This is a genomic window from Aquisphaera insulae (genome assembly GCF_011064615.1).
Classification (GTDB): Bacteria; Planctomycetota; Planctomycetia; order Isosphaerales; family Isosphaeraceae; genus Aquisphaera; species Aquisphaera insulae.
This window is the reverse complement of sequence record NZ_JAALJH010000027.1, coordinates 1-57,671: the sequence shown is the minus strand read 5'-3', so window position 1 is coordinate 57,671 and position 57,671 is coordinate 1. Positions and strand designations below refer to the sequence as shown.

The following is a 57,671-nucleotide window of genomic DNA, read 5'->3' as shown; positions in this document are numbered from 1 at the left end:
CGAGTCGTAGTCATCCGTCTCGCGGGTGACATGGACGAAGTGGCCCGCAACCTCCTTGCAGAGTTCACTCCAGTTGTACTTCAGCTCCTGGGGATTCGCGAGCCAGACGTGGAATGGGCGCTTGTTCGCCATCGGAAATCTCAAGTTCCCTGAGCTCCGCCGCGTGGGAGAGGAGGAGATGAGCGGGCCGGGGCGGAGTCGATCGGCCGTCGCCAGGATGAAATACAGGCGGCGCCGCATTAATGTGACAACGTATTCGGAGACGGGTGTGCCAACGGCACCGCCCGATCCGGCTCGGGGAGGCGGATCGGGCGGCTGGGGGAGGTAACTGGAGCGCGATGGGTCCTCACGGCAACTCGGCCCGCACGGTGACAAGCCCATGGCCCGGCACGGGGATCTCGCCGTTGATGACCTCGCCAACACGCTCGGTGGTGTCGCTGAGCCGGACCGCCAGGGGCTGGCCCTTGCCGTCTCGCACGCGGGCGGCCTTCGCCTCCGGGCCCGCGCCGAACAGGCGGATGACGAGGCCCTTGCCGTCGTCGGCCGGCTTGAGACCCGCGATGATCACGTCCGCAGGCTCGACGCGCAGCAGCGGCTCGCCGCTGGGTGCCTCACCGCGGCCGGGCAAGGCCACGAGCGGTTGGCTCAGGGACGTGGCGAATCGCGTGGCCTCGGCGTCGTTGGTCGGCCCGCGGTGCGGACGCAGGGCGAAGCGGAAGACGACGGGCCCCTCCTGATAGGCCCGATAGTTCGTGTGCCAGTGGTTGTTCATGGCCCACGAATAGAGGGCCTGCGTGGGCTCGATCGTCTTCCGCCACGTCGCCGGGTCGCCCTGCGAGTTGAGGAACCGCGCCGTGATGCCGCCAAGCTGCACCAACGGTGCGTCGAGCGTGACCCACGTCACGCCGTGATCGGCGTTCGATAGATCGGCCCACCGGCTTACGGTCAGCCAGTTCTTGCAGGCGCTGGGGATCTGCTCGGCCTCGGGCCGGAACACGCCGAGTGGCACGTCGAGCCGGAACTCGCCCCCGGGCACGAGGAACGGGAACGCGAAGTTGACCGATTCCTTGCCCGTCTTGTCGATGTAATTGGCCGCCGCCAGCCGCGCCTTGTCGACCGTGTTCAGGATCTCGACGTGATCGGCGTGGGCGCTGAGCCGGATCACCCGCTTCAGCTTGTGACAGCCCGGCGCGTCGGACTCGACCAGCAGCGAGACCATGAGCGGCCCCTTCTCGAACACCGAGATCCTGGGCGTCTCGTTGCGCCTCAGGCCGGCCAGGTCGTCGCCGGGGAGGTAAAGGTACTCGTTGAGCGCATGGCCGGACTTGGTGTCGACGAGGTTGTCGGCGATGCCCGGGGCCTGAAGCTCGGCAATGCCGCCCGTGCTCTCGTCGACACGAACCTTGATGGACCGATTCGAGATTGTATGGCCCTCGACCGACAAGGGAGGCAACGGCGGGGTGGTGCCCTGGTTGTGGATGACGAGCCTGCGACCGCTGAGGGGCGCCAGGTCCTGGACCCAGACGGCCAGTTCGCCCGTGCCCATGCGCTGGGCGGCCACGGGCTGGTTCGATTCCGTCGTCACGAAGTCGCCCACGTCGGAGATCTCGTGCGGCAGGGTCGCGATCCCGGTCCGCGGCCACGACGACGTGTTGTAAACATCGACGAACGTCGTGCGTTGGGGCCCGTCGTACGGCACCTCACGCGCCTTGAATCCCCCGCCCACCTGCTGGGCCGCGGTCAGGAGCCGCCGCGATTGCAGGTTCGCGGCCGTCGCGTACGACTGCTTGATCGTCCACTGATCGATCGTGAACGGGATCTCCGGCTGCGTGACGCTGCAATGCGCGCCCCACGTGTGCTCGGAGTAGAGGAGCGTGTTGACCCACGCCTTCTCGAACTGATCGGCGGGGAAGCTCCCGGGGCTCTTCATCGCCCAGAGCGTCTCGGCCTGCGCCAGGCGGTCGGAGCTGGCGCGATTGAGCACCGTTTCGGCGGCCGATGAGCCCGCCCCGTCTTCCCAGTAGGGCGACCAGTCGCCGGCAACCCGTGGAAGCTTGTCGCCGTACTGTCTCTCGAACGCCCGGAAGGCGTCGCTCGTGGTGGAGATCACGAATCGAGGCGAGGCGTGCGCCGCGTTCCAGTCGCGGACGAACTCGCTGAGCGAGCCGTCGGGCTCGGCGTTGTCGGGGAAGCCGGCCCAACGGATGTAGGCGATATCATACGGGTAATGGTGCTTCTCGAGGCCGTCGCAATATTGCTGCACGAAGTCCGGCGAGGGGTGGCGGTAGATCATCGACATGGCGTAGCCCTTGTAGGGAATCCACACCAGGACCTTGCTCTTGCCGTCCGGGCCCACCCACCAGAAAGGCTTGTTCTCCCACTGCGTCAGGATGGTGCCGATGCGATCGAAGAAGTTGGGCGCGACGGAGAAGTAGCGAATCCCCGCCTGATTCATCGCCGTCACGGTGCCCCAGGTGTAGCCCGGCACGTCGCTGATCATCGCCGAATCGACCGGCACCCCCGCCTGGGCCCCGATCCGCGTCGAGTCGCGGAACAGATGCAGGAGCTCCTCGGGCCGGCACAGGCCGGTCAGGGTGTTCAGGAACATGCCGTTCAGGCCGATCTGCCCTTTCTTGATGCCCTCCAGGAGCTCGTTGCGCCGTGCTTCGGGCATGCGGTCGAGGAAGAGCCGGGCGGCCCACGTTTGCTCGATGTTCCAGACGAACCGCGCGCCCTCCGGGTAATTCGCCGTGCGCTTCGCCTCGGCCAGGCCCAGCAGCACGTTGTTGATCTGCTTCTCCTCGATGTCCGTCTGGATCGCCGTGTAACCGATGTCCGTGTGCGAATGCGGCAGAATATAGACCGTGAGCCGGCGCGAGGGCGGCAGGTCGAACGTCCTGCCGGCAACGTCCCTGTTCGCGATCCTCACCCTCGCGTCGAGCTTCCGCGCGACCTCCGATGCCGGCCATTCGAAAGTCGCCACCTGCCGGCCGTAATGGAGCTTCTGAGCCCTGGGCTCGACGCCGTTGATCTGGACCGTTGCCGGGATCGCCTCGGCATAGGGACTCTCGATACTCACCTCGATCGGCTGAGTCGGCACCCCGCTGGGCTGGTTCGTCAGGATCAGCCCAGCATGGACTTCCAGCTTCAACGCCGAGGGTTCGGCATCGCTGCCATCGACGGCGAAGAACTCGATGCGCTTGCCCCCGACATTCGGCGAGCTGCCAGGGATCAGCGTCCTCACCTGCCAGCGCACATACCGAGACTCCACCGGCTCGAACGACGCCACCGTCGTCGCCGCCTGCGTGGCCTCGTGCGTCACCGGCACGGTCTTGAGCACCTTGGAAAAGTCGGGGGTGTTGCTGAAGATCAACTCGGATGTCGCGATCACGTCCGGCGTGGCGCGCTGGACGTGGCGAAAGACGGCGACCTTCGCCGCAGCGCCGAGGTCGAAGTCGACGTACGTCGCCGCCGCCTTGCCTCGCGACGCGTATTCGGCATGCCCCACGTCCGCGGTCAAGGGGACGAGCAGGCTCTCCGCCAAATAGCTGTTCGAAAACGGCTCGGCCGAGCCCGTGATGGTCACGTTCAGCGGCTTCACCTTCGTAAACGTACCAGCACGTGCCTCCCGGCCGCCCCACGCGGCACAGGCCGCCATCGCAGCGAAGATCGCAAGCGATCGAGTGTACCGACTCATCGTTGTTCTCCCTGTAATCAGCCCGTTGAGCGTCGCACCGCAAAGACCGTCTTCCCGATCCGGCGGCTGTGCAACAACTCAACGCGAGCGGGCTTCTGCGCCCTCGACCTGACTCCGAGTCTCGATGCCAGGTTAGTTCGACGTATACACCGGCCCACCCGCGGCCGCAAGGAGCTCACTGGATCTCGGGCATGGGCACGTTCTCGCCCCGGAGCTGCCGTGCCTGGTCCCCGGGCGAATTGACGCCGTAGAAGATCGCGTTCAGGTCGATCCAGGCCGCGATACGTTGCCGCTCCGCGGGGCTGAGTCGGACGTTCTCGTGACCCGCCTGGAGGAGCTTCATCAGTCGGCTCCCCCGCGCGCCGGTCTGACCGCCTGGAGGGGTGACCTGGACCTGATTGCGCATCGCGAAACGGGGGACGAGCGGACCGGCCGGCCGATCGTCGCAGAGCGCCCGGTAGGATTCGGTGAAGCCATCGCGGGGCGTGCCGCGGAGGTCGAGGCCGCCGGCCTTTCGTTCGCCGCCGTGACAGCTCACGCAGTGGGCGTCCCAGATCGGCTGCACGGTCTGCACGTAGGAGAAGGGCGAGCCTTCGAGCTCGCCGGGCTGGATCATCGACGGCCCGCGGGTCAGCGCCGAGACGGTTCGGGGCAGAGGCGCCGACTGACGGTTCTCATGGCAGCCGACGCACGACGTCCGCTCGCCCGACTGCACGTAGGTCAACGAGCGCATCGTCTGGTAGGCGAATCCGTCGCGGTCAAGGGCCTGGAAGAGCAGCCCCTTCCCGGCCGGGACCGTGAAGTAGGCGGACCCGTCGGGCTCGACCGGCACCGTCCCGAGGATCGCCCGGCCGTTCTCCTCGCCCGCGACCCCGATCGGCGGCGTATTCCCGACCGGTGTCGACTTGGGGAAGACCTGGACGATCCGGAGTTGCGTGATGGTCCCCCGTTGGACCTGATTCAGCCCCTGGTAGACGTCCGCCAGGATGAATTCGCCGGTTGATGTCGCCTCGGCAGGGAGCAGGCTGGGCAGGACGGGAGGCACCGGTCGGGCGACCAGCGGGCACGGATTCGTGCTGCCGATCTGAGGATCGCGGTAGATCAGCTCGCGGTTGCCGAAGACGTCCAGCAGGTAGAGGCCCAGCGCGTTGGCCGGATTGGCCCCCGGCTCCCAGACGAGCGGCACGGGGCTGTACGACACCAGGTAGTACTTCTCCGAGAGCGGCCAGGGTGAGGCGTAGTATTCGCCGATCTGGCTCCCCTCGGCCTCGGGGAACGGGATGTCGGGAGTGACGCGCGTGATCGCCGAAAGGCTATTGTCGCTGACTCTCGGGTCGACGATCGCGATCGAGCCGCCGGTGATCGAGTGATGCGCCGAGGCCGTGAAGAGGAACTTCGGACTGCCGGGGATCGGCTGCGCCTGGAAGCTGCAATGCGGAGTCGGGCTGGCGTTCCCCCAGACGGCCAGCGGATTCGTGCCGTCGGGGCGGGTGGCCCAGAGGTTCTGGTGGGTCACGGCGTCGCGATCGATGTAGTCCCACCGGGCATAGACGATGCGACCGTCGTGCGTCACGGTGGGGAACCACTCGTTCGTGTCGTGGTAGGAGAGGGGGCGGATGTTCCGGCCGTCGGCGTCCATCCGGTGGAGCGTGTAGACGTGCCACCGCGGGCTGAACTGGCCGCCGAAGCATCGCGCGTAACCCTTGCGCCGGGTCGAGGTGAACGCGATGCCGCCGTCGGGCAGGTAGGTTGGCATCAGGTCGTCGAACGGCCCGGACGTGAGCTGTCGCAGGCCGGTGCCGTCGGTGTTGACTTCCCAGACGTGGTAGAAGTCCTCGTCGACGTTGTTGGCGAGGCTTTCCGGCTCGAACGACTTCCCCGAACAGCGGACGAACGAGAAGACGATCCGCTTGCCGTCGTACGACAGTCGCGGTTCGAGCACGCTGCCGTCGCGGAGCTTGCCCTCGAGGATGTCGTGGCAGGCCGGGCTGCGGCCCGGTTCGTCGAGCACGAACAGCCCGCCGCCCGGCCTTGCACGCCAACCGAAGTACTGCATCACGAGGTGGCTGTACGAGGTCGGCACCCGCTTGCAGAAGATCAGCTTCTCGAACCGTAGCAGGGGATTCGCGAGCGCGATCCGGCGCTTCAGTTGCCGGACCTCCCGATAACGCTGCCGGGCGCCTTCCAGCGAACCATCCGGGGTCGTGGTCGCGAGTCGTTCGAGCTGGCGGCTCTCCTCGATCAGCGGCAGGACGGGCCCCTGAAGGTCGTCTCGGAGTTGCCGGGCCAGGGTGAGCTGCCGGCCGGTCGCGGCCGCGTACGACGCCGCGGTCTCCTCGATCCGATCCTCGCGTCGCCAGTCGGCCTCGATCATCTCCGCGAACGTCATGCCCCTGCGATAGGGCCAGCCGGGGTCGCCGTCGCGGACCATGGGGCTCGCCTTATCCATCTGGTAGCACCAGCCGGAGCCGCCTTGATGCGTCGAGAAGCCCTCCGCGGCGTCGAATCGCGGGCCGTTGAGGTAGGTGATCACGGGGGCCCAGTGGGTCGTGTCGCAGGCGATGTCGCCGCGTCGGTCGACGACGAACCGGATCGTGTCGCCCCGACGTACGTCGAGCGTCAGGGCCGGCTCGACGCCCTTGCCGTCCTTCCCCTCGATCTCGGCGTGCCAGACGGTCCGGTCGCCGTGGCGAACCGCCAGACGCACGCCATCGCCGTCGAGATGCGCCTTGTACGCTCGGCCGGAGATTCTCACTCGTCCGGCGTGGGGTGTGACGAACGCCCGGACGCTCGGCGTCTGCAGACCGGGATGCTGCCAGTCCTTGCCCACGCGCGTCCAGTCCGGCCCGGACCAGAAGCTCGACCCGTACCACGTCTCGTCGCGAAACGTCAGGTCGGCGTACTCGACGGCGGGCTCGTCCGTTCCAGGGCCTTCGAGGGCGGCGGCGGTTGATCCCAGGACGAAAGAAAGAACCACGAGTGTCGTAACCATGGCGACCTTTCCTCAATCAAGACGCCTCGTCTTGATCCTCGAGCGTCGAGGAGCAGGAGATCGCACTTCATCCTACGGTCGGGGTAGGCCGGAAGACAGGACCAAGGCACTCACGCCACCTCCCGCTGGAGATCGGTCGCCGCGCCGCGTAAGATCGGGCCTCCCTGCATGAACGACCCGCATGGCTCCCTCGACCCGATGGGATTCTCCACGATGGACGTCGCACCCGCCAAACGCCAGGTCCGGGACACGTGGCCACGGCCCTGATCGGGACGATCGTCGGCTCGGTGGCGATCGAGCGGCCCGCGGATCGGTTCGGCCGGAAGAAGACGCTCTTCCTCCTGGCCGTCCTCTCTTTCGTCTCCTCGCTGGGCGATGATGGGACTCCAGCTCGTCTTCGCGCTAGCGCTCATGCCCGAGACCAAGGGCGGGACGCTGGAGGACATCGAGGCCCGGCTGACATGATCGAGGACGAAGCCATGACCACGAGTTCAGGCGGCCCCGAGGCCGCCGCCGCGACGATCCTGGACGGCCTCCGCCGCCGCACGCCGATGCCTCGCCTGATCGCGATCGTCGGCATCCCGGGCTCCGGCAAGAGCACGATCGCGGCGGCCCTGGCTGCGTCGGTCCCCGGCGCGGTCGTGGTGCCGATGGACGGCTACCACCTGCCGCGGTCCGCCCTCACCGCCGACGGACTCGCCCGCCGCGGTGCGCCGGACACGTTCGATCCCGACGCCCTGCGGGCCGACCTGGCGAGCTTGAGGGAGCACGGCCACGGCCTCTTCCCCGCCTTCGATCACGCCGTGAAAGATCCCGAGCCCGATGCCATCTCGGTGCCGGCCGAATCGCCGCTGGTGATCGTGGAGGGCCTGTATTTGCTCCTCCGCTCCTGGCGGATGGCCCACCTCTTCGATTTCCGGGTCGTGCTGGAATGCGACGTGGAGACGGCCGTGGACCGCGTCGCCGCGCGGCACCTCGCCTGCGGCCTCGAGGCCACGCCGGAGGCCGCGTATCACCGGGCCGATACCAATGACCGCCGCAACGCCGGGGTCGTCCTCGCGGATGACTGCGCCAGCCGGGCGGACCTGGTGATCCGGTCGGGGGCGTGAACCGGCCGGACGCGGATACCGCCCCGCGACGAGAACGTCCCCGGACGGTGGGCCGCCCGGGGACGTGTGTGTATGGACGCGATTGAGTCGGCGACGCCGTCAACTTTCGCGGGGGATTTCATTCCTCGTCGGCGCGGGCCGCTCTCTTGCCGGCCTTCTTGCCCGCGGCCTTCTTCGACCCCTGGATGATCTTCTTGCCCTGTTCTTCCTCGGCCGTCTCGGAGTCGGCCCTGGCGATGGCCTTCACTTCCTCGTCGGTGAGCTGGAGGCGCTTGCCGTCGTTCCTGGAGTCGGTGGAGCTGCCGCAGCCGGCCAGGGAACATCCCAGGGCGAGGCCAAGCAGGAGCCTTGCAGGGCGTCTCGGGAGTCTGAGCATGAGGATCGGACCTTTCGCAGCGAGGGCATGGCCGGGGCATCGTGGAGTCCGCCCCGGCCGCCCAGCATCATGTTCGAGAGCAGGTTCGTGGACCTTGCCGTAGTCCCGTCGGGTCAGTACGAGTCGGCGCTCATCACGCCGCCGTCGTCGATGCTGGACAGTTGGCGGAAGGTGGTGGCGCTGACGCTGTACTTGATGAATCGGACCGAGCCGTCGCCCAGGACGACGTTGACCCCACCGGGGTGGGAACTGCCGAACATCCGCCGCCAGAGGTTGTTGGTTGTGTCGGTCATGTCGGGCGGGGTGGCGCAGGCCTCGCCTCGGAAGATCGGGGCCTTGAAGTCCGACACGGGGACGAAGTGCCAGCGGATGTTGTCCTCATCCCAGCCGCTGTTCTCCCACCGCTCGTTGTCGCCGCCGTCCGTGCCGAGCCGCTTCGCGGGGAGGCACTTCTCGCCCGCCATGATCGAGTTCGAGGTGCCGTCGGTGAAGTCGGCCAGGCGACGCTTGCTCCGCTGGCCGTGGGAGATGGCTCCCTTGCGGCCGGCGGTATCGCCCTGGTTGATCGCCGCCCGCTCGTTGGCCCGGGGTGAGGCGCCATCGGGAGGGGCCGGGATGTACATGGTCGGCTGGTCATAGGGCGCCGTGCACTCGTAGGCCTGACCCTGGAACATCCCCGCGCAGCCGGCATAGTCGTTCTTGGCGACGGCGTTGGAGGCGTTGCTGGGGGCACCGCTGACGTAGGCCTCGGGGGCACGCCGGCTGGGGCAATAGAAGGCCGGGATCACGGCCCGGCCGATCGAGTCCTCGCCGCCGTAGTCGGCGCCACGGACCGCGGCGCCGAAGGTCGTGTTGATCGGCGGGATCGTCAGGTTCGCCAGGTTGTAGACGTTGCTCTGCTCGACATAGGGCAGGATCCAGAAGAACTGGTTGTAGCCGTTGGGCGTATCGGACCGGCAGCATGAAGAAGTCTCATACGCTCCGTTCTTCCAGTCCTCGTCGTAGATCCGGCCGTTCGCATAGGGACTGCCCGAGGCGTCCACCGAGTTGGGGTCGCCGTCGAACGGGCCGCGGGGCAGGTAGCCGTAGGTGCTCTCGTGGTTCATGAAGCCGAGGCCGATCTGCTTCAGGTTGTTGACGCACTGCATCCGCCGGGCGGCCTCGCGGGCCGACTGCACCGCCGGCAGGAGCAAGGCGATCAGCACGGCGATGATCGAGATGACTACCAGCAGCTCGATGAGGGTGAATCCACCGCGGCGCGCGGCGGCGACTTTGGGTACAGGCACGATCGAATCTCCTCTTGGGGGGATCCGAGCCGGGATGATGGCGTGGACGACGAACGGGGCGCCCATGGCTCGGACTCGGGAGAAGATACAGAGCCCCTGCGAAAGCGGCGTGAGCGGGGCGCGAAGAAATCGAGACGTTCCAGCTCGCCGGTGCTCGGGACGGAAAGCGGAGATATCATGAAGGTTTGATAAATTGTATTGAGCCGATTGACCGGGGCGGGATCGAGCCTGTAGAAGCGATTCCTGCGTACGAGCCGAACCGTATGCCCCCGCCCCGCGATCGAGGTGCTCCGCCGATGTCTCCGAAGTTGCTCCCCCGGCTCTCCCTGGCGCTCGCCCTCTCCCTCTCCCTCTCCGCGCCCGCGGTCGCCGAGAACGTCGACCATCCGGCCTACCGGAGCTGGTCCAAACATCCGGTCGGCACGACCATCGTGGTCCGCTCCCGGACGGAAGGGAAGGTGCGGACGTTGACGACGACGACCACGTCCACGCTCCAGGCGATCAAGCCGGATCAGGTGACCCTGGATGTCGTCCGCGAGAGCGACGCGACCGACAGCCTGATCAAATCGCCCCCGGAGACGCAGAGCATCTTCCGGGTCTTCCCGCTCCTGGGGAAGACGAAGAAGGAGGACGTCGGCAAGCCGACCGATGCCATCGAGAAGGGCGAGGAGACGCTCAAGGTCTCCGGCAAGGAATACAGGACAGTCTGGTACGACACCAAGGGGAAGGGCGAAGGGGGGCTTGGTTGGACCACCCGGGTCTGGCTCTCGGAAGAGGTCCCCGGCCGCCTCGTGAAGTCGGTCACGCGATTCCCCGACGCCGGCACCACGACCACGGTCGAGGTGATCGAGCTCAAGGCGCCCGAGGGCCCGAAGTCGGCGAAGTGACGGGCCCGCCCCGGCGGCCTCGGGCGCACTCCACCTTCAGTTCAGTCCGTAACTCGCCGGGTCGAACAGGTGGCCGTGCGACGCGGTCAGCTCGGCGAGGATCTCCGACTCGGTGGCGGGGAGCTCGTCAAGCTCGGTCCGGATCCGGTCGAGCCAGGGACGCTCGCGGGGCGAGAGGCGCAGCCGCCCCTGCTCGACCCCCTCGGCGAGGATCGCCACGGCCTCCCGGCCCGCGGCGACGGTTCGCGCGTAATCCCCGGGGGTCGAGACGATGGCCCGGGCGATCCGGCAGGCGGCCGCCGGCGAGAGGACGGCCGCCTGGGGGCTGAGCCACTCGTCGGACTCGGTCAGCCAGTCGCGGAGTCGGGCCGATTCTCCTCGCGCCGCGGCCACGTTCATCAGCCGGCAGTCGTAGGCGAGCAGCTCCGCGTACGCCTCCGGCGCGTTGCCGGAGAGGAGTCGGACGTTCTGCACCGATTCGTTGCTCCAGAGGTCGCAGACCGCGGCGGCGATGTTCCCCAGCGGGCTGAAGTGGGCACAGGTCGCCGACTTGCCCTCCATCGCGATCGGCGCCCCGGTGATGGCCTTGAGGATGGGCCCTTCATACGCACAGTCCTTCGACGGGCCGACGGCCCCGTGCTCGAAGGCGACCAGGCTCCGCGCCGCGCTCATCGCGCGGACGACGGCCGCCAGGACCTCCGGCAGCATCTTCTGGTGCGCGAGCTGCATCGCCGTGTTGGCGAATCCGCAGGCCGTGTCGCCCCCGGAGATCACCGCATGGCCGGCCGCGGACGCCCCGGCGCAGGTCCCGGAGATGTGGTCCCAGAGGAACGCCATGTCCCTCGCGGCGAGCACGCCGAGGCCGAAGACGATGGGCCGGAGATCGCCATACATCAGGCCCGGGTCGTGGACCTCCTTGCCGCCGATGGACTCGATCGAGAGGATGTCGGCCCCGGCGTCGCGGCAGAGCTCGAAGGACTTCGACAGCTTCTCCCAGGCGGGACCGCTGCGGAGGGCCGGCCGCGAGCCCTGGTCGCGAATATCGGTCGGCGTGACGCGGAGCGCGCCCTTCAGGCCGTGCTTCGCGTGGGCCCTGTCCAGATGCTCGTGGAGCAGGGCCGTGATCTCGGCGCCCCATGCGGGCGCGTCGGTCATCGCCGGCAGCAGCTCGAACTCCAGGACGATCCCGGGCACTTCCAGCACCACGGCCCGCTTGAGGATGTTCCTCGCCATCTCGTCGTAGTGCGCCCGGACCTCGCTCCAGGTCGCCGGGCTGATCGTCATGACGGGGAGCGTGAAGTTGACCTCGGGGAAGACGAGCCCGCCGCCGATGGCCAGGCCGAACCCGCAACGGACCGGCCTGGGGGCGATCCCGAAGACGAGCCTATCGGGCCCGCTCACGGCGAGTTCCTCAAACGTGCATGCCATTTCAGTGTTCCTCCGCGATGTTCGCCCGCGCGGGCTTCTGGCCGTTGCGGCTTCGGCCGGGGTGCTTCAGCCTTTCCACGTCGCCTCCCACTCCCTCGCCCTGGGCTCGACGAGCACCCGATCGCCGTCCTCGCGGAGGACGGCCCCGCGCGAGGATGCGAACCGCAGGCGGCCGATTTTCCTCGGCAGGACCACCCGGTCTGGGTCTGGTCCGGCGTCGCGTCGGAAGCGGATGCGGCATCCCTCGCGGGGCCCGTCCGGCTCGACGATCACGTCCACGCGGCCGAACCGCGTCGGCGAACGCCGGACCTCCAGGGTCGCGCCAAGTGCGAGCTCCGGCTCGCCGATTCCCGCGAGCAAGCGGAGCGTGGCTCCGTCCTCCAGGGCCAGCATGTGCCGCAAGTAGCGGACGCACTCCGCGCTCGCCCAGTTGTGAGGCATGTCGCCGACGTAACCGGCGACCAGCGAGCCGGTCAGGGGCTGTTCCTCGCGCCAGCACCATGTCGGCGTGGCGTGGTTCAGGAACCCGTGGAATGTACTCCTTGCCCGGTCCGCCAGGCCCGCCCAGAGGTAAGCCTCGGCCACGAACGCGGCGTTGTACGTCCAGAGTCCGCCGTGGGGCAGCCAGCCCGTCTCGATGGGGACGTCTTCCCGGGTGACCTCCTGCATCAGCCGGATGTGGCCCTGGACGATCGGGTCGTTCGGGTCGAAGAGGAGGCCGGGGAAGATGGCGTGCGACAAGGCCCATTGCCCGGACTGCGGCCGTGGGCGATGCCACGCGTCGGTCTCCTTCCAGGCGGGGTCGTCCTTCGCGACCATCGGCAGGAAGGAGAAGCCGCCGGGATGGTGGATCATCTCCTTCCTCGCGGCGGCCAGGAATGCGGCCTGCAATTCCTCGAAGAACGAACGGGCCTCGTCGAATCCGGATAGCCCCTGGGACGCCGCCGCGCCCAGCGTGGCCTTCAGGCCGGCGAGGCCCCAGAGCGTATTGGTGAACTCGTTGCGGATGCCGCCGAGGCCGCCGTCCCCCATGCCCGGCGGCAGGAGCCCGTACCTGCCGTTGATGCTGGTCCCGGAGGCCGCGCGGTCGCGAAGCGTCTTCAGGAACCCGACCGCGCGGAGGACGTTCGGCTGCATCTCGCGGAAGTAGCCGAATTCCTGCGCCAGCTCCGCTTGACGGACCAGGCTGAACAGGGCGATGCCCGTGTCCTTCCAGTGGTCGCGGCCCCCCCCGGCGAAGATGCCGCCGTCGGCCTCCTGGCGAGACCAGGTGGACTCCAGTCCCTGCTGGGCCTCGCGGTCGTGGCCGAGGTAGCGCGCCGCCTCGAGGAGGAAGTGGCCGTCGACGACCCAGAGACCCCGATAGACCGTCGGCCCGACCTGGAACGTCAGCCGTCCGCCTCGACTCTCGCGAGCCTGGAGGATGTTCCGCGCGCACGCGACGAGGAACTCGTCGTACCGGGTCGGCAATCGCCAGCCGACCTCGCCGGCGAACGGCTCCCACTTTCGCCAGGTGCGGCGAGCGGCCTCGAGCAGGCGTCCCGGATCGCGGAGGCCCGCGAGGAGGGCCTGGGCATCCTGCCCCTCGCACGGGAATCGCAGGATGTGGCGGATCGGCGCCGATGTGGTCGCGGTCCCGTGGCGGAGCTGGAGCAAGTCCCCCTGAAGGGAGCCCGGAGCATCGGCCACCAACAGGACTCTGCCGGGGTGATCGGCCGTCGAGACGACGCACTCCCCGGCCGTCGCACGTCCCTGGATCGCGCCCGCGGTCCGGAGCGTCACGGTCGGGATCGCCTCCACCGAGCCGCGCCTCGTGGGCCGGATCTCGATCAGGACATTGTCCACCCGGCCCTCGCCCGGCTCGCGAGTGGCGAAGGTCGTGATCTCCATGCGAGCCTGGGGACGATCCAGGACGGTGTGAACGATCGGGATCCCCGGGGCCTCGATTCGCTGCTCGACCACGACGTCGGGCTCCATGCCGAGCGTCGAGAACCGGGCGACCTGCGCGAAGTCACGGATGCCCCCCTTGCCCGCCCCTGGATGACCCAGCCGCAGCTCCCCGAGCTCGCCGACCAGGCTCTTGTGGACGTCATCCGGGAAGCAGAAGGCCGTCTGCCGATCCGCCGGTGCGTGGCGGAAGTCGATCTCGGCCGCAAGGTCCTCGGCCAGCGGTCGAGATCCTATCTCTCCCCCGGCAAGGCCGATCGCGGGGGACATGGCCGCCGCGCCGATTCCGGAGAGGAATCCACGTCGGCTCGAGCCGATCCGTTCGTTCATGGTGCTCCCTCCTTCGCGAAGAGATTGCACGTCGAGGCGGGAGGATCAGCCATCGTCGGCGATCCCGTTGGGCAACAACTGCACTTATACCAGACCCCGAAGGGCGCCTGTAAGCGGCCGGTCCGGTGCGCCGCCGCGAACCGGTCGTCTCTCCACCTCGGCTGCCGGGTGGCGTAGGATCGAGACGGGCCCGGATCCCGACGGATGGCGGCCTCAACGTGCGACACGCCCGATCCACGATCCCGCCCCCTGCCCCGCCTGCCTTCATCAGCCCGCCCGGAGGTGAGGACGATGTTCCCCAAGCGATCCCTCTCGACCCTGCTGCCAATTCTCTTCTCACTAACAATCTCCGCCGCGCCGCTTGCCGCGGACGATGGCCTCCTGCTGCACCTCCCGTGCAACGAGGGCAAGGGCACGGTCGCGGCCGATCGTTCGAAGCATCGCCTGGACGCGACGATCGGCGGCGGTTGGTCCGCCTCGCCATCGGGCCGAGCCCTCTCGTTCGACGGGCTGCCCGCGACCGTCGCCCGGATCGAAGTCCCGCCGGCCCTTCGTTTCGGCAAGGGCTCCTGGACCTTCAGCGCCTGGCTCAGGCCGACCAAGCTCTCGATCGACGACACGCAGAATCAGCGGCGAATCTTCTCCTTCGGACCCTATCCCGACGCCTACATCGGCATCGACATCATGGCGAGTGGTGAGCTCAATACCTATTCTTGCTACCGCAACGCGCAGGGCCAGATCGTCTCCGCGGGCGGCGGCAGCCCTCCCGGCCTGCTGGCGGCCGGGCGGTGGGCGCACGTCGCGGTCGCGTACGATCGCGATACCCGTCGGATCGCGATGTACGTCAACGGCGGCGCCGTGTCTGACCACCCTCTACCATCCGGCTTCGACGGCGATTTCTCGAAGGGTGGCGAGCTGACGCTCGGGAGCGGCTGGCACAACTACTGGGGCCTGATGGACGAGGTCCGCGTCGACCGCCGCGCCCTCACGCGGGCCGAGGTCCGTGCCGAGTTCGGCAAACTGGAGCGGACCTTCGGCGTGGTCCGGTCGCCCGCCGAGATCGCCGCCGAGCACCGCGAGATGGCCCTCGATGCGCTGGCCGCCGCGTCTCGAGCGTGGGCGAAGGGTGATCTCGGGGCCGTGCGGAAGACCTGCTCGGCGCTGGCCGCGGCCGGTGACCTGCCGGCCTCGATCCGGAGTTACGCCCACCTGCGAGCTGCCCAAAGCTGGGCCGCCGAGGGCAGGCCCGTCGAGGCCGCGAAGGAGTACACGACGATCGCCGCGACGGCCGCGTATCCGGAGGCCCACCGCACGGAAGCCCGCGAGCGCGTCCGCGAGCTCGAACGGTCTGCGAAGGGGCTCCCCGCGCGCGATCCGGCGGCGACGCGGACCCCCCTGCCCCCCGTCGATCGATTCGCGGCCGAAGTCTTCGTCTCGCCTTCGGGGGACGAGTCCGCCAACGGCTCGAAGTCGATGCCCGTGGCGAGCCTGGCCCGTGCCCGCGACCTGGTTCGCGGCCTCCGTGCCAGGGGCGTTCGCGGGGCCATCGTCGTGCGGATCTCGCCCGGAGAATATGCGGCCTCCGGCACGCTGAACCTGACTTCGGAGGACTCGGGGACGACCGAAGGCCCCACCGTCTATCGCGCCGAGATGCCGGGCAAGGCGGTCTTCTACGGAGGCCGGCGCCTCATCGGATGGGAGCCGGTGACCGATGCCTCGATCCTCTCTCGGCTGCCGGAGGCCGCGCGTGGCAAGGTCGTCCGCTGCGACCTGAAGGCCCAGGGGATCACGGACCTGGGCAAGCTCACGGTCCGGGGCTTAGCCCAGCCGCCGTCGCCGCCAACGCTCGAGGTCTTCGTGGATGGTCGGCCGATGACCCTGGCCCGGTGGCCGAACGCCGGCTTCGTCGGCATCCGCAAGCTCGTCCAGCCGGGCTCGCGGAAGGAAGGCAAGCCATCGATCTTCGAATACATCGACGACCGGCCCGCGCGGTGGACGCACGCGGAGGAGCCCTGGCTCTTCGGCTATTTCCATTACCTCTGGGCCGACGCCACGATCCGGGCCTCGCGGATCGACACCGCCGCCCGCACGATCGCCTGCGATGAGGCGTACGACTACGGCGGCGAGGGGATGAACACTGAACAGGGCATCCAGTACTACGCGTTCAATCTGCTCGAGGAGATCGACGCACCCGGCGAATGGTATCTCGACCGCAAGGCGGGCTGGCTCTACCTCTACCCGCCCGGCGGCGATGTCGCGCGGTCGACCGTCGAGATCGGGATGCTCTCCGCGCCGATGGTCGCGATGGATCGCGTCTCGGACGTTCGGCTGGAGGGGCTGGCGTTCGACCTTTCCCGGGCCGACGGCCTGCGGCTGGTGTCGTGCCGCCGCTGCATCCTGGCGGGCTGCTCCGTCCGGCGGATGGCGGGCAACGGGATCGTCGTGGACGGCGGCGAGGCCGACTCGCTGATCGGCTGCGACATCGCCGTCATCGGTCGCCGCGCCACCGAGATCATCGGCGGCGATCGAGCGACGCTGACGCCCGGGCGGCATCTCGTCGAGAACTGCGCGATCCACGACTTCGGCCGGATCGACCGCACGTACACGCCGGCGATCCAGCTCGAGGGCGTGGGCCATCGGGCTGCGCACAACCTGATGTTCGACGCCCCGAGCAGCGTCATGCGGATCGAGGGGAACGACCACGTCATGGAGTACAACGACGTCTACGCCGCGGTCCGGGAGTCGGACGACCAGGGCGCGATGGAGCTCTTCGGCAACCCTTCTTATCGGGGCATCGTCTTCCGTCACAACCGGTTCGTCGACTGCGGCAAGTCGGTCGCGGGGGCGAGCGTCCACGGCCAGGCGGGCATCCGCCTCGACGACGCGATCAGCGGGGTCCTGGTCTACGGCAACGTCTTCGTCCGGAGCGCCAGCGGGCACTTCGGCGGCGTGCAGATGAACAGCGGTCGAGATAATGTCATCGACAATAACCTGTTCGTGGATTGCAAGCAGGGGATCAGCGGCGGCTGGTACGGCAGCAACTTCGTCTGGAAGATGCTCGAGGAGGGGCGCCGTCCGGACGGCATCTTCATGACCCCGCTCTACCTGAAGCGCTATCCCGAGGTCGCCACCATGCTCAGGCCCCCGGGCATGAACCACGCCTGGCGGAACGTGACCTACCGCTGCGGGCCGCTTGCGGTCGAGAACCTGGATCACCTGGACCGGCTGGAGAATGTCGAGCTTGGCGAGGCCGATCCCGGCTTCGTCGACGCGGGCCGCGGCGACTACCGGCTGAAGCCGTCCGCGACCCTCTCCCGGTCCACCGGCTTCCGTCCGATCCCGGTCGACGAGATCGGGCTCTATCGCGACGCCTCACGCGCGAGCTGGCCGGTGGTCCCGACCCCGGTGACCATGCCCGACTGGCGGATCGGGGCGAGGCCCGCCCGGTGAGGGCCCGTCCGCGGCCCTGCGGCGGCGTCATTCCTCCTCCGCCTGTTCCTCTTCGCCCTGCGGGTCGACGTGATCGGCCCACTCCATGATCAGCTTTCGTTTGCCGCGAGAGAGGTCGCGAGAGGGGGGCATGTAGTGGGTCGAGTGCCAGGCCTTCGGGTCGGTCCGCGCCACGATCTCGCGAGCGGCCGCCTCCATGTCCTTGCGGGAGTCCATGGGGATGATCCGGGACATCGCCGGGAAGACGATCCGGTAGTAGCGCCAGACGTGCTTGTACATGAACTTCCAGCTCGTCCTCCGGTGCGGCGGGACCTTGCTGAAGTCGTCGTCGGGCATCACCCTGGCGCCGGCGTAGGCCGCGGTGTCCCAGGGATAGCCGGCCGGCAGCGGCCGTCCGTCGAGCGTCAGGGCCAGGGCCACCGCGCCGGGGCGGAGTGCCTTGATCGGCACCGGGAGCGGGTCGGTCCGGCCCTTGGGGAAGTTGACGACCGCCGGGAATGAGACGCGAGGATCGAGGCCCGAGCCCTGGTCGACGAGCTTCGGGATGCCGCCGGCTCGCTCCAGGGGGCCGGCCGGCACCAGGTAATTCTGATATTCCCAGATCCAGATGGGCACGTCGTGATCCGGCGGGCCACCCCGCTGGCGGACCAGGATGTGGACGTGGTCCCGATCGTCCACGTCGAGGTAGAGTCCCCGGTCGTCGGTGTCCACGACCAGGCCCTCGGGCACCTCCACCAGCAGGGGGACGGGCTGATCCCCGGGCGCCCCGATGAGGGAGAGGAGCACGAGCGAGCCGCGGTCGAGCTGCTCGCGGGTGACGACCCGGGGGTCGTAGGTGACGTCGAGGATCCCGGCCGTCGCCTTGTAGGCGGGATATCGGTAATCGATCGGCTCGCTGATCCGGATCGGGTCGCCCCCGCCCTCGGGGATGTAGCCGAGCCAGACCGGCCCGTAGTCCGCCTTCTTCGGCGGATACTCGTAGCCGTCCTCGAAGAAGGTGCAGGCGAGGTTCAGGGAGACGACGGGGCGATCCGGCTGGACGCGGGCGGTTGCCGGCCCGGTGTACTTGATCGGCGGCAGCAGGAGCCGCCCGTCCGGCGCGGTCGCAAGCTCGTCCTCATTCCAGACGCCGATCGTCCCGACGACCAGACACCGAACCGGGTTGGAGACGTAGTCGCCGGCCTGGAAGAGGGCGATCAGCTCGACGTCCGAGATGACAGGCTGTGGGAACAGGAGGGAGAACTGGACGACAATCCCCCTCGCGTGGACGGCGGCACGGTGCAGCGCGTCCAGCGCCGGCGAGCGGTGCGAACCCCGGAAGTCGAGGCACTCGCGAGGGAGGGCGAATTGCCAGGTCGCGCCGCCGCCGCCGAAGTTCTGCTCGCCGGGGTATCTCACCGCGTTCCGCCAGCCAACCCAGCGTGCAAAGGCCCGGGCGTCGTGAGTTGCGGATATCCCCAGGTGGTCGCCGCCTACGGACAGATGCCCGAGAAAGAGCTGCGTCAGCCACGAGCCCGTCGGGTCCACGTCGCAGACGTGCGCCGTGGCCCGGATCTTCCCGTCCTTGAAGGGCGAGCCCAGGATCGCGACCTCCTGACCGACGATCGGGTCGGCCGCCGACGCCACGCCGTCCCATCCGACGACCGTATTGATCCGCGTCTCCACGAACTTGAAATTCAAGTTCCCGAAGTAGTTCCAGCCGCTCTTCAGATACCAGCGGACCTCCTGGCACTCGGGCTGGATCGCCCGGACGCCCTCCATCATCCATCGCATGGCGGCCCGGTCGCTCATGGCGGCGATGAACGGCTCGAGCGCGACGTGGACCGGATCGATGCTGATCCGCACGTCATCGTTGTTTCCGGTCGCCGCATTGATCGCGCAGTTGCCCTGGAAGTGGAGACGCGGATAGCCGAGCACGCTCATGGGGAAGGTCTCCGATGGTCACGCGTGGAAGGAAGACCGATAGGTCCCGGGGCCCCCGCGTCGCATCGCGTCGCGGTGAAGACGGGGTCACTCGGTCTCGGCGGCCGCCGAGGCCGCTCGGGTCGACTGGCGAGTGCCGCCGGCATGAAGGGCGTCGATCCGCTCTCGGACGACCGGGTCGACCTGCGGGGCGCGGGCGGCCGGGATGAACAGCGTGGAGGCCGAAGAGAGTCGAGCCTGGTGGAGCATCGACACGGGCACCGGGCTGATGTAGGGATCGACCCCGGGATAGAGGGCCGCTTCGTAGATATAGCCCAGGTGGTCGTCCGGGTAAGACTGCGTGAGCCGCTCCGAGAGGAACGGCAGGAGCGAGCGGTCGTAGCTGCCGGCGTGATAGTTCGGGTCGCCCACGGCGCCGACCTGCCAGAGGATCACGGCGGCCGTCGAGTCGATGACTCGACGATGGAGCAGGAAGTCGGTGGCGTCATAGGACTGGCAGCCGTGCCAGGCCGGATCGATGCCCAGATCCGCGAACAGGCAGTCCTCGGCGGATACCGCCGGGAGCATGACCGCCGGATAGCCTTCCTCGCGGGCGAGGCGGATCGCCTCGTGCATCGGGAAGGCGAAGACGCCCGGGTGGCCGTAGGCGACGGCGCAGGTCATCGCCCCGGAGCGGACGGAATCGAGGATCCGATGGGTCATCGCCCGATAGGAGTCGATCCGGGGCGAGCCTTCGACGTAGTGGTCGAGGAGCGACTCCGCGGCCGGGTTCAGGCTCCGGATGGCCGCATCCGCCACGACGTTGTTGACCACGTAGAGCAGCCGGTCGGCGCGTCGCATCCAGGCCATGGCCTCGGACGTCAACTGCCCGACGACGCGGATGCCGGTGCCGACCACGACGAGGGCTCCTCCGCCCTGGCCCGGGCTCGCTGTCATGATCCTGGTCCTCGCTGGGTCTCGTCGTGGGTTGCGGCCGATGTTGCAGCCCAGGTCGCTCGCCGAGGCCGAGCCCGTCCGACTCGGCCTGGCTCGGGGCCTGCGATCAGCCGGGTGCCTCGTCGATGCGAGACTTCGGGGGCTGGGCTGGTTCCTCGCGACTCGCCTCACCCTCGCACTCGATCGGGCTGAACGGGGTCACCCGGAGGGCCGTCGGAGTCCACGGCCGGTGAGGGATCGGTATCATGTGGGTGAAGGTCGTCATCGGCGGGGGCGAGATCAGGGCGACGCCCGAGGCGGCCGGCTTGCCGACGACCCCGGGAGAGGGCGGCTCGACGGCGGGAGCGGCCGCGGCCGCGGGCGGATTCATGAAGAAGTAGACCGGCCCATAGACGATCATGGTGCCGGGGACTTGGGGCGTCGAGACCGGCGCCTGGCTCGGCTCCGAGTGGGCGGCCGGGGGGGAGGGCGTCGGGGCTTCGTGGCGTGGGGCAGGAACCGGCTCGGGTATGGATATGGACGCGGCCGCCGCGATCGCCCGGGCGTCTCTGCTTCGCATGAGCGCGACCTCGTTCGCATCGAGCCCGCAGCGCACCATCGTCCGGTCGGGTGCACGGACGAACTCGGACATCAGGTCCGGGTCGTTGGCCAGCGAGACCAGGAAGTTGAGGATTTTCGAGCTCATGCGCGTCTCCTCGGTTCGGGGGGACGGGTGGTGTCGACCTGGGCATCGTCGTCGTGAGGTGGAAGTGTCGAGGGATGGTCTGGACCCTACTCTCGCGAGCCGTCGGTGCCGATGGATCGGCCGGGAGGATGGGTGGCCTCGATCTCGGCGAGCAGCCGGTTGAAGTCGTCCCGTCCGCGGAGCGGGGCGAGGTCGGGGTCGTCGGACCGGAGCCCGTTGAGCTTGTGGGGCTGGAGGAACAACCCGGCCCGGTGGGCCGACGCCAGCAGTTCGACGGCCCGGGACTGATATCGCTCCGCAGATCGATCCCGCTCCTCAGCGGACATCCCGGCGGAGCTGCGAACGAACTCGGAGGCGATGGCGAAGCAGCAGGCGGCATAGAGCGAGGCGAGGCCGGACCGGGGCGCGCGGGAGAGGGCCTTCTCGGTGGCCTCGACGGCCGCCTGGGGTTCGCCGGCGCGAGCCAGGCGGTGCGAGTCGATGATCTCGATGAGGCAGAGGTTCTCCGCGAGGAGGGGGACGTCCGGGTGGTCGGACACCAGCCGCATGCCGATCTCTCGGACCTGCCGGTAGAGGTCGGGGACGACCAGCCCGGGGGCTCTCGCGTTGGAGTAGGTCGTGGCGATCAGGACGCAGCTATCCACCAGGCTTGAGAGCACCTCGGGCCGATCGGTCCGCTCCGCGGCGAGCTTCTCGCGGATGGCGAGGGTCGCGGCGAAGTACGGCTCGGCCCGGGCGAGGTCGGTCGCCGCCCACGAGTAGCCGAGCAGCAGGTTGGCTTCCGCCTGCTGGTCGAGGACCTCGGGCGATCCGGGGGCGTCGCGGAGCAGGGACGCGCAGGCGTCGAGGCAGGCGGCCAGCACGGCCCGCTCGGCGGGCGGGTCGTGGACCGCCAGGCAGAGCAGCCGGCCCAGCTTGTTCATGCTGGCCACCCGGCCGCGGCGGAACTCGAGCGATCGGGGATGCTCGCGGACGAGCTCTTCCCAGCGGGCACCCGCCTGCTCGAGGACGGCCCGCGACTCGTCGGGCCGCAGGACCTTGTGCAGGTGGTCCCCCAGCGAGTCCAGGGCCAGGGCGATCCCGGCCCGGTGGCGAGCCTCGCCCGGCTGGATCTCCGCGAGGTGCTCGAAGGTCGTCCTGGCGCGGGCCGCGAGCCGGATGGCCTCCGGGAAGTCGCCGAGCTCGTCGGTGAGCTTCGCCAGTTGGAGGTCGCTCCAGCCTCGCTCGGCCAGCACGGCCGGGCCTGCGCCGGCATCGGAGGGGAGCTGTTCGTAGAAGCTCCTCGCCTCCGTGAGGAGCTCCTGTCGATACCTCTCCAGTCCGTGGGCCTTGAGCTGCGGGGCGTCCCCGACCCTGTTGAAGAACCGGTTGATGGCGTGCATCGCCAGGCCGAGGTTCGCCTCGGCCCGGTCGCCGGCGACCTTCAGCAGCGCCGTCGCGATCGACAGGCAGGCGGTCGCCACCAGCAGCGTCGCGATCGCGACGGAGGCGAGCGTGCGATGCCGGCCGGCCCATCGCCGCAGCCGCGCCGGCCAGGGTTCCGGGTAGGCGTCGACCGGCTCGTCGGAGAGGAAACGGCGGATCTCCGCCGCGAGCTCGCCGGCGGAGGCATAGCGGGCCGCCCGGTCACGCGAGAGGCACTTCAGGCAGATCGCGTCCAGGGCTCGGGGGACGTCGCCGCGGCGCTGGCGCGGGGACGGCGGTGACTCGTTCGCCACCTGGCGGAGCACCTGCGCCGCGGGCCCCCGGAACGGGGGCTCGCCGGTGAGGATCTCGTGGAGGATCGCCCCCAGGCCGTAGACGTCGCTCCGCTCGTCCACGAGGTCGATGCGGCCCTGGGCTTGCTCCGGCGCCATGTAGCTCGGGGTGCCGATGACCGAGCCATCGCCCGTGGCGTCGCTCGGAATGTCCTCCATCGGCGGGCCGCCCGCGGTCGCCGGCGCCTCGACGGCCTCGGCCTCCGCGGCCGCCGGCGCCCGCTCGCCGCGGAGCACCTTGGCCGTGCCCCAGTCCAGGACCATGACCTCGCCGAAATCGCCGACGATGATGTTGCTGCCCTTCAGGTCGCGATGGATGACTCCCCGGCTGTGCGCGTAGGCCATCACCTGGCAGGCGGTGACGAAGGCCTGCAGCAGCTCCCGCAGCTCGGCCCGCCCCGCCCGCCCGGCCTCCCGCTGCCGATGATGCTCGGAAGCGGAGCCCGTCAGGGTGCGTCCGCCGAGGAATCGCATCGTGTAGTAGGCTCGCCCGTCCGCCGGGTCGATCGCCAGATCGAAGACCGGTACGATCCCCGGGTGCTGGAGCTGGCCGGTGATCCAGGCCTCGCGGAGGAACCGGGCGCGGACGGCTCGCTCCTCCGCCCGGGCCGGCTGGAGTCGCTTCAGTGCGACATAACGAGCCAGCGCGTGGTCCCTCGCCAGCCAGACCTCGCCGAAGCCGCCGATCGCGTGCTTCCGGACGAGGGTATATCGGCCTCGCCTCTCCCGACCGGAGTTGCTTCCCCCGCCCCCGCCGCCGCCCGTTCCGGGCCTCGGGCCCGCGGTGAAGTGGGTCTCGTCATCGCCGATTTCTCCAGCATCAAGAGTGGAACCAAGGGAGTCTCGGCGCGGCCACAGCCCGGGCTCGGGCCCGGCCTCGGTCGGATCGTCGAGGCCCAACCGCGCGTCGGGCGTCGATCCCTCGTGGGCCCTCCGGGTTCGGGCCGATCCCCCCGAGCCGGCATCGTCTGGGGGGGAAGAGAGTCCCCCGAAGCGGCCCGGGGACTCGTCGTCGATCTCGGTGTCGCCGGCCCGAGCGTGACGCTTTTTCTCCAGCAGGAGGAGCTGCGCCAGCAGCGCGTCCGGGCGAGCGTCTCGGGAGACGATATCCTCGATCCGCAGCGACTCGTCGGCGTTCCAGGCCCGCTCGACGCGGTCGCACAGATTCATGAGCTGCTCGAGCTCGGTGGATGGCGGGGAATCGCCCGCCTGCACCTCGTCGCTGCCCATGTGGCCTCCCTCTCCCGGGCTCTTCGGTCTTTCCCGGCCCGGACCGCTCCACCGCGAATCGGGCCGTTCCGCCGCCAGCCACCCTTGGATTCCGGGACCTGCTCCTGCGATTCCTCGACGGCCGTCTTTGAGTGTTCCAGGGGCGAGCCGAGAGAGGGCCGCCGGCCTCGCCACTCGGACGTGAACTTCAACCAATCCTATCAAGCGCAGGTTCGTGGTGACAATTCCGCATTCGAGCCGAGGGGACGGATCGGGGGCCTCGGGCCGCTGTCGGCTCGAAGGTGAGACTCGTGCTCAGTGGTCGCCGGGGATCCCGGGACGGAGCCGGCCCTCGAGCGCGTCGCAGGCCGCGGACACGCCGTCCTCGCCCGAGACGCGCTCGCCGACCTCCGCGGCCCGCCGGGCGCATGACGGATCGTCGCGGAGTAGGCGGAGGGCGGCCGCGACGCGTGGAGCGCTATAGCGAGGTCCCGGGAGGACTCGAGCGATTCCGAGACGTCGCAGGCGATCGGCATTGTCCGGCTGGTCGTGAGAGAAGGGGACGACGAGCATTGGCCGACCGGCCCGCATCGAGAGCCCGGTCGTCCCGATGCCCCCGCCGTGGACGATGATCGCGGCCTTCGGGAAGAGCTGAGAGTACGGCGCGTATTCGCACCAGATTGCCCTGGCGGGGTCGGCCGGCTCGACGACCGAGTGCCGCTTGCCCACCAGCACGGCGCGCATGCCGAGCGATTCGGCCGCGGCAAGGCTGTCCTCGAAGAACCGGCCGGCGACGTTCGCCGACGACATGCCGAGCGTGAAGACGATCGGCGGCGGGCCATCGTCCAGGAAGCGGGCCAGCTCACCCGGCAGGCCCGGCTCATCGCCATCCCTGAGGTCGAAGAACGGGAATCCGGTGACCTTCACCTGCGGCGGCCAGTCGGGCGGCTTCGGTGCAAGGACCGGCGAGAAGAGGGCCAGCGCGAGCTCGGGGGAGTGGGCATCGACGAGCGGGTGCCCCTTCACCGCGGGTAGCCCGAGCTCCGCCTCGAGCTGGCGAATCGGCCCGGCCCAGTGCCGCGTCGCGAGGCTCGCGAAGTTCCAAGCCCCCCTCCAGAACGCAGGACCGAGGGGCCGGAGCAGTCGAGAGACCCCCGGCCTGCCGGGGAACATCGGCGGGTCGTGGATCGAGTAGAGCGCACTGGGTGTGATGGCCGTGGAAACCCACGGGATTCCCGTCTTCGCGGCCACCAATCGGGTCGCGTAGAAGATCGTGTGCGATACGAGCAGGTCCGCCCCGCTGGCCGCCGCGGTCGCGTCCTCGTACGAGTCGCGGAGCGCAGGCAGGAAGAGCTCGCGGAGCACGCGGACCGTCCCCCGGCGCGGGTCCATGTACCGCGCCATGAACGACGGGTCGTCCACCCGGTCGCAGTCGGGCCGGACCGGCCGGAAGCCGAGGCCCAGGGCCTCGACCTTCGCCCGGTAGCAGGGGCTGGTCGCCACGACGGCGTCGTGCCCGCGTCCTTTCAATCCTAGCGCGATCGCGATGTAGGGATGGAGGTCGCCGAGCGATCCGACGGCCATCAGGACGATCCGACGGGGTGGGCTCACGGGGTCGCCCGGAGGCCGAAATCGTCCTCCACACCTCGATAGAAGGTATGGATGTGGTTCACGTCATTTTGCGTGTCGTTGAAGTCGATGAAGAGCGCCGGGCCCTGGATGCGGAAGGCGTGGTTCTTCGAACGGTCGGCCGGCCCGTACCAGGCGAAGTGGAGCCCGGCCTCGCTGTCGGCGAGCTGCCGCAGGATCTGGGCCTCGATGGGGGGCGGGAAGTTGGCCGCGTAGGCGCGGACGATTTTGGCGACGATCTCGCGCTGCTCGGCCGAGAGCTTCTCGCAGCCGATCCCCTCCGCGGCGGCCGACGCCAGCTTCGCGGAGTTCGGCGTGGTCGTCACGTCCGGGGCGACGCCGCGGACGATGGCGGCCTTCTTCTGGTCGTCCGTCAGGGAGGCGAGCAGCGCATCTACGGGTGCCTCGATCTCCGCGAGGTTGCGCAGGCCCTTGTGCGGCCCGGAGCGGACGATCGCGGGGTTGGAGCCGAACATGAACGGCGTGGCCGAGACCACCCGGCCCCCCTTCAGGGTGTAATTGAGCGCCAGGTGATGGCCCTCGACGCGCCAGCCCCAACCGGAGGGATCTCCGGGGGTGCCGAAGACGCTGACGAAGTAGAGCTCCGGGTCGCGGACCGGGCCGGTCCCCTTCTCGTCGACGCGGAGGATCTCCTCCAGGCTCATGATCGTGGTGGCCTTGAGGTTGCCCCGGGTCGAGAGCCCGGTGTCGAGCAGGCCGAAGGCCAGCGCCCGCTGTTCGGGCCTGAGATCCTTGATCGGAATGCCCTTGCGAGGGCGGGGGATCCAGTGCCAGTTCACCCGCTCCGGGCTGCCGAACGCGAAGGTCGCGTGGGCCCTCTGGGCGTCGTCGAGCGAATCGACGAACCGCCTGGCGGCCTCGGCCATGCTGGCCCCGAGGTCGGTGGCGGGATCGGCCGCCGGTGCCTGGCCGAAAGCCGTCGCGATGAGCATCAGGAGTGGCGTGGCGAGCGTCATGGGAGGGTCGGCTCCATCAAGGTGGGGTCTTGGAGGTGGGGCGGGGCGAGGCCGCCCCGGGCATCCGGGCGGACCGATCGTACCAGCGGACGGCGCCCTCCGCCACGCCCTTGCCCGAGCCCGCTGGTTGCGGTCGGACCGATGGATGAGGTCGGATCAGGGAGGAGGGCGGGTCGACGGTCGATCCGGGATCGTGAGACGTGGAGGCTCAGAGATGCCTGGCACCCTTGGCCAACTCGTTCGCCCACTCGACGAGGAGTGCCCGCTTGCCCGTCGAGAGATCACGCGTGGGAGGCATGTATCCCGTCGTCGACCATCGCTTCGGGTCGGACTGGTCCACCAGGTTGGGGGCGGCGGCCTCCATCTCGTCCTGTCGATGAAGTTGTATGAAGTTGGACATGATTGGAAATAAGAGATCATAGAATTTCCATATGGTGTCGTACTGGAATGACCAGCTCGTCCGAACATCCTTCGGGACCGAGGAGAAGTCGTCGTCGGGCATGACCCTCACGCCGGCGTAGGCGGCGATGTCCCAGGGATATCCATCCTCCAGGGCCTTGCCGTCGAGGGTGAACGCGAGGGCCAGCGGGCCGGGCCGGATGGCCTTGATCGGGATGGGTAGAGGCGTGGTCCTCCCCCGGGGGAATACGATGGTCGCGGGAAACTCGAGTCGGTTCGTCAGATGGGGCTCGAGCCCGACGAGCTTGAGGGAAGCGCTGGCGAGCTTCTGGAAACCGTCCGGGTCAACGACGTACTGGTACTCCCAGATCCAGACCGTGACGTCGTCGTCGGGGAGACCGCCGCGCTTCCGCACAAGGATGCTGACGTCGGCCCGGTCGCCGACATCGAGGTAGATGCCGCGGTCGTCCGTGTCGACGGTGACTCCGTTGCTGGCCTCGCCCATCAAGATGGCGAGACGGCCCGAGGTGTTCCCGTCGTCCAGGAGGACGAGAGTCCCACGATTCAGGTCATCTGGGCTGGCGACGGCCGGGTCGTAGGGGAGGTCAACGATGCCGCCGGTTGCCTCGTAGGTCGGGTAGTCGTAGGGGATCGGCGTACTGATCGGCACCGGGTCTCCCCCGGACGACGGGACAAGGGCCAGTCTTACCTCGCCGTAATCGGCCTTTGTGGGAGGTCGAGAAAAGTCCTTCTCGGGAAAGCAGGAGATCAGATTGAGGGAGACGACGTGTCGATCCGCATGGACGTGCGCGATCGCCGGGCCGAGGCCGTTGTCGGTGGACCTTAAGAGGAGCCGCCCGCCCGGCGCGGTCGCGAGCTCGCCATCCTCCCAGACGCCGATGGTCCCGACCATCAGGCTAAGGGCGGGGTTGTTCGGGAACTTGTTCTTCTGATACTGGGCGATGAGGTCCTCGTCCGTGATGCTTGGCTCGGGGAAGAAGACGCTGAACTGGAGCGTGACGCCCCTTGAGGACTCGACTGCAGCGGCCAACTCCGCGAGGAGGGGCGAGCGGTTACCCCCGCGAAATTCCAGATTGTTGCGGTCGATCGAGAGCTGCCAGGTCGCCCCGCAGCCGACAAAACCGTGCTCGCCCTGATAGACGCCTGCATTCCTGTAGAGGACCCAGCGGGAATAGGCGCGGACGTCCTGCAAGCCCCGGAGTTGGAGGTCCCCGCCGCCGACGGAGATCTCGCCCGCGAAGATCTGGCAGAGCGCGGAGCCCGTCGGGTCCAAATCGCAGATCCGAGCCGAGGGCGTGCCGGACGAGCCGAGGATCCGCACCCGGGCGCCGACCAGGGGATCGTCGGTCGTGGTTCGGCCGTTGAGGCCCGTCGCGGCGGTGATGGCGGCATCCTTGAATTCGATTGTCAGGCCGCCGAAGTAGTTCCAGCCGCTTTTAATGTACCAGTGAACTTGGTTATCCAGCGGGTTCGTTGCCTGGACTCCCTCTGTCATCCAGGCCCGCCCGTGGTCGTGGTCCATCTGGGAGAGGGGAGGGAGGAGCTTCACGTTGACGGCGTCGATGTTGTTCTGGACGTCGTCATTGTTGCCCGTCGCCGGGTCGATCAGGCACGCCCCCTTGAAATGGAGGCGAGGATAGCCGAGCACGCTCATTGCAGGACCCCCTGGGGTGTCGACTTGATCGGTAGGGGCGGGGCCGCCGGCACGGCGATGGCCGCCGAGGCGACGGGAGCCACGTGGACTTCGAAGATCCGGTTGCTCGCGTCTGTGGTCCCGCCGTGGGGCTTGTCCGAGACGATCCCACCATAGATGTGTCCGGCCAGGATATCGCCCCGGAGCGCATCCAACTCGAGGACGCCGACGCTGGGAGGCGCCGGGATGAACCGCGCGCCGGCCCCCAGCAAGGCGGGCAGGCGAAGCGGGGCCGTCGTGGCAGCCCCGTCCCCCTTGCCGACGAGGAATTCGGCGGCGGATCCGTTGGCGGCCCGGGAGATGCACGAGACGAGATCGACAAAGGGGAGCCCCTCGTCGTTCTGGAAGCCGCCGCCCTCCGTGTAGATCGCCTGGGAGATCCCGCCGAAGAAGACGGCGTACATCGACTTGGACGCCGCCGAGTGGATGGCAAGGGTCGCACAGTTGTACTGACAGAACCTCTGCTGAAACGCCCCGGCGGTCTCGATGACCGAGGGCGGGCCGCTCCCCGAGGCGGGCGGGTCGATGTCGATCGGCCGCGTCCAGGCGGTCCGGTCGCGGGGCTGGAAGACTCCGCCGTACGCGGTCAGGCGGCGTCCGCCATCCGGGCGGATCGCGGCGAGGACGTTCAGGTCGCGGCGGCGGAATCCGGGGTTCGCCGAGTCGTCGCCGACGGCTGCGTCCATGGTCACCGAGACGACGGCGCCGGTGTCGGTGATCCGGAACGGTCGGACCTGGAACGTGTAGAGCCCATTGACCGCCTCGGAGTAGTTGAAGTTGATCTGCTGGCCGAAGGCGAGGTAGAAGGTCCCGCCGATCAGGCCGAGCGACCCCCCGGTGACGCGCAGGTTGGGGTTGGGGGGCGATTGGCGGATATGGTCCCCCGCCGCCGTGCCATCGACGATTGCGGTCATGACCTGCGGCACGTCCACGACCGTGAGGGATCCGTAGGTTCTCATGGTCTGGCCGCCGGTCGGCAGTCCATAGCCGCCGACGAGGTAGAGCCGGTCGCCGTCCTGCACGAACTCGGGGTGGACGACGGCCAGGGAGTCCGCGACGCTTGCCGTCAGCCCAAGCTCGACCAGTCGGCGTGAGGCGACATGACGGCCCGCGGCGTCGATGACCCAGGCCCGATCGTTGAGCTTGTTGAAGTTGTCCGTCAGTGGGGGGGACGACGACCGGCCGTGCAGGCCGGCTTGCCGGCCGCCGATGCAGAGCCAGCGGCCGTCCGCGGCCCTCGCCACCGCGAAGGACTGCAAGCCGGGCACCGCCGCGAAGGTCACCTCGCGGAGGGTCACGGTGAAAGGCAGCGAGGGAGGATCGGCACCATGTGCGGACCCGCCGGCCGCCGCCATGAGGGCACCCACCAGACACGAGAGAATGGCTCGCTTCATGTGACCTCCTCGAGTCTTGATGACGAGTGTGCGCTTCCGGCGAGGACATCCGCGGAGGGGCCGGATCAGGTAGCCGAGTGCATCGCCGCGATCCGGGCCTGGACGGCGGGGTCGACGCTGGATACCCGCCAGGGCGGGATGTACAGGGTCGACGCGGAGGTCAGCCTGGTCCGGCAGAGTTCGGACAGTGGGCACGGGCACACATACGAGGATGTGGCGGGGAGCGTCGCCGCCTCGTAGACGTAGCCGATGTGGTCGGGCGGATAGAAGAGTCGCAGCCGCTCGACCAGCGACGGCAGGAGCGACAGGTCGTATCCCCCCCTCCGGTAGAGGGGATCGCCACCGACGCCGATCTGCCAGAGCACGACTGACGCCGAGTTGTCGATCACCCGGCCGTGGAGCAGGAAGTCGGCTGCCTCGTACGTCTGGCAGCCGTTGGCTGCCGGGTCGACGCAGAGGTCGGCAAACAGGCAGTCCTCGGCGGAGATCGCGGGCAGGATCCTTGCCGGGTATCCCTCTGCGCGGGCCTGACGCACGGCCTCATGGGTCGGGGTGGCGAAGATGCCGGGATGGCCGTAGGTCACGGTGCAGGTGACCATGCCGGACCGGACGCAGTCGAGCATCCGGCCGACCATGGCTCGGTAGCTTTGCTGGCGAGGCATGCCCTCGCCATACATCGGCAGGAGGGATTCGGCGCCCTGCGGGTTCAACTCTCGGATCGCGACCTCGGCGATGGGGTCGCCCACCACGTAGAGCACCCGATCGGCCCGACGCATCCAGGCGATGGCCTCGGTCGTCAACTGCCCGGCGATGCGGATACCCGTTCCCACGGCGATGAGCGATCCACGTCCTCGATCGGCGGACTCGACCATCAGATTGTCCCTCGACGTCGAAAGATGGAGCATGGTGGCCGACGCCAACCGAGCGCGAAGGCACCAATGCTCTCAGTGGGACGGCGTTGTCTTCGGGGGCGGTGAAGATGGGGCTGGCGAGGCGCACGAGTCCTCCGCCGTCGGCGCCGGATGGAGGTAGGTGGCGGGGACACCCGAGCCGGGCACACAGGCCGCGGGGGCCGCGATGACATAGATGACGATGGCCACCGGTGCCGTGGCCGATTGTCCGCAGGGTCCTCTGTAATAGGTGACCGGGTGATTCCCGGGCGGAGGAATGGGGCCCGTGGAAATGGGTAAGGGTGGAATGCTGCTGTGATGATAGGTGACGGGGATGCCGCCCGGCGGCAGGCCCCAGCCGGCGGGGTCGGCGATGGGGATGCTGGCGGGCGAGCCGCCCATGTAATGATAGGTGACGGGGATGCCGCTCGGCGGCAGGCCCCAGCCGGCGGGGTCGGCGATGGGGATGCTGGCGGGCGAGCCGCCCATGTAATGATAGGTGACGGGGATGCCGCGCGGGGGCAAGCCCCAGCCGGCGGGGTCGGCGATGGGGATGCTGGCGGGCGAGCCGCCCATGTAATGATAGGTGACGGGGATGCCGTGCGGCGGCGGGCCCCAGCCGGCGTGGTAGATGATGGGGTGCAGTGGCGGATTGACAGTCGATCCCGATTCCTTGGCGACGTCCTGCGGCGCCTTATGTCCCTGGGCCTCATGTGATGGGCTCGCGACGAATGTCCCGATGTCGCCGGCGAGGATCCGTTGGATCTGGTCCGGATCCAGTCCGAACTCCTTCATCGCGGTGACGCGATCCTCGCTATACCTTGCCAGCATCTCAGGGTCGGTGGCGAGCGTGAGGAGGAACTTCCGGGGATCTGCCACGGTCACCAACTCCTTCCGAATTGACAAGCGACTTGAAATGCGAGTCGAGGATTCGAGAAATCGAAGGGTCAGCCGAAGGGTGCTGTACTATCTCAGTGGTGGATCAAGAATGCAAGCGGTTATCGTCGCAATCGCGATGTGATGAGGGCCGCGGGCAGGCATTCTCAATGCGGTGCAAGGCTGGTTCCAGCCTCGATCTCGGCGACGAGACGTTGGAAATCGTCGCGCCCGCGGAGCGGGGCCAGGTCCGGGTCGGCCGACTTGAGGCCGGCGAGCTGGTGAGGCTGGACGAACAATCCCACCTTGTAGGCCTCGCGGAGGAACTCCATGGCGCGGAGCTGGTATCGTCGCGTGAGTTCCTCCCTGACCTCCGGCGTCGAGGCAGGGTCAAGGCGGGCCGACTCGGACGCCGTCGAGAGGCAGCACGCCGCATAGAGCATGGTGATGCCGGAGTGGGGCGCGCGCGCCAGGGCCAGCTCCACGGAGCTGACGGCTCGCGAGTGCTCGCCGGACTGCACAAGGTGGATCGCGTGCAGGATCTCAATGAGGCAACGATTCTCGGCCAGCGTGGGTACGTCTGGATGTTCGGAGACGAGGTGCTCGGAGATCTTCCGTACCCGCTTGAAGAGCGAGGCGACCTCGTCGGCGGCCCGCGCGTTCGAGTATCGAGCGGCGATGAGCACGCAGCTATCCAGGAGTTCGGATCGGAAATCGAAGTGATCGGGATGCTTGGCGGCAAGCTGCTCGCGGATTGCCAGGGATGCCTCGAAATGAGGCCGAGCCTTCTCGATGTCCTCCGTCGCCCAGGAACAGCCAAGCAAGAGGTGCGATTCAGCGAGCTGGTCGAGGACCTCGGCGGAGTCCGGGGCCTCGTGGGCGAGCCGTTGGGCGTCATCCAGGGTGGGGGACAGGAGGGCCCGCTCTGCCGGCGGGTCGTGGATGGCCAGGCAGAGGAGGCGGCCGAGCTTGTTCCGGCTGATGATGTGGCCGGATCGGAACTCCTGGGACGTGGGATCGTCGTGGATCAGCGACCCCCACAGGGCGTTGGCGCGGGCCAGCGCCTCCCTCGCCTCCGTGGGCTGATGGTTGCTCTGATAGTGGCCGCCGAGCAGGTCGAACGCCCGGGCGGCGCCGGCGCGGTGGTCTCGGTTCGACGGTTCGAGCCGCATCAGGCCTTCAAAGGTGGAGCGAGCGCGCGAGGCGATGAGGATGGCCGCGGGGAAGTTGCCAACCTCGTGGGTCATCGCGGCCAGCCGGAGGTCGCTCCGCGCGCTCTGGGCGAGCGCCACCGGCCCGGCGCCGTCCTCGGGCAACAGTTGCTCGAAAAGGGATCTCGCCTCGGTGAGGAGCTCCTGCCGGTGTTTCTCCAGGCCGCGGGACCTCAGGACCGGATCCTCGCCGACGCGGCTGTAGAGCCGGTCGATTGCGTTCATCGCGAGCCGGAGATTGGTCTCGGAGCGGCGTCGGGCGCGAGCCTCGCGGTTGCCCGCAACCATGAGCAACGCGGCGGAAATCGCCAAGCAGACCGTCGTGATCAGGAGGCCGGAGACGAGGACAGCGGCGAGGGTCTGATGACGGCCGATCCATCGCCTCGCCCGGCCCGACCATCTCTCGCGATGGGCCGAGACCGGCTCGTCGGCGAGGAAGCGGCGGACCTCCTCGGCGACCTCCCCGGCGGTCGTGTAGCGGGCCTCCGGAGCCTTGGCCAGGCACTTCAGGCAGATTGCCTCGAGGGCGGGAGGGACGGCGACGCCCCGCCGCCGGGGGGGCGTCGGCTGCTCGTGGACGACCCTCCACAGCACCTCCGAGCTGGTCCCGCGGAATGGCGGCTCGCCGGCGAGGATCTCGTAGAGGATCGCCCCCAGACCGTAGACGTCGCTCCGAACGTTCACGCGTTCCAGAAATCCCATCGCCTGTTCCGGGGGCATGTAGCTGGGCGTCCCCAGCACCTCACCCTGGATGGTGAGCTCCTCCGTCCATCTCCCGGCTGCCGCGTCGAGCGACGGTGATCCCTTGGCCGGGGCCGCCCCCGGCTCCTTGCTCCCCAGGACCTTGGCCATGCCCCAGTCCAGGACCATGACCTCGCCGAAGTCCCCAAGTACGACATTTCGCCCCTTGAGGTCGCGATGGACGACTCCTCGGCTGTGGGCATACGCCATCACCTGACAGGCCTGGACGAACGCCCCCAGGAGCTCCCTCAGGCCGAGTTCGCCCGCCTCGCCCCGTGCCCGGCTCGCGTGCTGGGAGCGGGCGGAATCGGCGAGCGTACGACCGGCGATGAACCGCATCGTGTAGTAAGTGCGGCCGTCCTGATCGTTGCGGGCCAGGTCAAAGATCGGCACGATGCCGGGATGTTGGAGCTGCCCGGTGACCCAGGCCTCGCGGAGGAACCTGGCGCGGAGAGACGGATCGGCAGCCTTTTCCGGGTGGAGTTGCTTGAGGGCCACCTCGCGGTCCAGGACATGGTCCCTCGCCAGCCAGACTTCGCCGACACCCCCCTGGGCGTGCTTCTCGATCAGCTCGTACCGGGGGACGCTCGATGGCTCGAGGCTCGGCGGGGCTCCGCCCTTGGCGCGCCCTCCCCGCGTGATCCCCGGTCCGGCGGCCCCCGAGAGGTTTCGTAGGGTGGAGCCGGAGGCGGCCGTCGAGTCGTCGAGGCCGGCTCGCGTGCGGTTCGCGAGCGGCTCGACACGGAGCCCGTGCGTCGGGGCCTCCTGGGCGAGCGTCCCCTCGGGCCTGGCCGACGAGCGAACCCCGACCGAGCTGGTGTGCCAGGTCCCGAACGCGGCCTCGATCGCGCCGTCACGGTCGGTGAACCGGGCCCGGTACTCGTCCGGGGACGGCGAGTATCCCGCATCCATCAGGAAGTCGAGTTCCAGCAGGATGAGCCGCTCGAGCAGTTCGTCGGAATCGCGGTCGGACGCGAGAAACTCCTCGATCGCTGGCCGCTCTCCCGTCCGCAAGGCCCGGTCGAATCGGTCGCAAATGCTGATCAGTCGCTCGAGCTCCCCGCAAGCCAACGAGCTTGCGGTATCCCCCCGGGTGGTTCTCACGGGCATTCGCCCTCCCAGGTCTTGCGGATCACCTCCAGGCGGTCCGCCACCGTTCGCGTCGAGCAATTCAGCCGCTTGCCGATCTCCTCTCGCGTGTAGCCCTCCATCTTCCAGACGGCCACGTTGCGATAGGTATCGTCCTTGAGCATGCCGAGCAACCGACTGCACTCGTCGGCGCACATCGCCGCGAACTCCGGCGAAGGCTCGCGTGCCTCCGCGGTCTCCAGCAGGGCGGGCGAGGATACCCGGCCCCCTCCCCGCCGCTTCGCCCGTCGCCGCTCGATCTGGTCGCAGACCTTCCGCGCCGTGACCATCACCAGGACTTGCCAGAGGTCCTCGCGATCCGAGAGGCGAGGGAATCGGCCCATCGCCGCGCCCCTGCAGACGCTGTCGATTGCGCTCAGGGCCGCGGTCTCCTCGCCGTCCACGGCCGACGATCCGGAGACGCCCTGGAGGCGGGTGGCCGCCATGCGGACCAGCCTTTCGAAGTAACGCTCCCAGAGCAACTGGGCCGCGTCGGGCTCGCCCCGCTTGAGAGCCTCGATCCAGAGCGTGATCGAGCCGTCCTCCTCGCCCCCGGCGCATCCTTCCGCTGCCTCGTGTGTCATCGCTCAGTCCTCCCCACGCCGCTGGAGTCGCCGGCCAGATGCGTCAGCCGTTGCGATCCCCCTCGGGGAACGTCGGCAAGCCCTCACCCCGGTAGCCAGGTGGACGGAATCCATGCGGTGGGCCGCACCTCATGGAGCTCGCGCAAGGCATCTTAACAGAGCGCTGTTGTCCCTGACAAACCCGCACGAACGCGGCGCCAGGACCCGTTGATTTCGCAGAAGCGACGGAAGGTCTCCCGGCCTTTTCCCAAAAATCCCGGAAATGTCCTGCACGCGCGATGGGTGGTTTCCGGAGTGATCGAGAGGCGGGACGGGTGTCCTGGTGCCCCGAAAACCCGCTGGACTGTCGCATCGTCCAAGAGACCACCCCGAAAGAGGACGCTCCCATGATCAAGCCACGTCGCAGGTTCCAGGCGGGCCTTGAATCCCTCGAGGGAAAGGCCCTGATGTCGGCCATCCCGGTCGTCACGCCGGCCACGCTCAATTCCGTGCTCAAGTCGATCGATCGTGCGGCGGGGACGTACGCGAAGACGCACAACGCGACGCAGTTCGACGCCGCGCTGTCGGCGATCAGCCACAAGCTCCCCTACGGCCACGATCAGCTCTTCCCCACCTGGCAGGACGACGAGTCGATCTACGACCCGGGCACGCCGGGCTCCGGCCTCGCGATGGTGAAGCAGCTCAAGCTGGACGTCAAGGACTACATCCAGTCGGCGGTCGAGGACGGTTCGGTCCGGATCAAGGGCTCGTGGGCGGGTATCTCGATGGCTTCCTCCGCGGGGACGGCCACTCCCGCGGCCGTGCCTGTCCTGACCGGATCGACTTATAACTCTGTGCTCAAGTCGATCGATCGTGCGGCGGGGACGTACGCGAAGACGCACAACGCGACGCAGTTCGACGCCGCGCTGTCGGCGATCAGCCACAAGCTCCCCTACGGCCACGATCAGCTCTTCCCCACCTGGCAGGACGACGAGTCGATCTACGACCCGGGCACGCCGGGCTCCGGCCTCGCGATGGTGAAGCAACTCAAGGTCGATCTCAAGGACTACGTCCAGTCCTCCGTCTCCGACGGTACCATCCGCGTCCGTTGATCAATTCCCCTCGCCATCACCACCGCCGGGGCTCGCCGTCAGCACGGAGGGCCCTGGCGGCTTTCTCATTCGAACGCCTGCGTTCGTCTTGACATCAGCCCCGCCGCACGCTCTGAGTATTGGAGGATTGTTTGACATTGATCTACGGTGAGTTTGACTATGCGAAGTCGACGACCGCGAGTTGGCTTCATCCCGATCCACGTCGCTTGCAGCCTGTGCACCTTGCTGTCTGGCTTCTCGCTGAGCGGCGGAGTGGTGGCCGATGATGGGGCGGATTTCTTCGAGGCGAAGGTCCGGCCGGTGCTGGTGGAGCACTGCTACGCCTGCCATTCGTCGCAGGCGAAGGCGGTCAAGGGAGGACTGAGGCTGGACTCACGGGACGGCATGCTGAAAGGGGGGACGGCGGGCCCTGCGATCCTGGCCGGGAAGCCTGAGGAGAGCCCCATCGTCCAGGCGGTCCGCTACGACGACGAAACGACGAGGATGCCCCCGAAGGGAAAGTTGCCGCCGCAGGCGATCGAAGCCATCGAGCGCTGGGTGACCTCCGGGGCCGTGATGCCGGTGGCGTCCGGCGGAGCCGGGGATGGAAAGTCGACGGGGGCGACCGCGGCCGCGATGCCGGCGCCGCGGTACGACTTCGCGAAGGCCCGAGCGCACTGGGCCTATCAGCCGATCCGCCGCCAGCCCTCCCCGATCGTGAAGGACGCGGCCTGGTGCCGATCGCCGATCGACGCGTTCGTCCTGGCGCGGCTCGAGGCCGCGGGGCTTTCGCCGTCGCCGGAGGCGGATCGACGCACCTTGCTGCGGCGGGCCACCTATGACCTGATCGGGCTGCCGCCGACCGAGGCCGAGTACACGTCATTCGAGAAGGACACGGCGGATGACGCCTTTGCGAAGGTGGTTGATCGGCTGCTCGCCTCGCCGCGGTATGGCGAGCGTTGGGGGCGGCACTGGATGGACGTCGCCCGCTATGCCGACACCAAGGACGGAGTCCTCATGTTCGGCGATGATCGGGTGCGGCCGTATGCCTACACGTATAGAGACTACGTGATCCGGGCCCTCAACGAGGATACGCCCTTCAACCAGTTCGTCCGGGAGCAGATCGCGGCGGATGTGGTCGCCCCCGCGGATCAGCCCTGGCGGCTCGCGGCGATGGGCTTCTTGACCCTCGGCCGAACCTTCGACAACAACATCCCCGATCAGATCGACGACAAGATCGACACCGTGAGCCGTGGGTTGCTCGGGCTGACCGTCTCGTGTGCCCGCTGCCACGATCACAAGTACGACGCCATCCCGACGGCCGACTACTACTCGCTCTACGGCGTATTCGCGAGCAGCGAGGCGCCGCTGGAACTGCCGCTGACCGCACCGCTGGAGAGCGTTCCGGGCTGCGTCGAATTCGAGAAGCAGGCCGCGGCGAAGAAGGCGGAGATCAACAAGTTCCTGGATGAGCAGTATGCATTGCTTTCCGAGACGGCCAGGAAGCGCGTGGGTGATTACCTGGCCCGTTGCGCACTGGCCGAGCCGGATCCGCTGGAGACGGCGATCTTCTTCCTGTCCCTGGCGCCGGACGATCTCCGCCCGACGATGGTGGCTCGCTGGCGGCGTTATCTCAAGCAGCATGGGTCGACCGACGATCCTGTCTTCGGACCCTGGGCGGAGCTTCTCAAGCTGTCCGATGCCGAGCTCAGCTCGGGCGCCGGGGCCGTGATCGCGCGATGGCTGGAGAGGCCCGCGGGTGTCGGGCCCGGCCAGCTCAATCCCCTGGTCGCGACCGCGCTTCGGCAGGCCACGATCCGGACGCGAGCCGACGTTCCGAGGGCTTACGGCGACCTGATCCGCACCGCCTACGAGGCGTCGAAGGCGAGGCCCGCGGAGTCGTGGTCCGGCGATGATGTCGCGTCGAGGGCGTTCCGACAGGTGGTGCAGGTCGTGGCCGGCCGTGAAAGCCCGGCGTACTTCCCGCGGAGTCAGACCTACTACCAGATGTCGCGCGGGGAGAAGGACGCCTTCGGCGGCAAGCTCGTCGAGCTCGACCGAATGGTGGTGAAGGCCCGTGAGCGGGCGGCCCCCCGGGCGATGGTGCTCCACGATGCCGAGGCCCTATACGACCCCCGCGTCTTCGTCCGGGGCAACGCCTCGTCGCCGGGCGAGCCCGTGCCGAGACGATTCCTCCGGATCCTTTCCTGCGATGAGCCGAGGCCCTTCGAGCACGGCAGCGGCCGGCTCGACCTGGCGAACGCGATCGTCGATCCGTCCAACCCGCTCACGGCGAGGGTCCTCGTCAACCGCGTCTGGATGCACCACCTCGGCGAGCCGCTTGTCACCACCCCCAGCGACTTCGGCACGCGGAGCAATCCGCCGACGCATCCGGAGCTGCTCGACGACCTTGCCGCACGGTTCATGGATGAGGGCTGGTCGCTCAAGACGCTGCACCGGCTGATCGTCCTTTCCTCCACGTATCGCCAGTCGAGCGCCGAGCGGCCTGACGCGCGCAGGGTGGACCCGGAGAACCGGCTCCTCTGGCGGGCGAATCGGCGTCGGCTCGACCTGGAGGCCGTGCGAGACACGCTGCTGGCCCTTTCCGGTCGACTCGATACCACCATGCAGGGCCTGCCGGTGGATGTCCTCGACGACCCGAAGACGGCGAGGCGGACGGTCTACGGCCTCGTGGATCGCCAGAGCGTACCGGCGGTCTTCCGGGCGTTCGACTTCGCCAGCCCGGACTCCTCGGCCGAGCGTCGACCGCGGACGACCGTGCCGCAGCAGGCGCTCTTCAGCATGAACGGACCGCTCGTGATCGAGCAGGCGAAGGCCCTCGCCGCCAGGCCGGAGATCGCCGCTTCGAGCTCGACCGAGGAGGCCGTGCGGAGGCTCTATCGCCGCGTCTTCGCCCGGCAGCCGGATCGGATCGAGCTCACGGCCGGCGCGCGATTCCTGGATGGAGCGGCGACGGCACAAGCCTCCGGGGTGAGGTCTCAACTCGAGCCGGTGGAGCAACTTGCCCAGGTGCTCCTGATGACGAATGAGCTGTTCTTCGTCGACTGAACGACTCCCGATCGGAGTACTGCCATGGACCGCACGACTCGCCCGGGAATGACGCGACGCGAGGCCCTCCGCCAGGGCGGTACGGGCCTCGGGCTCCTGGGACTCATCGGCGTGCTCGGAGATTCGGGCTTCCTGGTTGCTCCCCCCGCCATGGCCGCGGGCGCGGATACAGCCGGGGCGACTCAGAAGAGCCCCCTCGCGACGCGGGCCACCCACTTCCCGGCGAAGGCGAAGCACGTCATCCACATCTACCTCAACGGCGGTCCCTCCCAGGTCGACACGTTCGATCCCAAGCCTCTCCTCAAACGATTCGACGGCAAGATGCTCCCGCAGGGGAACCTCTCGACCGAGCGCAAGACCGGTGCGGCGCTTCCGTCGCCGTTTCGGTTCCGGAAGTACGGCCAGAGCGGGATCGAGTTCAGCGAGATCTTCGCGAGGACCGCCGCGCATGCGGATGACCTCTGCGTCATCCGCTCGATGCACGCGAACACGCCCAATCATGAGCAGTCGATGCGACTGATGAACTGCGGCGACGAGCGGTTGTCGCGGCCGAGCATGGGGGCCTGGCTCACCTACGGCATGGGGACGGAGAACCAGAACCTGCCGGGCTACATCGCCATGTGTCCCGGCCTGCCGGTGGCGGACGTCTCCAACTGGCGGTCGGCATTCCTGCCAGGCGTGTATCAGGGGACCTACATCGACACCCGCAAGGCGCGGACCGAAGAGCTGATCGAGAACATCCGCAACCCGACCGTCACGAAGGCCGATCAGCGCCGGCAGCTCGACCTGCTGGCGACGCTCAATCGCCACCATCAGGAACCTCGCGCGGAGGACGACAACCTGGAGGCCCGGATCGCCAGCTTCGAACTGGCCTACCGGATGCAGACCTCGGCGACGGACGCCTTCGACATCGGCCAGGAGCCGCAGTACATCCGCGACATGTACGGCCCGGGGGTGCAGGCCCGCCAGCTCCTGATCGCTCGGCGGCTGATCGAGCGAGGGGTGCGGTTCGTCCAGCTCTTTCACGGCGACGTCCAGCCGTGGGACAGCCACGACAACATCGCCGGCGCACACCGCCAGCTCGGCCTGGACTGCGACCAGGCCATCGCGGCCTTGCTGACGGACCTCAAGCAGCGGGGGCTGTTCGAGGAGACACTCGTGCTATGCGGCGGCGAGTTCGGCCGGACGCCCTCGGTGGAGCTGGTCAACGGCAAGCCGGGCATGGGTCGCGACCACAACCACTGGGGCTTCTCCGTCTGGCTGGCCGGCGCCGGCGTCAAGGGGGGCCACGTCCACGGGGCGACCGACGATTTCGGTTACAAGGCCGTGGAGAGTCCCGTCCACGTCCACGACCTGCACGCGACGATGCTCCACCTCCTGGGTTTCGATCATACCAAGCTCACCTACCGCTACGCCGGCCGTGACTTCCGCCTGACCGACGTGAGCGGCGAGATCGTCCGGGACATCCTGGCCTGAGGGGGCCGTCCGGTCTGGTCTCACCGGGCCTTCGTCACGCCGACCTGGCGGCACATCGGGAGCAAGGGGCAGGTGGAGCAGCGCGGCGAGGCGGCCGTGCAGACCCACTTGCCGAAGGGGACCAGGCGCTCGTTGATCTCGATCCAGTACGCCTTCGGGAGCTTCGCCTCGAGGGCGTGCATCGTCTGTTCGGGCGTGGAGGTCTCGACGTAGCCCCAGCGGTTGACGATGCGGTGGACGTGGACGTCCACGGCGATGGACGGCTTGCCGTGGCCGACCGCCAGCGTCAGCGCGGCGATCTTCGGGCCGACGCCGCGAAATGCGGTGAGTCCCTCGATCGTGTCCGGGACGACCCCGCCGTGCTCGTCCTGGATCCGCCGCGAGAACTCGAGGATGTCTCGCGCCTTGGGCTCGGGGAACGAGGCCGGGCGGAGGATCTCCGCGAGCCTGGACTCGCCCAGGGCGATCATTTCGGCCGGAGTCCGGGCCTGGGCAAACAGGCGCAGGCAGACCTCGAGCGTGGTCTCGTCCCGCGTCCGGGCCGAGATCAGGCTCCCGACAAGCTGCTCGAACGGCGAGCCGAATCCGCGGTCGCGAAGGTCGAACATCGCCGCCTTGGCCCGGCCGCGGACGGCCCGGCGGAGGCGACGGAACGCCTCGTCGATGTCGAAGGGCTGCTTGCCCGGCGGCGCCGGTCCGGGGGCAGATCCATCCGCATGGCGTTTCGGCATGGCGATCACGGTCATCCCGAAGGGTGATGGAAGCTGTGCATGTCGCACTATTCCGCCATGAGCGGCTCCAGCTTCCGCAGCGGGACCGACCCGAATGACAGGAGCTTGTCGTGAAAGGCGCGGAGGTCGAAGGTCGCGCCGGCCTTCTCCTGGGCGCGGCGGCGGAGCTCGCGGATCTTCAGCTCGCCGACCTTGTAGGCGAGGGCCTGGCCGGGCCAGGCGATGTAGCGATCGACCTCGTTCTCGATCTCGCCGCGAGGGAGCGAGGTGTTCTGCTCCATGTACTCGACGGCTTGCTGTCGCGACCAGCCGAGGTGGTGCAGGCCGGTGTCGACGACGAGGCGGGCGCAGCGGAGGGCGTCATAGTTGAGGCGGCCGAAGACGGCGAAAGGATCGGTGTAGAGGCCGATCTCGGCCGGCAGTGACTCGCAATAGAGGGCCCAGCCCTCGTCGAAGGCGGGGAAGTAGAAGTAGCGGCGGAATGGTGCCCGGCCGGCGGCTTCCATGGCGACGGCCCCCTGGAGGTGGTGGCCCGGGATCGCCTCGTGGTAGGCGAGGGTTTGCATCGTGTAAGTGGGACGACTGGTCGGATCGGAGGTGTTCACGAAAAAGACGCCGGGTCGCGAGCCATCCGCGGCGGCCGGATAGTACTCGCCGGTCGGCGACGACTTCGCCCGGACGGGGTCGAACGGGCGGACCTCCAGCGGGATCGACGGGAGCCGGCCGAAAAGCTTCGGCAGGTTCTGCTGCATCGTCGCCACGATGCCGCGGTGGCCGTCGAGGATCGTCGCCTCGGAGGCGTTCTTCAGCTTCGGGTCGGTCCGGACGCTCGCGAGGAAGGCCGGCAGATCGCCCGTGAAGCCGACCTGCTTGCGGATCTCTTCCATCCCTGCACGGGTCTTTGCCATCTCTGCCAGGCCGAGGGCGTGGATCTCGTCGGGCGTCAGATCGGTCGTCGTGTAGTCCCTGACCAGGAACGCGTAATGGGCCGCGCCGTCGGGCAGGCCCTTGAGGCCGTAGCGATCGGCACAGGCAAGGAGATAGGTCCGCTCGACGAAGTCGGCGAGCCTCGCATAGCTGGGGATCACGGACTTCTCGATGGCCGACTTGATCCGGGCAGAGGCCGCCGCGCGGTCGGTGTCGGTCCAGTCGGCGGGGAGGCGGCCGGCGTAGGCCCAGAGCGGGCTATCCTCGGCCTTCGGGGCGGCCAGCGAGCGGAGCTGGGCGACGACCTTGGGCATCACGACGCGGGGGGCCGTGCGGCCCTCGGCCATACCCTGGCGGAGAGTGGCGATGAGTCGGTCGGCGAGCGTCGGAAAGGCGTCCAGGCGGGCCAGGAAGTCCTCGAGATCGCCGCGAGTGAAGGCCGGCTGGAACTCGCCGAGCTGGGAGAAGAGCATGTGCAGGTCGGCGAAGTGGAGGTCGGATGCATACCGGACGATCGGCGCGAACGGCACGAGGTGGTCGCCGAACCGGGCGGCCTGGAGCCGGTGCTCGATGATTTCCAGGAGGATCTCCCGGTCGAGCTTCTCGGCGGCGGAGAGGCCCTGCGGGTCGAGCTCCGCGAGCGCCTCCCGGGCCGAGTCGAGTCGATCCAGCCACGCCTGGAAGGCCTCCGGCGAAGGGTCATCGAGGCGGTCGCGGAATCGCTGATCGCCGACGAAGATGGTGGCCTCGATCGGATGCGTCCGCAGCAGGTCGGCCCAGTAGGTGGCGGCGACCTCGCGGAAGTGCCGGCCGGCCTCCGCCGGGGCGTCCGCGCCGGCCGTCTCGGCCGGGAGCGAGAGGAGCCAGGCGAGTCCCAGGGCCGTCGCCGTGCCGGCGAGTTTGCTGCGTACCGTCGTCATCGATCTTCCCCCTCGGTGATCCCCGGGCCCCGGAGCGTCTTCCGAATCGCCTTGCTGCGTGCGCCGGGAATTGACAGGATAACCATGCGGCGACGAGGCCGGAATCCGCCAGAGATTCGCCCCGCGGCCCCGATGGGGCCGGCCCTTTCTCCGAGAGCAGCGAGATGCCCTCACCGAATGATCGACCCGAACCGCCGCGTATGGCCTCGGTGGACGAGATCCGGGCCGAGTTCCCGGCGCTCGGGCGTCGCCACAACGGCCTCCCGGTGGCTTACTTCGACGGCCCCGGCGGCACGCAGGTCCCGCGTTCGGTGGTCGACCGGATGGCCGACTATCTGTATCACCACAACGCCAACACGCACTGGGCCTTCCCGACGAGCGCGGAGACCGACGAGTTGCTCGCCGCGTCGCGGCGGACGTTCGCGGCCTTCCTGAACGCCGATCCGGATGAGGTTGTCTTCGGGCCCAACATGACCTCGCTGACCCTCCGCGTGAGCCGGGCCGTGGGCCGCCAGCTCAGCCATGGGGACGCGATCGTGGTCACGGAGCTGGACCACCACGCCAACGTCGACCCGTGGCGGAGCCTCGAGCGGGATCGAGGCGTGGTCGTCCACAAGGCGAGGATGACGCCGGAGACGGGGCAGCTCGACTGGGACGACCTGGACCGCGCCCTCAGCCAGCACCGGACGAGGCTCCTGGCCATCGGCGCCGCGTCGAACGCGCTGGGGACCGTCAACGACATCGCCCGGGCGGTCGCCATGGCCCACGAGGCCGGGGCGCTCGCCTTCGTGGACGCGGTCCACTTCGCGCCCCATCACCTCATCGACGTCCGCGAGTGGGATTGTGACTTCCTGGCCTGCTCCGCCTACAAGTTCCACGGGCCGCACGTCGGCATCCTCTACGGCAAGCGAGAGCGGCTCGGGTCGCTGGCGTTCAGCCGGCTCGACCCGGCCCCGGACACGATCCCCGAACGGGCGGAGTCCGGCACCCAGAATCACGAGGGGATCGTCGGCGCCGCGGCGGCCATCGAGTTCCTCGCGGGACTATCTAGGGCTCCGGATGGGGGGGGAGTCTCCGCGGACCAGGCCCTGCGGCGGCGGCTAACAACCGTCTTCGATGGACTCCACGATCGCGGCTGCGACCTCCTGAAGCGGCTCTGGGATGGCCTGGCGGAGATCCTCGCGGTCCGCCTCTATGGCCCGCCGCCTTCGGCCTTCAGGACGCCGACACTCTCGCTCGTCGTCGCCGGCGTGCCCGCCGCGGAGGTCGCCGCGAGGCTCGCACGACGGGGCATCTTCGCGTCTCACGGCAACTTCTACGCCCAGACCGTGGTCGAACGTCTCGGCCAGTCGAAGAACGGCCTCCTGCGGCTCGGATGCGCCTGCTACACCACCGAGGATGAGGTCGATCGCGTCGTCGCCGCCATCGGCGAGATCGCCCGGGGCGAGGCCTGACGACCCGGGCGATCTCCGCGTCCGTCGCGTCCCGGATCAGGGCACGATCACGCGCTCCACGCTCCGCAGGACGACCGGGCCGACCAGGCCGGACTCGGCGAGGGGCTCCCCCTTCTTCCAGAGCCGCCAGCTCGTGAAGCTGACGCGGCCGGCGGGGCTGGGCTTGCCCTCGAGGAGCCACGCCGGCCATTCCTTGCAGGTGCCGTCCGGGTTCCGCACGCTGTCCTCGGGGAGCGCCTCATCGCCGATCTGGCGGTTGATCCACCGATTCACGACCCGGACCTCCAGCGCGTTGATGCCGGGCCGTGCGGCTTCGGTGATATCCACCACGTACGGCGGCTTCCAGACGATCCCGAAGTCCTTGCCGTTGAGCACGACCCGCGCCATCACGTCGACACGGCCCAGGTCGAGGAAGAGGCGCTTACCACCCTCGAGTCGCTCGGAGGGAACGTCGAGCGTCCGTGTATAGCTTGCGGTTCCGGAGAAATGGGCCACGCCCGGATCCGGATTCACCGAGAGCGAGGCCAGCGGGTTGATCGTCGTCCTGGCGGGGGCACCAAGGCCCGGCGGGAAGGCCACCGTCCATGGCCCGGCCACGGGGAGCGGGGACGGCAGCGCGGGAACCTCGACCGACCGAGGCTCGCCGGAGGTCCCGCGGATCTCGTAGCGGCCGGGTTTCCAGGCGTCCAGGACCAGTCGTCCTTCCGCGTCGCGGCAAAGGTCGGCGATGGCCTCCGCTGGCTGGGGCGAGGCCAGGTCCAGCGTCTGCGGATCGGTCCCCTTGAGGCTAACCCGACGGTTGCCGACGGAGAACTCGGCGTTCAGCGTCTTGACCACGTTGAGCGCGGGGTCGTCGCCGGCGGCGAGCTCCGCGACCTGGAAGCTCGACTTGCCCGCGTCGGCGATCGCCTGGAGCTTTGCCTTCACGTCGCGCGTCCGGGCCGCGTCACCGGGGACGCCGTAGGATGCTGAAAGAACGGTGATCTTGCCGATCCCTTGGGGTGAAAGGTCAAGTACGGACTCCGCGCCGAGCTTCACCGCGGTGAGCTGGGCGAGCGGCTTCGCCCCCTTGCGGAAGACGACGAAGACCGAGCCGGATGGGTCGAGTGGGATGGCGACATTCGTCAGGTCGCCTGTCTCGGCGAAGACGGTGGCCGGCTCGATGCGGCCGGTGTCGGGCCTCCAGAGCTCGGGCTGCCGGCCCGCGACGCGGAAGGTGAAGGTCGATCGCGTCGCCGAGGGCCACGGAGTCGACACGAAGTAGACGTCCGCATCCTCGGTGGCGCGGTGGATGAAGCGGGCCCCGGCGGGGCCGTCGAAGTCCGGCTTCACGCCGGAGGCGACCAGGAACTGCTCCGGTGTAACGCCCCAGGCCACGCGACCCTTGCCGACGTTTCGGTCGCCTTTCAGCGTGGCCGGACTGTTGCCCCAGAGGGCATCCGCCAGGACCTTGATTTCGGCATCGCAGGCAGGATGGCCCGACAGGCTTGGCGAGCGTTGGGGCCGGGGGCCAAGGACGGTCGCGCCGGCTTCCACCAGGGCCTTGATCTTCGCCAGCAGGGCCGGCGTCATCGTCGGCGAATCGGGCAGGACAAGCAGGCGGTAGCTCATCCCGCCCTCGACGGCGATCCGGCCATCGCAGACCGACATTCGGCCGATGACCGCATCGGCCGTGCAGTCGTCGTAGTTGTATCCGTTCACGGGATGCTGGGCGAATCCTTGCGGCGGCGTCTCGGCCTGGAGGTAGGCGATGTCGGCGACGTAGGTCCCCTGGCGGAGGAGGTACTGGCAGCGGGCAAGGTAATCGTGCCAGGGCTCCGTCCAGTCCCACCATGTCGTCGTTCGCTCGTAATGAAGCCCCCAGGGGCCCATGGACATCCCCGGCTTGACGTCCTTCCAGGGCTGGAGGGCGTAGCGGTGGAAGACGAATCGATTGATGCCCTCGCAGAAGGCCCGGTCGCCCAGGGCCTTGACGGACGCGGGGTGCTGCTGCCAGCGCTCGTTGTTGTCGGCCGTGAATGCTTCCGCCCCGATGATGGGCTTGCCGTAGACGTGGCCGGCGGAGGCCATGGTGCGGCACGACTCGATGGCCGCGCCACCGACCCAGAACTCGCCCATGGGCTCGTCGGCCCGGGCCGCGTAGGGGATGTAGTCGCAGGGGCTGCCGTACGCCTCGGCCGTGAACTTCAGCCCGGCCTCGCGTGCGAGCTTGCTGAAGCCCCCGGCGTATTTCTCGATGACCAGGTCGGAGACCGTCTTCCGCAGGTCCCAGAGGAATCGATCGGAGATCTCCGCCGAGCCGACGACGCGGCCCGTCATCACCGGGAGGAACGGGAAGAGGTCATAGCCCCGGCGGTTGCGGAACTCCTCGCGCATCTTCGCGGTCCAGTTCTGCGAACCGTTCTCCCAGCTATCGATGTGCGAGGCCACCAGGGCCTTGCCCACGGCCGGGCCGCTGTCCTTGGCGAGCTTCGCCATCATGCCGTCGAACTGGGCCTGGATGCCTGCCTCGCTGAGCTTGTCGCACTCGAGGCCGCGCCCGCTCTTGGGCGCGGGGGCGTTCTCGGCGCCCGTGCAGGTGTGGCCGATCCGGAGGATCGTCCACTTGCCCGCGGGGACGTCCCACGCCAATCGGCCCTCCGGGGTCATGCGGGAGGAGATGTCGAGGACCTGGTCCGGCTTGATGGCGACCACCGGAGACCCCGCGCCGGGCTTCGCGGGCGTCCGGCGCTGATAGGCGGCCTTCGCCTCGAAGTCGGGGATGCGGCCCTCGCCGACGTCGGGCACGGCGATGACGGCAATGTCGCGATAGAAGCCGGCCACGGCCGCCGGCCGCGGCAGGGCGGCGTCGAGCTGCTTGGGTCCCTGCGCGGCGGTCTCGGACCAGGCGAGTTCCTGCATGGCCTGTTCGGGCTTGATCCAGGGGCCGCCGCTGCCGTTCCAGCCGGCGTCGTCATTCATGTTGATCTCGATGCCGAGTCGTCCCGCCTCGGCGACGGCGAATCCGAACATCTCCCGCCACCGGTCGCTCATGAACGAGACCGGGCCGACCGGCGCCCCCTGGTCCACCTCCATGATGAGCACTCCGCCGACCCCGACGCGCTTCATCGCCTCGAGGTCCGCCGTGATGCCCTGCTTCGTGATGTTGCTGTTCAGCCAGAACCAGTAGACCCAGGGCCGTGTCGCCTGCGGCGGCTTCGCGAAGCCGGTCGCGAGATCCTCGCCGGCGATTGCCGGGATGTTGGTGGATAGCAACGCCGTCGCGGAGAGGAGCAGGATCCGGAGCATGGGAGGATGTCCTTGAAATCCGGTCTCGGATCGACAGGCCAGCGGGCAGGCGGGGCCTGGAAGGCGGGCGCGGGGGGCGGGGCGTGCCTCATCGCACGCGGCGTCTCGGGCGTCTTGGGCCATGGCGGGCCACGTTCATTGAACGGCGCGCGGGGGCCGCGATCAATGGGGGAGCGGGCGGCGGACGGGATCGCAGGATCTGCGATCAACCGTCACGAGGTTTCCGCCACCTCGCGAAGCCGGCCCCAGAGCGACTCCACGTGTGATCGCTCCGTCAGCTCCGCGCCGATCGAGACTCGCACCATCCAGCGGCCGTCGAGGACCGCGGGGGTGAGATACGCGGCGCCGGAGCGATTGATCGCGTCGACCCATCGCAGCGTGTGACGATCGAGGGCCTCGCCTCCAAGGCCGGCCGGCTCGTGGCGGATGCAGAGAGTCTGCAAGGGGACCGGGGCGAGAACCCTCCAGCGCGGCGTGGCACGGACCTGATCGGCCAGCCAGGCGGCGTTGGCGAGGTCGCGGCGGAGGCGGGTGCGGAGGGCCTCGGCCCCCTCGGCCCGGAGGTGGAACCAGAGCTTGAGCGCCCGGAACCGGCGGCCGAGCGGGATGCCCCAGTCGCGGTAGTTCTTGACGCGGCCGTCTGCCGAGGATTGGAGGTAGCTCGGGTTCGTGGACATCACGCGGACGAGGTGCTCCGGGTCGCGGACATAATAGAGCGAGCAATCGAAGGCCACGCCCAGCCACTTGTGCGGGTTGAGCACCAGCGAGTCGGCCCCCTCGATCCCCTCCCAGAGAGTCCGGCACTCCGGCAGGATCATCGCCGAACCGGCCATGGCGGCGTCGACGTGGAGCCAGAGCCCATGCGTCCTGGCCGCTTCCGCGATCGGGGCGATCGGGTCGAAGGCGGTCGTCCCGGTCGTCCCCGAACCGGCGACGATGGCGCAGGGGCGTCGGCCCTCGGCGAGATCCCGGCGGATCGCCGCGTCGAGCGCATCGGGCCGCATCGCGTAGGCGTCATCGTGGGGGATCGCGCGGACGTTGTCGCGGCCGAAGCCGGCGAGCAGCGCCGCCTTTTCGACCGAGCTGTGGGCATGGCCCGACGCGTAGACGACCAGCGGCGCGGGCTCCGCCTGGAGGCCGCCGCGGGTCATCGCGAAGTTCGCGCCCCTCTCCCGGGCGCAGAGCAGTGCGACGAGCGTGCTCGTCGAGGCCGTGTCCTGGATGACGCCGCTCCAGGCGGCCGACAACCCGATCAACTGACGCATCCAGTCGACCGCGACCTCCTCCAGCTCGGTGAGCGCGGGGCTGGACTGCCAGGAGAGGCCGAGGACCCCCAGGCCGGTGCTCAGGAAGTCGCCGAGTGTGCTCGGCAGCGAGACGTTCGAGGGGAAATAGCCGAAGAAGCTCGGGTGTTGCCAGAGCGTCAGGCCCGGCACGATGATCCGGTCCACATCCGCGAGGATCCGGTCGAAGTCCTCGGGATCTTGCGGGGGCGACGATGGGAGCATCGCCTTGATCTCGCCCGGTTCGGTGCGTGCCATGATCGGGCGATCGGCCAGGGCCTTGCGGTAGTCGGCGATCCAGTCGATCAGCCGGTGGCCGACCGCGCGAAATTCCTCTGGAGTCATGCGAGCCTCTTCGTCGAGCCGGCGGGGAGCGTCATCCTGGGTCGATCGTCAGAAATCGAAGCCGGAGCCATGCGAGGACTTCGTTCGGGACTTGCTCTTGCCCGCGCCCCGGGCGAATTCCTTCTCGAGCTTGTCGAGCTGTTTGGCGATCTCCTGGAATTCGTGGGATGGCCCCAGCAGGGGGCTTGGCTTGACCTTGGCGGCGGCGTCCTTGAGTGCCTTGGCCACGGCCTTGTCCTTCGCGAGTTCGTCGTACTTCTCCTTGGTCGCGTGGACGGCCTTCGAGAGCGCCTCGACCGCCTGGTCGCGCTCGGTCTGGGCCGTCAGAACCTGAGAGTCCACCTGCTGTTTCGTCCTCGGGTCCGGGGGTGACTTCTTTGCCTGATTGAGTGCCTGGTTGAGCTGGTTGATTTCCTGGTTCAACTGGTTGACGTACGCGTTGGCCTGGGATCGTTCAGCCTGCCCATAATAGCGAGCCATGCGGCCTCGATAGCGGGGGATGCTATTCGTCTGCTGACGGGCCATCTGGGCCTCGGCCTTCAGCTCGCCGATCTGGGCGTTGAGGTTCTGAAGGTACGCCTGATAAGCCTGGGGCGTCACGGTCGCGGCCTGCTTGAGCTGGAGCGACTTCAGCTCGCGGCTGAGCTTGCGAAGGTCCGCGGCCTTCGTCTTGACGTCGTCCTCGCTGTTCAGGACGTAGGTCGTGCCGACGAGCTTCAGCCCCTGGCCCTCCAGCACGTCCGACTTCGCCGGCGGGTCATCTCCGTCACGGGCGGTCGCGGCTCCGGAAAGGACGACGAGCCCCGTCCAGGCGACCAAGGTCAGACCGGGGAACCTCATCGACGAGCGGACGACCCAACGCAACATCGTAGCCTCCCTGGGCCCACCTCATGGACACCAGGCCCCATATCCATATTAACCCCGCCCGGCCATGCTGTGTGTCGCGTTTCGTGGATCGATTGCACACAATTGCGGCGTCAAGTGAGTTGGATCAGGCGAGTTTATGTCTAATAGAAAATCGCAAAATGCTGGACTGACCCCTGTGCTCGTGTTAATTTCTGGCGTTTGCGAAATTCGGGGTGTTTGGCCGAAGTTGGCACGGGGCTTCAACGGGTGAGGTGACGACGATGAGGCGAGTGGGGCATAAGGGCCGGCGATCTTGGGGCGTGGAGGTGCTGGAAGTGCGGGCGCTGATGGCGACCTTCCAGATGCCCACCATCCAGGGCCTTGCCGGCGGCAGGAACCTGGCGGCGACGTTCAACCGGATGGTGGGCTCGCTCCAGGCCCAGCTTGCGATCCAGGCACCGAAGGATACGGCGCCGGCCACGCTGGTGAAGGTGGTGGATGAGGTCGTCACCCAGTATGAGTCGGCCTCGAGGGCGGCCTTCGCGGCCGTGCCCGGCACGACGAGCTTGCTGGTTCAGCAGGGCGAGGCGCTTCGGTTGGGAGTGGACTCGCTCAAGGTCCAGTATGACCTGGGGCTGGTCAGCCTCTCGACGTTCAATGCCGACGCCTACCAGGAGATCCAGGAGCTGACCCTGAGCCGCCAGGTCTGGCCGGCGGGGACGCCCTTGCAGACGTTCCTGGTCATGGCGACGGAGACATCGAACGACCTGACGGCGGTCTCCAACCTGGTGCAGACCACGACCACGAGCACGATCACGGACGCGCAGGCCGCGACCGTGCTGAAGTCCGAGGTCCTGGCGTTCCAGGGCGAGGCGCTGCTGGGTGCGAGCCGGCAGCCCTGGGTTTCGGCTCCCATCAATCAGGCGACGACGACGTTCCTCGCCCAGGTCGACGCGGCGGTCGGTCAGCCCGACTTCGCCACGCGGATCGCCACGGCGACGGCCGGTTTCGCGGACGCGCTGGTGAATCGCGGCGGCACGTTCGGGCCCGGCGGGACGCTCGGCCGTTCCATCAAGCAGCCGCCCGTGGTGCCTACGCCGCTCTCGATCGCCGACGCGGCGACCTTCGCCCACCTGCAATACCGCCAGGTCGTGACGACCTCCACGCTGATCCTGTCGCGGAACTTCTCCTCATCCTCCAACCGCTACGGCCGGTTCATGACCACGGCCGTCTTCAGCTCCCCATCCCAGGCCATCCGCAAGCTGGCCCTGGACCAGAGTTGGTATGGAACCAACCAGGCCACCTTCGTTCAGGACGTGACCCTGCCGGCAGGCACGCTCATCTACGTCGGCCGGGTCGGGCCGATTTTCCAGGGCATCTTCCGCCGCGAGGCCCGGCCGGTCCTCTATCCCGGCCTCGCACCTCAGTACCTGGTCGCCAACACCCGCGCCCCGGGGATCGTCTGGGGGAACCTGCGAGCAACGGGGACCTGAAGCCGCGGGCAAGGAGGGCCGTCGGGAGCTGGCGATTCCTGATCGGTCCGACGGCTCCTCTCCCTCGGCGACTTAAAGCCTCTCGAGGATCCGCCGCGGTACGCGGAGCACCGTGCCGTGGCGAGCCCCCTTCGGGAAGCTCACTCGCGGCGTGATGTCCTCCCAGTGCTTGAGGTCGCGCGAGCGGACGGCGCCGTAGTGGCCGTCGCGATAGCAGTCGAAATAGATGAGGAAATCGTCGCCGATGCGGATGGCGGAAGGCCCTTCCACCCAGGACGGGGTGAACGGCGGCGAGAGGTCGACGAACGGCCCGTCGGGCGTGTCGGCGACGGCCATCCGCAGGTGCTTCTTCACCGGCTTGAGGGTCTCATCCTTGACGATCAGGTAGGATTTGTCGTTGGCCTTGAGGATGGTGGCGTCGATGACGTTGAAGCCGCCATCGTAGAAGAGCCGCGTGGGCGTGAACGTCTTGAAGTCCGTTGTCGTCGTGGCGTAGATGCGATGGTTGTAGTTCTCGTCGCCGGTCCCCTCGGTCTCCGGGAAGCGGCCGGGGATGGTGGTGGACCAGAAAATCAGGTAGTGCCGCTTCGCATCATCGAAGAGGATTTCCGGGGCCCAGCAGTTGAGGGCCTTCGGTTCGTGCTTCATGACGGGGATGGCCTGCTGATCGGACCAGTGGACCAGGTCCTTCGACGAGGCGTGTCCGATCGTCCGCCTGTCCCAGCTATCGGTCCAGACGAGCTGAAACGTGCCGTCGTGGCCCCGCAGCAAGCATGGGTCGCGCATCAGCCTCGACTTCCCCACCTTCGGCGCGAGGTAGCTCTTGCCGCCGCCCAGGGGCGTCCACGTCAGGCCGTCCTGGCTCGTGGCCAGGTGCAGGCCGTCCTCGCCGTTGCCCAGGAAGTACGAGAACAGGAGGCAATCATCCTCGGCCGTGTCGGCATGGGCCGGGACCGGTGGCAACGTGGCGGTTTCCTGCATCCCCGGGATGATGCCGAGGAGGACCGCTAGCGGCCCGCAGAATATCTTCATGGCTGCTCCTCGCGCGTAAGCAGGTGAGGTCGCTCGGCAGCACGCTGCCACCGGAATCTCGGGAGCGCCGGGGCGGACCAGGATGGTCGGGAGCACTGTGGTGATGCATCGATGTTATCCTCGATGCCCGGTCGCCATCCTCAGAGGGCCTGCAAGGACGCAACTCCGCGGACAGAATCCGTTTCGTGTCGGTTCGCCAGGGCGCGTCTGTCGAATCATCGTAACGCTCGGGCTCCTGGGCGGACAACCTCCGGCCCGGCCATGCTCTCCGTCCGCGGGGCGTGAGTGATGCGAATCAAGTTGCAGAGTCCTTTTCAGTAGCCATAATCCAAACTTAGTCTGTATGATTAGTAGAAATTAATCCTCGAGGTGAAGCATCCGGGGCCGTTCGCGCGATGAGCCACGAGTCCCAGGAGGCTCTATGAGGCGGAGGAATGAACCAACCTGATCTCCGAAGGCCAGGGTATAAGCGAGGCGAGACCTTCCTTCGTGACGGTTCGGGGGTAGGCTCGATCGGAGATGAGTCCGGCCTGGGGCGGTTCGTCGACGAGTTGACGCGTCGGGTCCTGAACGGCGTGTCGATCGACGAGGAGCGGCTCGCGGAGGAGTTCCCCGAGCGGGCGGGAGAAATCCGCAAGTTGCTCCCGATCATCGAGGGCCTGGCGAGGCTGGATCGGTCGGGCCTCGGAGCGGACCTCGCCGAGCCGGGCGCGGAGCTTGGACCATCCCGGGGTTTCGCGAGCTATCGGATCGTCCGCGAGATCGGCCGTGGCGGGATGGGCGTCGTCTACGAGGCCGAGGATGTGAGGCTCCGCCGCCGGGTCGCGCTGAAGATCCTGCCGACGACGGCGTCGGCGGACTCGCGGGCCCTGAAGCGATTCCAGTTGGAGGCGCAGGTCGCAAGCTGGTTGCAACACCCTCGTATCGTGCCGGTCCACGATGTGGGGCTGGACGGCGAGGTTCCCTTCTACGCCATGCAATACATCGAGGGGGGGAGCCTCGCCGACTTGGGGGCAGAGATCCGGCGGATGGTAGGTTGGGCTGACGTGCCATCGGCGGGGCATCCCTCGTCCGGGTCGCTTGCGGCAGGATTGCTCTCGGGCCGCTTCACGGCGGGGCCCCGGGCCGGGGCCGAGTGGCAAGACCTGTCGTCGGCCACCCTCGATCCGGAGGGCGAGACGCCGGGGGACGGGGCCTCGATCCGCTCGAGGGCGTATATCAGGACGATCGCGAGGCTCGGGATCCAGGCCGCCGAGGCCCTCGGCTACGCACACGACCAGGGGGTCGTCCATCGCGACGTGAAGCCGGCGAACCTGCTGCTGGACCGGCGAGGCGATCTCTGGGTGGCGGACTTCGGCATGGCCGAGGTCCAGGGCGGCGCCGGCCTCACGGTAACCGGCGATTTGCCGGGAACACTGCGGTACATGAGCCCCGAGCAGGCGGGAGGCGAACGCGCGCTCGTCGATCGCCGTACCGACGTCTACTCGCTGGGGGCAACCCTTTACGAGATGCTGACGCTGCAGCATGCAGTTTCGGGTTCGGATCGGAGGACGATCCTGCGCGCGATTCTCGAGCGGGAGCCGGTGCCCGCGCGGCGGCTCAACCCGGCCATACCCGTCGACCTGGCGACGATCGTGGCCAAGGCGCTAGCCAAGGAGCCGTCGGGCCGATACGAGACGGCCTGGAGGCTCGCCGACGATCTCCGCCGGTTCCTTGAAGGCCGACCGATCCTGGCGCGATCAGTCGGGCCCGTCGGGCGGCTGTGGCGGTGGAGCCGGCGGAACCCGGTCCAGGCGACGCTCATGCTGGCGCTGACGGCCAGCGTCGGGGTCGGCGCGGCGAATTGGAGGGAGGCCGTCCGGCAGAAGCACGAGGCGATCCGCCAGACGAAGATGGCCTCGCACGAGAGGGACCAGAAGGAGGAGCAGCGGGCTCTCGCGGCCGCGGCCGAGAAGGAGGCCCGTACGGAGGCGCACAAGGCCGCCGCGATCAATCAGTTCCTGGTCAACAAGCTCATCACGCAGGCGTCGCCACACAGAAATCCGGATGCCAGCCGGATTACCCTGCGCGAAGCGCTGGACCGGGCCGCGGCGGAGGTCGGCAACTCCTTCAAGGGTGAGCCGGAAGTTGAGGCGAGCGTCCGCAGTGCCATCGCCGGCGCCTACCACTCGTTGGGGCTTCATGCACAGGCCGAGCCCCACCTGCGGGAGGTGCTGGCGATTCGGCGGCGACTTCCAGGGATCGCCGATTCCGTCCGCATCGAGACCTTGATCCACTACTCTCATGGCCTGGTCCACCTGCACAGGCTCGATGAGGCGCAGCCGATCCTGGACGAAGCCATCGAGCAATCCGGGAGGCTACTCGGGCCGACGCATTCCCTATCGATCACGGCCCGGTCGCACATGGGGCAACTCTACTTGTCGAAGAAGCGGTATGACGAGGCCGAGCGCGTCTGTCGGGAGTGCTATCAACAGGCCATGGAGATCTGGGGATCCTGCGACAAGGCGACCCTTCACAAGGCTAATCTGCTGGCGCTGGTCCTGGTGAAGCGGGGCAATTATGCCGAGGCCGAACGCCTCTTCCGTGACATCTTGAGGGTGACCCGTGAAACACGCGGGCCGGAAGACCCGGACGCGCTGGTGGCCCTCAGCAATCTGACCGACGTGCTGGGGCGGACGGGCCGCGCCGGCGAGGCGGAGCCGCTCTGCCGCGGCTGCCTGAACGACGCGCGACGGATCCTCGGCGCGGAGCACCCCGTGACGCTGATCACAACTCGGCGTCTGGGCGTCCTGCTGCGGGCTCGGGGGGCGATCGCCGAGGGCGAGGCCTTGCTGCGATCCAGTCTCGACGCGCAGCGTAGGACCCTCGGTTCCGATCATCCCGACGCGGAGGAGACTGCCGCCCTCCTCGCCCTCCCGCCGGCCCCGGCGATCTCCCACCCCGCCCTCGGTCGTTGACCCGGCCGCGCCGGGCCTCGTCGGCGAATTCCGGATTTCGTCGGTAACGGATCCCCTCAAGTTGCGGTTGTTCTGGAGGTGGCCAAGGCGGCCGCGGTGTGAATGGAGGGGAGGTCAACTTCGATGGACGAAGCGGACGGCCAGGATCTTGAGGCCCGCCTCGCATTTCTGGAACGCCATCGCGCCGGGCTCCGGCGGATGATCGCGGCGCGGCTTGACCGTCGGGTGGCCTCGCGGGTTGATCCCTCCGACGTCGTCCAGGACACGCTGGCGGACGCGGCCGGGCGGGTTGACGTCCGGCTTCCCGAACACACCTCGCCGTTCTTCGGGTGGCTCCGGCACCTGGCCGGCGACCGGGTGATCGACGCGCATCGCCGCCACCTCGTCTCACAACGACGGAGCGTCACCAGGGAGACGAGGATCTGCGACGGCTCGGACCGTTCGAACGACCGACACCTGCCCGGTCGCCTGGTTGCCGACGATACCACGCCCAGCGACCGCCTCGTCCGTCAGGAGCAACTCGCCGAAGTCAGGGCGGCCCTGGATTCCCTGTCATCGCGGGACCGCGAAGTCCTGGCGATGCGGTTCTTCGAGGAGCGTGAGACGTCCGAGATCGCGGATGCCCTGGGGATCTCTGAAGGGGCCGTCCGCGTTCGCCTGCTGCGCGGCCTGAAGCGGCTGCGCGGCCGGATCGAGGACCTCTCATGAATGACACGTCGAAGATCGATTCACCCCGGACCGGACAGGAGTTTCGCCCGATGATCCGAGACCGAACGCTGACGAGGCGAGAATCCCTGTGGGCCCTCGCCGCTGCCATCCCGCTAATCTCCGGCTGCGGCGAGGATCCCAGCCGCCAGGCCGGGACCATCAAGATCGAGGAACCGAACCGCGACGATCCGGGAGCCATGTTCGCCAAGAAATCCCGCAAGCACCGCGATGATACGACGAGCCCCAAAGCCCCTTGAGCCTCGGTCGCCGTGGCGGTCGTGCCCGACTCCTCTCGACGTAATCACGGTCCGAGCTTTCATGGAGAGCATTTCATGTCGCCTCAGCCTGCTTTCGGCCCGCGTCGTCGCGGGTTCACCCTGATCGAACTTCTCGTGGTGATCGCGATCATCGCCGTCCTCATCGCCTTGCTGCTGCCGGCGGTGCAGTCGGCCCGCGAGGCAGCCCGGCGGATCCAGTGCACGAACAACCTGAAGCAGATCGCGCTGGGGGCAGGGTC

The 57,671-nt window shown here is 68.5% G+C and carries 37 protein-coding genes (1 of these 37 running past the window's edge); 12 read left to right on the top strand and 25 right to left on the bottom strand.

Translation table 11 applies throughout. From position 1 onward, the window contains the following. The 3 genes from G6O54_RS16215 to G6O54_RS16205 form a co-directional block, all read right to left on the bottom strand. Positions 1–132 carry the 5' portion of a hypothetical protein gene (locus G6O54_RS16215; RefSeq protein ID WP_165226695.1) on the bottom strand. 471 nt of this gene lie to the left of the window's left edge, so the window shows 132 of its 603 coding nt (coding positions 1–132); its start codon is at positions 130–132; its stop codon lies beyond the left edge, outside the window. A 214-nt stretch (positions 133–346) separates the two neighbouring features. After that, complete coding sequence (locus tag G6O54_RS16210) at positions 347–3,697, bottom strand: glycoside hydrolase family 38 N-terminal domain-containing protein (RefSeq protein ID WP_165226694.1); 3,351 nt, start codon at positions 3,695–3,697, stop codon at positions 347–349. Positions 3,698–3,872: 175 nt separating this feature from the next. Next, positions 3,873–6,689, bottom strand: a complete 2,817-nt coding sequence (locus tag G6O54_RS16205) for an HzsA-related protein (protein ID WP_165226693.1) — start codon at positions 6,687–6,689, stop codon at positions 3,873–3,875. Between the two features lie 479 nt (positions 6,690–7,168). Here G6O54_RS16205 and G6O54_RS16200 point away from each other — a divergent pair, with 479 nt between their 5' ends. After that, on the top strand, positions 7,169–7,798 hold the full coding sequence (locus G6O54_RS16200) for an AAA family ATPase (RefSeq protein ID WP_165226692.1): 630 nt from the start codon (positions 7,169–7,171) through the stop codon (positions 7,796–7,798). Positions 7,799–7,916: 118 nt separating this feature from the next. On the opposite strand, the gene G6O54_RS16195 is transcribed toward G6O54_RS16200, so the two are convergent. Then, positions 7,917–8,174: a hypothetical protein gene (locus tag G6O54_RS16195; RefSeq protein ID WP_165226691.1), complete on the bottom strand. Its 258-nt coding sequence runs from the start codon at positions 8,172–8,174 to the stop codon at positions 7,917–7,919. A gap of 113 nt (positions 8,175–8,287) precedes the next feature. After that, entirely contained in the window at positions 8,288–9,460 is a 1,173-nt protein-coding gene (locus tag G6O54_RS16190) for a DUF1559 domain-containing protein (RefSeq protein ID WP_250846925.1), read from the bottom strand. A 296-nt stretch (positions 9,461–9,756) separates the two neighbouring features. On the opposite strand from G6O54_RS16190, the gene G6O54_RS16185 reads away from it, so the two are divergent. Beyond that, positions 9,757–10,347 carry a hypothetical protein gene (locus G6O54_RS16185; protein WP_165226689.1) on the top strand — a complete coding sequence of 197 codons (591 nt, stop codon included), beginning with the start codon at positions 9,757–9,759 and terminating at the stop codon, positions 10,345–10,347. 36 nt (positions 10,348–10,383) lie between these two features. On the opposite strand, the gene G6O54_RS16180 is transcribed toward G6O54_RS16185, so the two are convergent. Both G6O54_RS16180 and G6O54_RS16175 read right to left on the bottom strand, forming a co-directional pair. Next, positions 10,384–11,775: a methyltransferase MtaB domain-containing protein gene (locus G6O54_RS16180; protein ID WP_165226688.1), complete on the bottom strand. Its 1,392-nt coding sequence runs from the start codon at positions 11,773–11,775 to the stop codon at positions 10,384–10,386. A gap of 66 nt (positions 11,776–11,841) precedes the next feature. Next, entirely contained in the window at positions 11,842–14,052 is a 2,211-nt protein-coding gene (locus G6O54_RS16175) for a hypothetical protein (RefSeq protein WP_165226687.1), read from the bottom strand. Between the two features lie 291 nt (positions 14,053–14,343). On the opposite strand from G6O54_RS16175, the gene G6O54_RS16170 reads away from it, so the two are divergent. Further along, a complete protein-coding gene (locus G6O54_RS16170) occupies positions 14,344–17,502 on the top strand; it encodes a LamG-like jellyroll fold domain-containing protein (RefSeq protein ID WP_165226686.1) in 3,159 nt (1,052 codons plus the stop codon). Between the two features lie 27 nt (positions 17,503–17,529). Here the strand turns inward: G6O54_RS16170 and G6O54_RS16165 are convergent, their stop codons facing one another. The 12 genes from G6O54_RS16165 to G6O54_RS16110 all read right to left on the bottom strand — a co-directional run bounded on the left by G6O54_RS16165 (position 17,530) and on the right by G6O54_RS16110 (position 35,555). Continuing rightward, entirely contained in the window at positions 17,530–19,425 is a 1,896-nt protein-coding gene (locus G6O54_RS16165; protein WP_165226685.1) for a hypothetical protein, read from the bottom strand. An 87-nt stretch (positions 19,426–19,512) separates the two neighbouring features. Further along, entirely contained in the window at positions 19,513–20,361 is an 849-nt protein-coding gene (locus G6O54_RS16160) for an SAM-dependent methyltransferase (RefSeq protein WP_165226684.1), read from the bottom strand. A gap of 106 nt (positions 20,362–20,467) precedes the next feature. Next, positions 20,468–21,046 (bottom strand): hypothetical protein, encoded by a 579-nt coding sequence (locus G6O54_RS16155; RefSeq protein ID WP_165226683.1) that lies wholly within the window; start codon positions 21,044–21,046, stop codon positions 20,468–20,470. An 86-nt stretch (positions 21,047–21,132) separates the two neighbouring features. Then, on the bottom strand, positions 21,133–24,033 hold the full coding sequence (locus G6O54_RS16150; protein WP_165226682.1) for a serine/threonine-protein kinase: 2,901 nt from the start codon (positions 24,031–24,033) through the stop codon (positions 21,133–21,135). A gap of 294 nt (positions 24,034–24,327) precedes the next feature. Continuing rightward, a complete protein-coding gene (locus G6O54_RS16145) occupies positions 24,328–25,623 on the bottom strand; it encodes a glycosyltransferase (RefSeq protein WP_250846924.1) in 1,296 nt (431 codons plus the stop codon). Further along, a complete protein-coding gene (locus tag G6O54_RS16140) occupies positions 25,620–26,618 on the bottom strand; it encodes a DUF3500 domain-containing protein (protein WP_165226681.1) in 999 nt (332 codons plus the stop codon). Before G6O54_RS16140 ends, G6O54_RS16145 begins: the two co-directional genes overlap by 4 nt. 208 nt (positions 26,619–26,826) lie before the next feature. Then, the gene (locus tag G6O54_RS16135) at positions 26,827–28,692 is read right to left on the bottom strand and encodes a hypothetical protein (protein ID WP_165226680.1); all 1,866 of its coding nucleotides are present in this window, start codon (positions 28,690–28,692) and stop codon (positions 26,827–26,829) included. Next, the gene (locus G6O54_RS16130; RefSeq protein WP_165226679.1) at positions 28,689–30,125 is read right to left on the bottom strand and encodes a hypothetical protein; all 1,437 of its coding nucleotides are present in this window, start codon (positions 30,123–30,125) and stop codon (positions 28,689–28,691) included. The genes G6O54_RS16135 and G6O54_RS16130 overlap by 4 nt, the downstream gene beginning before the upstream one ends. A gap of 65 nt (positions 30,126–30,190) precedes the next feature. Continuing rightward, complete coding sequence (locus tag G6O54_RS16125; RefSeq protein WP_165226678.1) at positions 30,191–30,997, bottom strand: SAM-dependent methyltransferase; 807 nt, start codon at positions 30,995–30,997, stop codon at positions 30,191–30,193. A 72-nt stretch (positions 30,998–31,069) separates the two neighbouring features. Further along, the gene (locus tag G6O54_RS16120) at positions 31,070–31,894 is read right to left on the bottom strand and encodes a hypothetical protein (RefSeq protein WP_165226677.1); all 825 of its coding nucleotides are present in this window, start codon (positions 31,892–31,894) and stop codon (positions 31,070–31,072) included. A gap of 164 nt (positions 31,895–32,058) precedes the next feature. Then, positions 32,059–34,947: a serine/threonine-protein kinase gene (locus tag G6O54_RS16115; RefSeq protein WP_165226676.1), complete on the bottom strand. Its 2,889-nt coding sequence runs from the start codon at positions 34,945–34,947 to the stop codon at positions 32,059–32,061. Further along, positions 34,944–35,555, bottom strand: a complete 612-nt coding sequence (locus G6O54_RS16110) for an ECF-type sigma factor (RefSeq protein WP_165226675.1) — start codon at positions 35,553–35,555, stop codon at positions 34,944–34,946. The genes G6O54_RS16115 and G6O54_RS16110 overlap by 4 nt, the downstream gene beginning before the upstream one ends. 386 nt (positions 35,556–35,941) lie before the next feature. Between G6O54_RS16110 and G6O54_RS37935 the strand changes: the two genes are divergently transcribed. The 3 genes from G6O54_RS37935 (at position 35,942) to G6O54_RS16095 (ending at position 41,170) form a co-directional block, all read left to right on the top strand. Continuing rightward, the gene (locus G6O54_RS37935) at positions 35,942–36,646 is read left to right on the top strand and encodes a hypothetical protein (RefSeq protein ID WP_250846923.1); all 705 of its coding nucleotides are present in this window, start codon (positions 35,942–35,944) and stop codon (positions 36,644–36,646) included. 159 nt (positions 36,647–36,805) lie between these two features. Continuing rightward, complete coding sequence (locus G6O54_RS16100) at positions 36,806–39,694, top strand: PSD1 and planctomycete cytochrome C domain-containing protein (protein WP_165226674.1); 2,889 nt, start codon at positions 36,806–36,808, stop codon at positions 39,692–39,694. Positions 39,695–39,718: 24 nt separating this feature from the next. Next, a complete protein-coding gene (locus tag G6O54_RS16095; protein ID WP_250846922.1) occupies positions 39,719–41,170 on the top strand; it encodes a DUF1501 domain-containing protein in 1,452 nt (483 codons plus the stop codon). Positions 41,171–41,190: 20 nt separating this feature from the next. Here G6O54_RS16095 and G6O54_RS16090 read toward each other — a convergent pair whose 3' ends face one another. Both G6O54_RS16090 and G6O54_RS16085 read right to left on the bottom strand, forming a co-directional pair. Continuing rightward, positions 41,191–41,901 (bottom strand): endonuclease III domain-containing protein, encoded by a 711-nt coding sequence (locus tag G6O54_RS16090; RefSeq protein WP_165226673.1) that lies wholly within the window; start codon positions 41,899–41,901, stop codon positions 41,191–41,193. A gap of 47 nt (positions 41,902–41,948) precedes the next feature. Beyond that, on the bottom strand, positions 41,949–43,748 hold the full coding sequence (locus tag G6O54_RS16085) for a DUF885 domain-containing protein (RefSeq protein WP_165226672.1): 1,800 nt from the start codon (positions 43,746–43,748) through the stop codon (positions 41,949–41,951). A 164-nt stretch (positions 43,749–43,912) separates the two neighbouring features. Here G6O54_RS16085 and G6O54_RS16080 point away from each other — a divergent pair, with 164 nt between their 5' ends. Beyond that, the gene (locus G6O54_RS16080) at positions 43,913–45,202 is read left to right on the top strand and encodes a cysteine desulfurase-like protein (RefSeq protein WP_205678847.1); all 1,290 of its coding nucleotides are present in this window, start codon (positions 43,913–43,915) and stop codon (positions 45,200–45,202) included. Positions 45,203–45,238: 36 nt separating this feature from the next. Here the strand turns inward: G6O54_RS16080 and G6O54_RS16075 are convergent, their stop codons facing one another. From G6O54_RS16075 to G6O54_RS16065, 3 genes are all read right to left on the bottom strand, one after another. Further along, complete coding sequence (locus G6O54_RS16075) at positions 45,239–48,490, bottom strand: glycosyl hydrolase (RefSeq protein ID WP_165226671.1); 3,252 nt, start codon at positions 48,488–48,490, stop codon at positions 45,239–45,241. A 212-nt stretch (positions 48,491–48,702) separates the two neighbouring features. Continuing rightward, positions 48,703–50,118, bottom strand: a complete 1,416-nt coding sequence (locus G6O54_RS16070) for a pyridoxal phosphate-dependent decarboxylase family protein (RefSeq protein ID WP_165226670.1) — start codon at positions 50,116–50,118, stop codon at positions 48,703–48,705. Between the two features lie 48 nt (positions 50,119–50,166). Then, positions 50,167–50,985, bottom strand: coding sequence for a coiled-coil domain-containing protein (locus G6O54_RS16065; protein ID WP_165226669.1), 819 nt, complete (start codon positions 50,983–50,985; stop codon positions 50,167–50,169). Positions 50,986–51,284: 299 nt separating this feature from the next. Here G6O54_RS16065 and G6O54_RS16060 point away from each other — a divergent pair, with 299 nt between their 5' ends. Beyond that, a complete protein-coding gene (locus tag G6O54_RS16060) occupies positions 51,285–52,457 on the top strand; it encodes a hypothetical protein (RefSeq protein WP_165226668.1) in 1,173 nt (390 codons plus the stop codon). A 72-nt stretch (positions 52,458–52,529) separates the two neighbouring features. On the opposite strand, the gene G6O54_RS16055 is transcribed toward G6O54_RS16060, so the two are convergent. Further along, the gene (locus tag G6O54_RS16055) at positions 52,530–53,489 is read right to left on the bottom strand and encodes a glycoside hydrolase family 43 protein (RefSeq protein ID WP_205678845.1); all 960 of its coding nucleotides are present in this window, start codon (positions 53,487–53,489) and stop codon (positions 52,530–52,532) included. 434 nt (positions 53,490–53,923) lie between these two features. Between G6O54_RS16055 and G6O54_RS16050 the strand changes: the two genes are divergently transcribed. The 4 genes from G6O54_RS16050 to G6O54_RS16035 all read left to right on the top strand — a co-directional run. Next, positions 53,924–56,446 (top strand): serine/threonine-protein kinase, encoded by a 2,523-nt coding sequence (locus G6O54_RS16050; protein ID WP_165226667.1) that lies wholly within the window; start codon positions 53,924–53,926, stop codon positions 56,444–56,446. Between the two features lie 123 nt (positions 56,447–56,569). Then, a complete protein-coding gene (locus tag G6O54_RS16045; protein ID WP_165226666.1) occupies positions 56,570–57,154 on the top strand; it encodes a sigma-70 family RNA polymerase sigma factor in 585 nt (194 codons plus the stop codon). 50 nt (positions 57,155–57,204) lie between these two features. Then, entirely contained in the window at positions 57,205–57,411 is a 207-nt protein-coding gene (locus tag G6O54_RS16040; protein ID WP_165226665.1) for a hypothetical protein, read from the top strand. 75 nt (positions 57,412–57,486) lie between these two features. Next, positions 57,487–57,671 (top strand): type II secretion system protein (locus G6O54_RS16035; RefSeq protein WP_165226664.1); only part of this gene is annotated, 185 nt, incomplete at its 3' end.

Bases quoted from the DNA above. Each gene is read 5' to 3' on its own strand.
- G6O54_RS16210 (WP_165226694.1), bottom strand. From the start codon at position 3,697: ATGAGTCGGTACACTCGATCGCTTGCGATCTTCGCTGCGATGGCGGCC.
- G6O54_RS16205 (WP_165226693.1), bottom strand. From the start codon at position 6,689: ATGGTTACGACACTCGTGGTTCTTTCTTTCGTCCTGGGATCAACCGCC.
- G6O54_RS16200 (WP_165226692.1), top strand. From the start codon at position 7,169: ATGACCACGAGTTCAGGCGGCCCCGAGGCCGCCGCCGCGACGATCCTG.
- G6O54_RS16195 (WP_165226691.1), bottom strand. From the start codon at position 8,174: ATGCTCAGACTCCCGAGACGCCCTGCAAGGCTCCTGCTTGGCCTCGCC.
- G6O54_RS16185 (WP_165226689.1), top strand. From the start codon at position 9,757: ATGTCTCCGAAGTTGCTCCCCCGGCTCTCCCTGGCGCTCGCCCTCTCC.
- G6O54_RS16180 (WP_165226688.1), bottom strand. From the start codon at position 11,775: ATGGCATGCACGTTTGAGGAACTCGCCGTGAGCGGGCCCGATAGGCTC.
- G6O54_RS16175 (WP_165226687.1), bottom strand. From the start codon at position 14,052: ATGAACGAACGGATCGGCTCGAGCCGACGTGGATTCCTCTCCGGAATC.
- G6O54_RS16170 (WP_165226686.1), top strand. From the start codon at position 14,344: ATGTTCCCCAAGCGATCCCTCTCGACCCTGCTGCCAATTCTCTTCTCA.
- G6O54_RS16165 (WP_165226685.1), bottom strand. From the start codon at position 19,425: ATGAGCGTGCTCGGCTATCCGCGTCTCCACTTCCAGGGCAACTGCGCG.
- G6O54_RS16160 (WP_165226684.1), bottom strand. From the start codon at position 20,361: ATGACAGCGAGCCCGGGCCAGGGCGGAGGAGCCCTCGTCGTGGTCGGC.
- G6O54_RS16155 (WP_165226683.1), bottom strand. From the start codon at position 21,046: ATGAGCTCGAAAATCCTCAACTTCCTGGTCTCGCTGGCCAACGACCCG.
- G6O54_RS16150 (WP_165226682.1), bottom strand. From the start codon at position 24,033: ATGGGCAGCGACGAGGTGCAGGCGGGCGATTCCCCGCCATCCACCGAG.
- G6O54_RS16140 (WP_165226681.1), bottom strand. From the start codon at position 26,618: ATGACGCTCGCCACGCCACTCCTGATGCTCATCGCGACGGCTTTCGGC.
- G6O54_RS16135 (WP_165226680.1), bottom strand. From the start codon at position 28,692: ATGAGCGTGCTCGGCTATCCTCGCCTCCATTTCAAGGGGGCGTGCCTG.
- G6O54_RS16130 (WP_165226679.1), bottom strand. From the start codon at position 30,125: ATGAAGCGAGCCATTCTCTCGTGTCTGGTGGGTGCCCTCATGGCGGCG.
- G6O54_RS16125 (WP_165226678.1), bottom strand. From the start codon at position 30,997: ATGGTCGAGTCCGCCGATCGAGGACGTGGATCGCTCATCGCCGTGGGA.
- G6O54_RS16110 (WP_165226675.1), bottom strand. From the start codon at position 35,555: ATGACACACGAGGCAGCGGAAGGATGCGCCGGGGGCGAGGAGGACGGC.
- G6O54_RS37935 (WP_250846923.1), top strand. From the start codon at position 35,942: ATGATCAAGCCACGTCGCAGGTTCCAGGCGGGCCTTGAATCCCTCGAG.
- G6O54_RS16100 (WP_165226674.1), top strand. From the start codon at position 36,806: ATGCGAAGTCGACGACCGCGAGTTGGCTTCATCCCGATCCACGTCGCT.
- G6O54_RS16095 (WP_250846922.1), top strand. From the start codon at position 39,719: ATGGACCGCACGACTCGCCCGGGAATGACGCGACGCGAGGCCCTCCGC.
- G6O54_RS16090 (WP_165226673.1), bottom strand. From the start codon at position 41,901: ATGCCGAAACGCCATGCGGATGGATCTGCCCCCGGACCGGCGCCGCCG.
- G6O54_RS16085 (WP_165226672.1), bottom strand. From the start codon at position 43,748: ATGACGACGGTACGCAGCAAACTCGCCGGCACGGCGACGGCCCTGGGA.
- G6O54_RS16080 (WP_205678847.1), top strand. From the start codon at position 43,913: ATGCCCTCACCGAATGATCGACCCGAACCGCCGCGTATGGCCTCGGTG.
- G6O54_RS16075 (WP_165226671.1), bottom strand. From the start codon at position 48,490: ATGCTCCGGATCCTGCTCCTCTCCGCGACGGCGTTGCTATCCACCAAC.
- G6O54_RS16070 (WP_165226670.1), bottom strand. From the start codon at position 50,118: ATGACTCCAGAGGAATTTCGCGCGGTCGGCCACCGGCTGATCGACTGG.
- G6O54_RS16065 (WP_165226669.1), bottom strand. From the start codon at position 50,985: ATGTTGCGTTGGGTCGTCCGCTCGTCGATGAGGTTCCCCGGTCTGACC.
- G6O54_RS16055 (WP_205678845.1), bottom strand. From the start codon at position 53,489: ATGAAGATATTCTGCGGGCCGCTAGCGGTCCTCCTCGGCATCATCCCG.
- G6O54_RS16050 (WP_165226667.1), top strand. From the start codon at position 53,924: ATGAACCAACCTGATCTCCGAAGGCCAGGGTATAAGCGAGGCGAGACC.
- G6O54_RS16045 (WP_165226666.1), top strand. From the start codon at position 56,570: ATGGACGAAGCGGACGGCCAGGATCTTGAGGCCCGCCTCGCATTTCTG.
- G6O54_RS16040 (WP_165226665.1), top strand. From the start codon at position 57,205: ATGATCCGAGACCGAACGCTGACGAGGCGAGAATCCCTGTGGGCCCTC.